The 57,671-nt window shown below is 34.8% G+C and carries 36 protein-coding genes (1 of these 36 only partly in view); 30 read left to right on the top strand and 6 right to left on the bottom strand.

The features are described from left to right. Positions 1 to 8 precede the first annotated feature (8 nt). Positions 9 to 398 carry a sporulation protein gene (locus BUC11_RS04175; RefSeq protein WP_073352206.1) on the bottom strand — a complete coding sequence of 130 codons (390 nt, stop codon included), beginning with the start codon at positions 396 to 398 and terminating at the stop codon, positions 9 to 11. Positions 399 to 613: 215 nt separating this feature from the next. Here BUC11_RS04175 and BUC11_RS04170 point away from each other — a divergent pair, with 215 nt between their 5' ends. The 10 genes from BUC11_RS04170 to queG all read left to right on the top strand — a co-directional run bounded on the left by BUC11_RS04170 (position 614) and on the right by queG (position 14,210). Beyond that, a complete protein-coding gene (locus BUC11_RS04170; protein ID WP_073352203.1) occupies positions 614 to 1,948 on the top strand; it encodes a c-type cytochrome in 1,335 nt (444 codons plus the stop codon). Positions 1,949 to 1,977: 29 nt separating this feature from the next. Then, a complete protein-coding gene (locus tag BUC11_RS04165; RefSeq protein ID WP_073352201.1) occupies positions 1,978 to 5,034 on the top strand; it encodes a TAT-variant-translocated molybdopterin oxidoreductase in 3,057 nt (1,018 codons plus the stop codon). A 39-nt stretch (positions 5,035 to 5,073) separates the two neighbouring features. Further along, complete coding sequence (gene nrfD, locus BUC11_RS04160) at positions 5,074 to 6,477, top strand: NrfD/PsrC family molybdoenzyme membrane anchor subunit (protein WP_073352199.1); 1,404 nt, start codon at positions 5,074 to 5,076, stop codon at positions 6,475 to 6,477. Further along, positions 6,470 to 6,994, top strand: coding sequence for a DUF3341 domain-containing protein (locus BUC11_RS04155; protein ID WP_066080446.1), 525 nt, complete (start codon positions 6,470 to 6,472; stop codon positions 6,992 to 6,994). The genes nrfD and BUC11_RS04155 overlap by 8 nt, the downstream gene beginning before the upstream one ends. Before the next feature lie 8 nt (positions 6,995 to 7,002). Beyond that, on the top strand, positions 7,003 to 7,551 hold the full coding sequence (locus BUC11_RS04150; RefSeq protein WP_073352197.1) for a c-type cytochrome: 549 nt from the start codon (positions 7,003 to 7,005) through the stop codon (positions 7,549 to 7,551). A gap of 27 nt (positions 7,552 to 7,578) precedes the next feature. After that, the gene (locus BUC11_RS04145) at positions 7,579 to 9,054 is read left to right on the top strand and encodes a cation-translocating P-type ATPase (RefSeq protein ID WP_073352195.1); all 1,476 of its coding nucleotides are present in this window, start codon (positions 7,579 to 7,581) and stop codon (positions 9,052 to 9,054) included. A 19-nt stretch (positions 9,055 to 9,073) separates the two neighbouring features. Beyond that, positions 9,074 to 10,237 carry a cytochrome c oxidase subunit II gene (locus BUC11_RS04140; RefSeq protein WP_073352193.1) on the top strand — a complete coding sequence of 388 codons (1,164 nt, stop codon included), beginning with the start codon at positions 9,074 to 9,076 and terminating at the stop codon, positions 10,235 to 10,237. A gap of 28 nt (positions 10,238 to 10,265) precedes the next feature. After that, a complete protein-coding gene (locus BUC11_RS04135) occupies positions 10,266 to 12,062 on the top strand; it encodes a cytochrome c oxidase subunit I (RefSeq protein WP_073352189.1) in 1,797 nt (598 codons plus the stop codon). A gap of 165 nt (positions 12,063 to 12,227) precedes the next feature. Next, positions 12,228 to 13,250 carry a Holliday junction branch migration DNA helicase RuvB gene (gene ruvB, locus BUC11_RS04130; protein ID WP_073352187.1) on the top strand — a complete coding sequence of 341 codons (1,023 nt, stop codon included), beginning with the start codon at positions 12,228 to 12,230 and terminating at the stop codon, positions 13,248 to 13,250. 39 nt (positions 13,251 to 13,289) lie between these two features. Further along, a complete protein-coding gene (queG, locus tag BUC11_RS04125) occupies positions 13,290 to 14,210 on the top strand; it encodes a tRNA epoxyqueuosine(34) reductase QueG (protein ID WP_394332903.1) in 921 nt (306 codons plus the stop codon). 11 nt (positions 14,211 to 14,221) lie between these two features. On the opposite strand, the gene BUC11_RS04120 is transcribed toward queG, so the two are convergent. The 5 genes from BUC11_RS04120 to BUC11_RS04100 all read right to left on the bottom strand — a co-directional run bounded on the left by BUC11_RS04120 (position 14,222) and on the right by BUC11_RS04100 (position 20,546). After that, positions 14,222 to 15,253 carry a LacI family DNA-binding transcriptional regulator gene (locus BUC11_RS04120; protein WP_073352184.1) on the bottom strand — a complete coding sequence of 344 codons (1,032 nt, stop codon included), beginning with the start codon at positions 15,251 to 15,253 and terminating at the stop codon, positions 14,222 to 14,224. 232 nt (positions 15,254 to 15,485) lie between these two features. Next, the gene (locus tag BUC11_RS04115) at positions 15,486 to 16,505 is read right to left on the bottom strand and encodes a LacI family DNA-binding transcriptional regulator (RefSeq protein ID WP_073352182.1); all 1,020 of its coding nucleotides are present in this window, start codon (positions 16,503 to 16,505) and stop codon (positions 15,486 to 15,488) included. 188 nt (positions 16,506 to 16,693) lie between these two features. Continuing rightward, complete coding sequence (locus BUC11_RS04110; RefSeq protein ID WP_073352181.1) at positions 16,694 to 17,578, bottom strand: carbohydrate kinase family protein; 885 nt, start codon at positions 17,576 to 17,578, stop codon at positions 16,694 to 16,696. 2 nt (positions 17,579 to 17,580) lie between these two features. Next, entirely contained in the window at positions 17,581 to 18,909 is a 1,329-nt protein-coding gene (locus tag BUC11_RS04105) for a sugar porter family MFS transporter (RefSeq protein WP_073352179.1), read from the bottom strand. A gap of 47 nt (positions 18,910 to 18,956) precedes the next feature. Next, positions 18,957 to 20,546, bottom strand: coding sequence for a glycoside hydrolase family 32 protein (locus BUC11_RS04100; protein ID WP_073352174.1), 1,590 nt, complete (start codon positions 20,544 to 20,546; stop codon positions 18,957 to 18,959). Positions 20,547 to 20,742: 196 nt separating this feature from the next. On the opposite strand from BUC11_RS04100, the gene BUC11_RS04095 reads away from it, so the two are divergent. From BUC11_RS04095 to BUC11_RS04000, 20 genes are all read left to right on the top strand, one after another. After that, positions 20,743 to 22,749: a kojibiose hydrolase gene (locus BUC11_RS04095; RefSeq protein ID WP_073352172.1), complete on the top strand. Its 2,007-nt coding sequence runs from the start codon at positions 20,743 to 20,745 to the stop codon at positions 22,747 to 22,749. 839 nt (positions 22,750 to 23,588) lie between these two features. Next, on the top strand, positions 23,589 to 26,567 hold the full coding sequence (locus BUC11_RS04090; protein ID WP_245793753.1) for a SusC/RagA family TonB-linked outer membrane protein: 2,979 nt from the start codon (positions 23,589 to 23,591) through the stop codon (positions 26,565 to 26,567). Between the two features lie 11 nt (positions 26,568 to 26,578). Beyond that, positions 26,579 to 28,093 (top strand): RagB/SusD family nutrient uptake outer membrane protein, encoded by a 1,515-nt coding sequence (locus BUC11_RS04085; protein ID WP_073352170.1) that lies wholly within the window; start codon positions 26,579 to 26,581, stop codon positions 28,091 to 28,093. 158 nt (positions 28,094 to 28,251) lie between these two features. Continuing rightward, complete coding sequence (locus BUC11_RS04080) at positions 28,252 to 31,569, top strand: VCBS repeat-containing protein (protein WP_073352168.1); 3,318 nt, start codon at positions 28,252 to 28,254, stop codon at positions 31,567 to 31,569. Next, positions 31,562 to 34,855 carry a VCBS repeat-containing protein gene (locus BUC11_RS04075; protein WP_073352247.1) on the top strand — a complete coding sequence of 1,098 codons (3,294 nt, stop codon included), beginning with the start codon at positions 31,562 to 31,564 and terminating at the stop codon, positions 34,853 to 34,855. Before BUC11_RS04080 ends, BUC11_RS04075 begins: the two co-directional genes overlap by 8 nt. Next, positions 34,852 to 36,180 carry a vanadium-dependent haloperoxidase gene (locus tag BUC11_RS04070; protein WP_073352166.1) on the top strand — a complete coding sequence of 443 codons (1,329 nt, stop codon included), beginning with the start codon at positions 34,852 to 34,854 and terminating at the stop codon, positions 36,178 to 36,180. Before BUC11_RS04075 ends, BUC11_RS04070 begins: the two co-directional genes overlap by 4 nt. Further along, on the top strand, positions 36,180 to 37,097 hold the full coding sequence (locus tag BUC11_RS04065; RefSeq protein WP_073352165.1) for a GyrI-like domain-containing protein: 918 nt from the start codon (positions 36,180 to 36,182) through the stop codon (positions 37,095 to 37,097). Before BUC11_RS04070 ends, BUC11_RS04065 begins: the two co-directional genes overlap by 1 nt. A gap of 133 nt (positions 37,098 to 37,230) precedes the next feature. After that, positions 37,231 to 38,535, top strand: a complete 1,305-nt coding sequence (locus tag BUC11_RS04060) for an MFS transporter (protein ID WP_073352162.1) — start codon at positions 37,231 to 37,233, stop codon at positions 38,533 to 38,535. Between the two features lie 16 nt (positions 38,536 to 38,551). Then, positions 38,552 to 39,478, top strand: coding sequence for a carbohydrate kinase family protein (locus BUC11_RS04055; protein WP_073352245.1), 927 nt, complete (start codon positions 38,552 to 38,554; stop codon positions 39,476 to 39,478). A 6-nt stretch (positions 39,479 to 39,484) separates the two neighbouring features. Then, positions 39,485 to 41,221: an alpha-amylase family protein gene (locus tag BUC11_RS04050; protein WP_073352160.1), complete on the top strand. Its 1,737-nt coding sequence runs from the start codon at positions 39,485 to 39,487 to the stop codon at positions 41,219 to 41,221. Between the two features lie 146 nt (positions 41,222 to 41,367). Beyond that, positions 41,368 to 42,582: an MFS transporter gene (locus BUC11_RS04045; RefSeq protein WP_073352159.1), complete on the top strand. Its 1,215-nt coding sequence runs from the start codon at positions 41,368 to 41,370 to the stop codon at positions 42,580 to 42,582. Continuing rightward, on the top strand, positions 42,579 to 44,444 hold the full coding sequence (locus tag BUC11_RS04040) for a trehalase family glycosidase (protein ID WP_073352157.1): 1,866 nt from the start codon (positions 42,579 to 42,581) through the stop codon (positions 44,442 to 44,444). Before BUC11_RS04045 ends, BUC11_RS04040 begins: the two co-directional genes overlap by 4 nt. Before the next feature lie 70 nt (positions 44,445 to 44,514). Beyond that, on the top strand, positions 44,515 to 44,940 hold the full coding sequence (locus tag BUC11_RS04035; protein ID WP_084129505.1) for a CBS domain-containing protein: 426 nt from the start codon (positions 44,515 to 44,517) through the stop codon (positions 44,938 to 44,940). 159 nt (positions 44,941 to 45,099) lie between these two features. Next, the gene (locus tag BUC11_RS04030) at positions 45,100 to 47,388 is read left to right on the top strand and encodes an NADP-dependent malic enzyme (protein ID WP_073352153.1); all 2,289 of its coding nucleotides are present in this window, start codon (positions 45,100 to 45,102) and stop codon (positions 47,386 to 47,388) included. 88 nt (positions 47,389 to 47,476) lie between these two features. Beyond that, positions 47,477 to 48,058 carry a Holliday junction branch migration protein RuvA gene (gene ruvA, locus BUC11_RS04025; RefSeq protein WP_073352151.1) on the top strand — a complete coding sequence of 194 codons (582 nt, stop codon included), beginning with the start codon at positions 47,477 to 47,479 and terminating at the stop codon, positions 48,056 to 48,058. Positions 48,059 to 48,083: 25 nt separating this feature from the next. Beyond that, a complete protein-coding gene (gene sov / locus BUC11_RS04020; RefSeq protein ID WP_073352148.1) occupies positions 48,084 to 55,229 on the top strand; it encodes a T9SS outer membrane translocon Sov/SprA in 7,146 nt (2,381 codons plus the stop codon). Positions 55,230 to 55,323: 94 nt separating this feature from the next. After that, a complete protein-coding gene (gcvH, locus tag BUC11_RS04015) occupies positions 55,324 to 55,704 on the top strand; it encodes a glycine cleavage system protein GcvH (protein WP_073352146.1) in 381 nt (126 codons plus the stop codon). Then, positions 55,697 to 56,074: a VanZ family protein gene (locus tag BUC11_RS17140; RefSeq protein WP_073352144.1), complete on the top strand. Its 378-nt coding sequence runs from the start codon at positions 55,697 to 55,699 to the stop codon at positions 56,072 to 56,074. Before gcvH ends, BUC11_RS17140 begins: the two co-directional genes overlap by 8 nt. Before the next feature lie 257 nt (positions 56,075 to 56,331). Beyond that, the gene (gene deoC / locus BUC11_RS04005; protein ID WP_073352142.1) at positions 56,332 to 57,075 is read left to right on the top strand and encodes a deoxyribose-phosphate aldolase; all 744 of its coding nucleotides are present in this window, start codon (positions 56,332 to 56,334) and stop codon (positions 57,073 to 57,075) included. Positions 57,076 to 57,094: 19 nt separating this feature from the next. Then, a protein-coding gene (locus tag BUC11_RS04000) for an energy transducer TonB (RefSeq protein ID WP_073352243.1) crosses the window boundary here: on the top strand, positions 57,095 to 57,671 show its 5' portion. Its footprint extends 1,547 nt past the window's final position; the window shows 577 of its 2,124 coding nt (coding positions 1-577); its start codon is at positions 57,095 to 57,097; its stop codon lies off the right edge, out of view.

Here is a 57,671-nt window from a genome sequence, read left to right as displayed (position 1 = left end):
GGCTACTTTTACTTATTAGGTTTTATCAAATGCACATTCGGATAGCTTTTTCTAATTTCTATAAGATTTCGTTCTGCGTCAATTCTTGTTTTAAAATTTCCTACCCAGACTTTATAGTTAGGTGTAAAGAAAAAGATAGTACCGTCGATTTCTCTAAATTCTTGTCTAAAAGCATTCAATGTGCTTTTTGCTTTTTCACTTTCTCCACTGAATATTTGAATTTTATAACGATCATTTATAGTATTCGAAATATTAGTTTTTCTCTTTTCATTTAAAAATTGTTCAAATTTGGAGTCTTGTTTTACAGATATATTTCCATCTTGTGCATTGGTGTTCAGATAGGAAATGCAGAATGTGAGTGAGATGAAAAAGGCTTTTCGTAGGGCTAAAATTCTCATAATGTGATTGTTTTTGTGCAAAAGTAATATTTAAGAAACGATACTCAAGAGCAAATGTTATTTAGAATAGATATAAATTGAAATTAAGACTATTTTAAGGTTTTGAGAATAGTTCTTAAGTCGTATTTTTGTGCAAGTTTTAAAATAAAGGATCAGTTTTTATAAATCACTTAGAAAAAACTGTGCCAATTTTTAGTAGATAATCATTATACTATATGAAAAAGGTGGGTAACCATAATTCGATCTCAAGGAAATTATTTTTTAGCATAGCTTTGATGCTATCTATTTCCTTTACTTCATTTGCTCAAGAAGCTACTCCTGCGGTTGACCCCGCAGCTCCAGATGCTGCAGCTCCTTCACAAGGTGCTGACCCTGTTAAGGGTAAAGAGCTTTTTAATGCAAACTGTGCTGCTTGTCACAAACTAGATGCTAAAGCAACTGGTCCGATGCTTAGAGGTATTGCTGCTAAATATGACGCTTCATGGCTTCATAAATGGGTTCGTAATAGTTCAGAGCTTATTAAATCTGGGGATGCGCAAGCTGTAAAGGTGTATGAGGAAAACAATAAGGCAGTAATGTCTGCTTTCCCTCAACTTACGGATGGGGACATAGACAATATTATTGCTTATACTTCAGAACCAAAGGCTGAAACTCCTAAGACTGCAACTGCAACGGAAGCTGTTCCTGGAACTGCTACCTCTGATAGTGGTGTTTCAAACAACATTATATTAGGTGCCTTGTCACTTGTGATGCTTATTTTGGTAGTAATGTTGTTTTTAGTAAACAAAGTTTTGTCCAAAGTTGCTAAAGCGAATGGTATTGAGGTAGCTCCGAAAACTCCAACAACGCCTATATGGAAAGCTTTTGCTAGAAATCAATTTTTGGTGTTAGTTAGCGCGGTATTTTTATTGCTGGCTAGTGCTTATTTTGTTTATGGTTTTTTAATGCAAATAGGAGTTGATCAGGATTATGCTCCAATACAGCCGATACATTATTCGCACAGAATACATGCCGGAAGTAATGGAATCAGCTGTAAATACTGTCACTCTTCTGCTAGAGTGAGCAAGCATTCTGGAATTCCTTCCTTGAATGTTTGTATGAATTGCCATAAAAGTATTGGCGAAGTTTCAGATACAACTGCAACGCCAGAATATTCTAAAGCTTTTTATGATGCGGAAATTCAAAAGTTGTACAAGGCTGTTGGCTGGGATGCAACTAATCAAAAATATACTGGAAAAACAGAACCTGTAAAATGGATACGTATTCATAACTTGCCATCGTTTGTTTACTTTAATCACTCACAACACGTTAATGTAGCTGGTATTGAGTGTCAAACTTGTCATGGTCCAGTACAAGAGTATGAAATTCAAAAACAATTTGCTCCTTTGACAATGGGTTGGTGTATCAACTGCCATAGAAAAACGGAAGTTAAAATGGAAGGGAATGAATACTACACTAAAATTCATGAACAGCTTTCTAAGAAATACGGCGTAGACAAATTGACGGCAGCCCAAATGGGAGGTTTAGAATGTGGTAAATGCCATTATTAATCAAATTATTAAGATTTTAATATTTATATATGTCATCAAACAAAAAATACTGGAAAAGTGTTGAAGAACTAGACAAAAATAGTTCTATTGTTGAGGCGCTTAAAAATAACGAATTTGTTGAAGAAATTCCTAATGACGAATTTTTAGGAAATAGTGACGCTTTGTCATCTTCATCAACATCACGTCGTGATTTTTTAAAGTACGTTGGTTTTAGTACTGCAGCGGCTACGCTTGCAGCTTGCGAAGGTCCTGTAAACAAATCAATACCTTACGTGCTTCAGCCAGAGCAAATCATTCCTGGGGTTGCGGATTATTATGCAACTTCTGTTTTTGATGGATTTGATTTTGCTAATCTTTTAATAAAAACTCGTGAAGGGCGTCCTATTAAAATAGATAATAACACCATGGCCGGTGCTAAGTTTAGTGGCAATGCAAGAATTCATGCGTCGATATTGTCTTTGTATGATAGTATGCGTTTGAAAGAGCCAAAAGTTGAAGGTAAAAGCGCTGCATGGTCTGTTGTTGATTCTAAAATTAAATCTAGTATAGCTGATGCTGCTGCAAAAGGTGGGCAGGTTGTGCTATTAACAAATACGCTGGCTAGTCCATCAACTGAAAAACTGATTGCTGAGTTTGTGGGCAAAAACCCAAATGCTAAACATGTAATTTATGATGCGGTATCCTCATCTGAAGCATTGGATGCATTTGAAACGGTTTATGGAGAAAGAGCTTTGGTAGATTACGATTTCGCAAAAGCGTCTCTTATTGTCTCTGTTGGAGCTGATTTTCTTGGGGATTGGCAAGGCGGTGGGTATGACTCGAGTTATACGCAAGGACGAGTTCCTAAGGCAGGTAAAATGTCACGTCATTTTCAGTTAGAAGCAAACATGACTTTGTCTGGTGCTGCTGCTGATAAAAGACTGCCAATGTCTACTGCTAATCAAAAACTAGCATTAGTTCACATATACAACATTGTAACGGGTTCTGCCGTTACTGTAAGTTTAGAAGATAAATTTAAATCAGAAGTTACAAAAGCAGCACAACAATTAAAAGCTGCTGGCTCAAAAGGCGTTTTAGTATCTGGTATTAATGATAAAAATGCTCAATTATTAGTTTTGGCTATCAACCAAGCATTAGCTAGTGAAGCTTTTAGTACTTTAGGAGTAAGACAAATTAGAAAAGGATCGAATGCAAAAGTTGCTCAATTAGTAGCTGATATGAAAGCAGGAAGCGTTCATACTTTGATTATGAGTGGTGTCAATCCTGTTTATACTCTCGCGGATAGTGCTTCTTTCGTTGAAGGTCTAAAAAAGGTGAAGACATCGGTTGCATTTTCTTTGAAAGAAGACGAAACTGCTTTGTTAAGTACTGTAGCTGCTGCGGTTCCGCATTATTTGGAATCATGGAATGATGTAAGTTTTACAAAAGGTACTTACGGAATCACTCAGCCTACTATACGACCACTTTTTAATACAAAACAATTTCAAGATGTTCTATTGTCCTTGAATGGTCTTTCAGGAACATTCTATGATTATATTAAGGGTAATGCAGCAACAACAATTGCAGGTTCCTCCTGGAATAAAGTATTGCATGATGGAGTTTTTGTTGGAGTTATACCAGCTGTTTCTGCAGGATCTGCTGATTATAGTGCTGCCGCAAGCGTGCTTGCTCAGTCAAAACCAGTACAAGGACTAGAGTTGGTTTTATATACTAAAACCGGTTTGGGTGACGGACAACAGGCGAATAACCCTTGGTTACAAGAATTTCCAGATCCAATTACAAGAGTTTCTTGGGATAACTATGTTACTGTTTCTAATGCGGACGCTAAGAAATATGAGCTTTCCAATGAAATTGTAGCAAATGGAGGTTTAAATGGAAGTTATGCTACTATTACCACTGCAGATGGGTTGAAACTGGAAAATGTTCCAGTTATTGTTCAACCAGGCCAAGCTGTTGGAACTATTGGTTTAGCTCTAGGTTACGGTCGTAAAGCGGCTTTGAAGGAAGAAATGATGGTAGGTTTAAATGCCTACGCTCTATATAAAGGTTTCAATACTGTTCAATCTGTAACATTAGCCAAAGCTGGAGGAGAACATGAGTTTGCTTGTGTTCAAGGTCAGAAAACATTAATGGGACGAGGAGATATCATCAAAGAAACTTCGTTAGAAATTTTCAATACAAAAGATGCCCACGTTTGGAATGAACAACCAATGGTATCCTTAGATCATAAAGAAGTAGAAGCTACGAAGGTAGATTTATGGGATTCATTTGATCGTTCGACGGGTCACCATTTTAATCTTTCTATTGACTTAAATGCTTGTACCGGTTGTGGTGCTTGTGTGATTGCTTGTCATGCGGAGAACAACGTTCCTGTTGTTGGAAAATCGGAGGTAAGAAGAAGTCGTGATATGCATTGGTTGCGTATTGATAGATATTATTCTTCTGAAAGTACTTTTGAAGGAGATAATGAAAGAAAAGAAAATATTGCAGGTTTGTCTAGTTCCTTATCTACATTTAATGAAATGGAGAAAGCGGGCGATAATCCACAAGTTTCTTTTCAACCGGTAATGTGTCAACATTGTAATCACGCACCTTGTGAAACAGTTTGTCCAGTTGCTGCAACTTCACACTCTCGCCAAGGTCAGAATCACATGGCTTATAACAGATGCGTTGGTACTCGTTACTGTGCTAACAACTGTCCATATAAAGTACGTCGTTTTAACTGGTTCTTGTATAACAAAAACAGTGAATTTGATTATCATATGAATGACGATTTAGGACGTATGGTATTAAATCCAGATGTCAATGTTCGTTCTCGTGGAGTTATGGAGAAATGTTCAATGTGTATTCAAATGACACAAGCAACTATTTTGAAGGCTAAAAACGAAGGAAGACCGGTCGTTGATGGGGAGTTTCAAACCGCTTGTTCAAATGCTTGTTCTAATGGAGCAATGAAATTTGGAGATGTAAATGATACAGAAGCAGTTATAGCAAAATTAGCTGCTGATGAAAGAATGTATCACTTATTGGAGCATGTTGGAACAAAACCAAATGTGATTTATCACGTTAAAGTTAGAAATACCTAGTACAAAAAAAGAATTAATTAAGAATCAATATAAAGGATTATGTCGTCTCACTACGAAGCAACCATTAGAAAACCCTTAGTTATAGGTGATAAATTATATCACGATGTAACTGTAGATGTAGCTGCACCTGTTGAAGGGAAAGCAAATAAACATTGGTGGATTGTATTTTCAATTGCATTAATAGCCTTCCTCTGGGGATTAGGCTGTATCATCTACACCGTATCTACAGGGATTGGAACATGGGGATTAAATAAAACTGTTGGATGGGCTTGGGATATCACGAACTTCGTTTGGTGGGTTGGTATCGGTCACGCAGGAACTTTGATTTCTGCAGTACTATTACTTTTCCGTCAACGTTGGAGAATGGCGATTAACCGTTCTGCAGAAGCAATGACAATTTTCTCTGTTATTCAAGCAGGTCTGTTTCCAATCATACACATGGGTCGTCCTTGGTTAGCGTATTGGGTTTTACCTATCCCGAATCAGTTTGGATCATTGTGGGTTAACTTTAACTCTCCGTTACTTTGGGATGTATTTGCAATTTCTACGTACCTTTCAGTATCATTAGTTTTCTGGTGGACTGGTTTGTTACCTGATTTTGCTATGTTGCGCGATAGAGCGGTAACTCCTTTCAATAAAAGGGTATATTCAATACTAAGTTTTGGATGGAGCGGTAGAGCAAAAGATTGGCAACGTTTTGAAGAAGTTTCTCTTGTATTGGCTGGTTTAGCTACTCCTCTTGTACTTTCTGTACATACGATCGTATCGATGGATTTTGCTACTTCTGTAATACCGGGATGGCATACAACAATTTTTCCTCCTTATTTTGTTGCTGGAGCGGTTTTCTCTGGTTTTGCAATGGTAAACACCTTGTTGATTATCATGAGAAAAGTTTCTAATCTTGAGGCTTACATCACTGTTCAACACATAGAATTGATGAACATTGTAATCATGATTACCGGTTCTATAGTAGGTGTTGCTTACATTACGGAATTGTTTGTTGCTTGGTATTCTGGAGTAGAATATGAGCAATATGCTTTTCTTAATAGAGCTACTGGACCTTACTGGTGGGCTTATTGGTCAATGATGACATGTAATGTTTTCTCACCGCAATTCATGTGGTTTAAAAAGTTAAGAACAAGTATCATGTTTTCGTTTATAATTTCGATTGTTGTAAATATTGGAATGTGGTTTGAGAGATTTGTAATTATCGTAACTTCTTTACATAGAGATTATTTACCATCTTCTTGGACTATGTTTTCACCAACATTTGTTGATATTGGTATTTTTATAGGAACAATCGGTTTCTTCTTTGTGCTGTTCTTATTGTATTCAAGAACATTCCCAGTTATCGCACAAGCGGAGGTAAAAACAATTTTGAAAGGAACTGGAGATAATTACAAAAGAGAAAGAGAAGCAAATAAAGATTCACACCATGAGTAATAAAGTAATATACGCCATTTATAATGACGATGATATTTTGATGGATGCGGTAAAAAAAACCAGAGCAGCTCATCATCATATTGAGGAAGTTTTTACTCCATTTCCGGTTCACGGTTTGGATAAAGCTATGGGAATTGCACCAACAAGATTAGCCATTTGTGCTTTTCTTTATGGTTGTGTTGGAATTTCGGTGGCAACGGCAATGATGAATTATATCATGATCCAAGATTGGCCACAAGATATTGGTGGAAAGCCAAGTTTTAGTTATATAGAAAACATGCCAGCTTTTGTTCCAATTATGTTTGAGTTGACCGTGTTTTTTGCAGCGCATTTGATGGTAATAACGTTCTACATGAGAAGTAAATTATGGCCATTCAAACAAGCTGAAAATCCTGATGTAAGAACTACTGATGACCATTTCTTAATGGAAGTTGCGGTAAATGATAATGAAGAAGAATTAATTTCTTTTTTCCAAGGTACCGGAGCTGTAGAAGTTAAAGTAATAGATAAGCATTAATTAGAGATATGAAAAGTATTTATAAAATAACACTTCTTTTTGGGATAACTATTTTAGTTTCGTCGTGCCATAATACAACGGCACCTAACTATCAGTATTTCCCAAATATGTATGAGCATATAGGATACGACACTTATGCTGAATCGACTGCTTTTAAAAATGGTAAAGAGGGTCAATTACCTGTTGATGGAACTATTAAAAGAGGCTTCGTTCCTTATGGTTTTGATAATTCTACCGAAGGTTATGATTTAGCCAAGCTAAATTCGACATCTCCTCTAGATTCAATATCAGAAAAAGATCACGTGAAATCTAAAGAGCTTTACGAAATATATTGTGCAATTTGTCATGGTAATGAGGGAAATGGTAAAGGTAAATTAGTCACGCAAGGGAAATTATTGGGTATTCCTAATTATAAAGATAGGGATATTAATGAAGGTAGCATTTATCATGTTATGACTTATGGGTTAAATTCTATGGGTGCTTACTCCAATCAATTAGACCAGCATGAACGTTGGTTGGTAGCTTCTTATGTTGTTGAATTAAGAGCAAAATTATAATTGTTGAACAAACTGATCGTTATAGATATGTATACATTTTCAAGGAAATTAAAAACTCTTTCTTTCATTCTAATGGCCGTAGGTATATTAGGGATTGGATATGGTTTTTTAACTGCACCAAAAGATATTCAAGATGTTGAAAAACTTCTTGCTGCCGAAAGTCATGGTGGTCATGGTGAAGCAAAACATGAAGCCTCAAGTTCGTCTGAGGCTAAACATGATGCACCCAGTGCTAATCATGAGGTAAATACTGAAACAAAAGTGGAGGATACAGCTGCTGCAATGCCAGCTACTGATGACACCACTGTTGTAGCTAAAGAGGCTCATTCTGAGGTGGCTCATGCCGAGACAAACGTCAAAAAAGAAGGTCATGTTGTTAGTGAAGAGGCGGAACATTTAGAACACCTTAATCATGTATTACATCAACTACAAAATAAGCCTTGGGCTGCTTTTTACGTTGCTTGTATCTTTTTTATGTTAGTTTCACTTGGTGTCTTGGCATTTTATGCTATCCAACAAGTTGCGCAGGCAGGTTGGTCTCCGGTTTTATTTAGAATTATGCAAGGTATCACGGCTTATTTGCCTGTAGGATCTGTTATCTTCTTCATTTTCTTACTACTATGCGGTTTTCATCTAAATCACCTTTTTATATGGTTGGATCCTGAAGTAGTGGCTACAGATAAGTTGATTGCTAATAAATCAGGGTATTTGAATTTTCCTTTCTGGATTATAAGAGCTGCAATCTTTTTGATTGGGTGGAATTTATACCGTTATTATTCTAGAAAGAATTGTTTGGCACAAGATGATGCAAATGATGACCTTAATTACAAAAAGAATTTTAAGCTTTCAGCTATGTTTCTTGTATTTTTTATCGTAACCGAATCTATAATGTCTTGGGATTGGATTATGTCTATTGATCCACACTGGTTTAGTACTTTGTTTGGTTGGTATGTATTTTCAAGTTTCTTTGTAAGTGCAATTACAACGATAGCCTTAGTTACTTTATATTTGAAATCAAAAGGCGTTTTGGAGCATGTGAATACAAGTCATATTCATGATTTAGCAAAATTTATGTTTGGTTTCAGTGTTTTCTGGACTTATTTATGGTTTTCGCAATACATGTTGATCTGGTATGCGAACATTCCTGAAGAAGTTACTTATTTTATAACTAGAATAGAATTGTATAACCTTCCGTTTTTTGGTGCTGTGGTCATGAACTTTGTTTTTCCTTTATTAATATTAATTAATACTGATTTCAAAAGAATTACATGGGTTATAGTTATGGCTGGTGTTGTAATATTGGCAGGTCATTATATTGATTTCTTTAATATGATTATGCCTGGAACCGTGGGTGACCGTTGGTTTATTGGAATTTCAGAAATTGCTTCTGTACTTTTCTTTCTTGGATTGTTTATTTATGTTGTTTTTACAGCATTAACTAAAGTACCTTTGTTGCCAAAAAGAAATCCTTTCATTGAAGAAAGTAAACATTTTCATTATTAATATTTAAAGTAAAAAACAGATGACAAGTTTGTTGGTAATTATAGTTTTAGTTTTATTAGCTGTTGCTTTATGGCAATTGACTAAAATATTCGACCTGACGCAAGTTGGTTCTAATTCAGATAGTTCGGAAGTAGCTACAGATGCTGATAATAACGTTCAAGGTTATTTAATGTTTGGTTTTTTAGCTTTTATTTATATTTTTTCAATTTACGGATTGTTTAAATGGGGTCCGCTTGTTCTTCATACGCCTGCTTCAGCCCATGGTGGTGAAGTAGACAATCTGATGAACATTACCTGGGTTCTTATTTTTATTGTTCAAGCAATTACTCAGGTCTTGCTGCATTACTTTGCCTTTAAATACAGAGGAAAGAAAGATCAGAAAGCATTATACTTTGCAGATAATAATAAGTTAGAAGCAATCTGGAGTGTTATCCCAGCTGTTGTTTTGGCAGGTTTGATATTATACGGTTTATATGCTTGGACAAATATTATGTTTGTTGATGAAGATGAAGATACTGTTGTTATTGAATTGTATGCACAACAATTTAACTGGAAAGCAAGATATTCAGGGGATGATAATGTTTTGGGTAAAGCAAATGTTAGGTATATTGAAGGTGCCAACGCTGTTGGTGTGGATTTAGCAGATCCTTACGCTCAAGATGATATTGTTGTAACGGAACTTCATATTCCAAAGGGTAAAAAAATTCTCTTTAAAATGCGTTCTCAGGATGTTTTACATTCCGCTTATATGCCGCATTTTAGAGCGCAAATGAATTGTGTTCCAGGAATGGTGACTCAATTTGCTTTTGAACCACTATATACTACTGCTGAGTACAGAGAATTGCCGTACATGGTTGAAAAAGTAGCTAATATCAATGCTATTAGAACTAAAAAGAGTGCTGCTCTTGTTGCCAAGGGTGAAACTGCTTTGGATCCTTATACTTTTGATTACTTGCTTCTTTGTAACAAAATTTGTGGTGCCTCTCATTACAACATGCAAATGAAGATTATTGTAGACACTCCCGAAGATTACAAGGCTTGGTTGAAAGATAAAGCTACTGTGGTGAATGAAGTCAAAGCCGCTTTAGCGAGTGAAACAGCTACAACAGACGGTGCAGCTGGAGTTGATTCTACAAAGGCAAGTGATTCTGCAAAAGTTGTTGCAGTAATGACCGTTAAATAATTAATAAGAAAATTTAAAGTAAACATATATGTCAGCAGAAGGTCACGATCACGCAATAGATCACGAACACGAACACCACCATAAAGACACTTTTATTACTAAATATATTTTTAGTATTGATCATAAGATGATTGCCAAGCAATACCTGATTACAGGTATATTCATGGGAATTATTGGAGTTGGAATGTCTATGCTTTTTAGAATGCAATTAGCATGGCCTGAAGAATCATTTAGAATTTTCAACATTTTACTTGGGGATAAGTTTGCTCCTAATGGAGTAATGGCTAACGATATTTATTTAGCGTTGGTCACGATACACGGGACGATAATGGTTTTCTTTGTATTAACCGCGGCGCTGAGTGGTACCTTTAGTAATTTATTGATACCGCTTCAAATTGGGGCTCGGGATATGGCATCTGGGTTTATGAATATGATTTCCTACTGGCTGTTTTTTATATCTAGTGTAATCATGATTGGATCTCTTTTTGTAGAAGCTGGTCCAGCATCTTCTGGTTGGACTATTTATCCTCCGCTTAGTGCTTTACCACAAGCGATTCCTGGATCAGGTATGGGGATGACCTTATGGTTGGTTTCCATGGCTATATTTATTGCTTCTTCCTTGATGGGATCTTTAAATTATGTGGTTACCGTTATTAATTTAAGAACTAAAGGAATGTCAATGACAAGATTGCCTCTTACAATTTGGGCTTTCTTTGTTACTGCTATTATCGGTATTGTTTCTTTTCCAGTTCTTTTATCTGCAGCTTTACTTTTGATTTTTGATAGAAGTTTTGGTACTTCTTTCTTCCTATCCGATATTTATATTGCTGGAGAAGTTTTACATTATCAAGGTGGATCACCTGTTTTGTTTGAGCACTTGTTTTGGTTCTTAGGACATCCTGAAGTTTATATTGTTTTACTGCCTGCATTGGGAATTACTTCTGAGGTTATAGCAACAAATTCTCGTAAACCAATTTTTGGTTACCGAGCGATGATTATGTCAATTTTGGCTATTGCGTTTTTATCAACTATTGTTTGGGGTCACCACATGTTTGTATCTGGAATGAATCCATTTTTGGGTTCCGTGTTTACCTTTACAACATTGTTAATTGCTATCCCATCGGCTGTGAAAGCATTTAACTACATTACAACACTTTGGAAAGGTAACTTGCAGTTAAATCCAGCTATGTTGTTTTCAATTGGTTTAGTTTCTACATTTATAACAGGTGGTTTAACAGGAATCATTCTTGGAGATAGTACACTTGATATTAATGTCCACGATACTTATTTTGTAGTAGCTCACTTTCACTTGGTAATGGGTATTTCTGCTCTTTATGGAATGTTTGCTGGTATTTATCACTGGTTCCCTAGAATGTTCGGAAGAATGTTAAACAAGAACTTAGGATATGTACACTTTTGGGTAACTGCGATCTGTGCTTATGGTGTTTTCTTTCCAATGCACTTTATTGGATTAGCGGGTTTGCCTAGACGTTATTATACAAATACTAACTTTCCATTATTTGATGATTTACAAAATGTTAATGTATTGATTACAACTTTTGCATTAATTGGAGGTGCTTTTCAATTGGTCTTTTTATATAATTTCTTTGTTAGTATTTTCTACGGGAAAAAATCAGTAATGAACCCATGGAAATCAAATACTTTAGAATGGACTGCTCCTGTAGAACATATTCATGGTAACTGGCCAGGGGCACTCCCTGAGGTATATCGTTGGCCTTACGATTACAGTAATCCAGCACACGATGTGGATTTTGTACCGCAAAATGTACCAATGAAAGAAGGTGAAGAAGTTTTACATCACTAAAATAACAGGAAAAGCCTTTACGAAAGTAAAGGCTTTTTTTGTGTCTTTTAGTGTATGACTTGGAATTTTTTCCTCTTGTTAATATTTTATTGCTTTTTCAAAGCAATTTTCGAAAAGGTTCAATTTGAATTCTAGTTAACTCATTTCTTTCTTTATCTTTGTTTAATGAATGAAAATTTAGACCCAACGTCAAACGGTTATAATGCAGAAGAACTTGATCTTGAAAAAAAATTAAGACCACTTTCTTTTGATGATTTTGCCGGTCAAGATCAAATATTGGAAAATTTAAAAGTTTTTGTTCAAGCTGCAAATCAACGAAATGAAGCTCTTGACCATACGCTGTTTCATGGACCTCCGGGACTTGGAAAAACAACTTTAGCTAATATTTTGGCTAATGAGTTACAAGTTGGAATTAAAATCACCTCTGGTCCTGTTTTGGATAAGCCAGGTGATTTGGCTGGTTTGTTAACTAATCTTGAAGAAAGAGATGTTTTATTTATTGATGAAATTCATCGGTTGAGCCCCATAGTGGAGGAGTATTTGTATTCAGCAATGGAAGATTTTAAGATTGATATCATGATTGAATCTGGGCCAAATGCTCGTACTGTACAAATTAATCTAAATCCTTTTACTTTAATTGGAGCAACGACTCGTTCTGGTCTTTTGACTGCTCCCATGAGAGCTCGTTTTGGAATATCATCTCGCCTGCAGTATTATACAACGGAATTACTAACTACAATTGTTGAAAGAAGCGCCGCGATTTTTAAAATGCCTATTTCGATGGAAGCAGCTATAGAAATTGCAGGTAGAAGCCGAGGAACTCCAAGAATTGCTAATGCTTTGTTGCGTCGCGTGCGTGATTTTGCCCAAATAAAAGGCAATGGTACCATTGATATAGAAATTGCTCGTTACGCTTTAAAAGCCCTCAATGTTGATGCTCATGGACTGGATGAGATGGATAATAAAATATTAAATACTATTATTGATAAATTTAAGGGAGGTCCGGTTGGTTTGTCAACTTTGGCTACGGCCGTTTCTGAAAGTAGCGAAACTATCGAAGAAGTGTACGAGCCCTTTTTAATTCAAGAAGGATTTATTATGAGAACACCAAGAGGTAGGGAAGTAACTGAGAAAGCGTATTCCCATTTAGGAAAAGTAAAAATTAATGTGCAAGGTGGATTGTTTTAATAAATTAGGAAGAGAATTCCCTTCGTTATCTTTAGCATTATAAATTTAAAAACTACACATACCCAATTCATTAAATCCGAGGCCAAACGTCTTGGTTTTTTGTCCTGCGGGATAGCCAAAGCTGGCTTTCTTGAAGAAGAGGCTCCAAGGTTGGAGGACTGGCTAAAAAGGAATAGAAATGGGCAAATGTCGTATATGGAAAATCATTTTGACAAACGATTAAATCCAACGTTGCTCGTGGATGATGCTAAAAGTGTTGTTTCACTTTTGTTAAATTATTACCCAGAACAATTTCAAAATCCTGATTCGTATAAAATTTCTAAGTACGCTTATGGTGAAGATTATCATTTCGTAATCAAAGAGAAGCTAAAAGAATTTTTATTTTCAATTCAATCTGCAATAGGCGAAGTTTCTGGACGTGCTTTTGTAGATTCTGCACCTGTATTAGACAAAGCTTGGGCAGCCAAAAGTGGGTTAGGCTGGATTGGAAAAAACAGTAATTTATTGACACAAAAAGTGGGTTCTTTTTACTTTATCGCGGAACTTATTATCGATTTAGATTTAGACTACGATAATCCTACAACAGATCATTGCGGAACTTGTACTGCTTGTATCGATTCTTGTCCAACAGAATCCATAGTTTCTCCTTACGTTGTAGATGGGAGTAAATGTATTTCTTATTTCACGATTGAGTTGAAAGAGAATATACCGCAAGAGATGAAAGGTAAATTTGACGATTGGGCTTTTGGTTGTGATGTTTGCCAAGATGTTTGTCCTTGGAATAAGTTTTCGAAACCCCATAACGAACCATTATTTACTGTAAATCCTGAAATAATGTCTATGTCCAAGAAGGATTGGATAGAAATAACTGAGGAGACATTTAAGACTATATTCAAAAATTCACCTCTCAAAAGAGCGAAGTTTGAAGGTGTAAAAAGAAATATTAATTTTCTTAAATAACGAGTTAGATTCTAATTTTTTGGTCGAATTGAAGATTCTCTGATGATGATTTCTGTGTCTAATTCAATCGTTTTGTGGTCGAAAGGAACTCCTTCTTTGTGACAATTCATTTCTTCTAGCAGTAGGTTGAAAGATGCAATTCCCATTTCGTGGCCCGGCTGGTTAACGGTACTTAATTTTGGAGTTAACACTTGCGACATAAACCAATTGCTAAAGCCAATTATAGCTACTTGTTCTGGAACATTAATTTTATTTTCATTGAAATAAGCCAAAACACCTACTGCAACTAAATCTGTTATCGCAAAGATCCCGTCAACATCTGCATGCTCTTCAATGATTTGTTTGGCAAATGCTCTCCCTTCTTCAAACGTAACATTTTCGCAAGTATAAACTAATTTTGCGTCAAAAGGAATGTTGTTTTTCTCCAACGCTTTTTTATAGCCGATGTATCGGTCTATTGAATTTTGAGGATTTAAAGGTCCGCGAATATGAACTATTTTTTTGCAACCATTGTCAATTAAATGTTGAACGGCATTGAAAGCTGCTTTTTGGTCGTCAATGATTACTTTGGAACATTTTGAAAGCTTGGCTATTTTGTCAAACATTACAAAAGGAATCTTCCGATTCATAATCTCCTTTATGTGATCATCATTATTAGATTCATTAGATAAGGACATGATGATGCCGTCTACTCTCTTATTTATTAATAATTCGACTTGCTTTTTTTCTAGAGCCAGTGTTTCATTAGATTGTAAAATGATTACTAAATAACCATTTTTCTCCGCCTCATCAATAATAGCATTTACTACATTAGAGAAAAAATGATGGACTACCTCAGGAATGATTAAACCGATAGTTTTTGATTCTTTTGTTCTTAAATTAACAGCGAAACTATTTGGGGTATAATGTAAATGTTGTGCAAGCTCAATTACTGACTTTTTAGTTTTCTCACTAACATCAGGATAATTCTTGAGTGCTTTCGAAACAGTAGTTATCGAAATCCCCAATTTTGTTGCAATTTCCTTAAGAGTGATATCTTTCATGAAGCGAATTTCTACAGATTTAATTTTAGGAAAATATTTTAGAAATAATGATCTCTTACGTTTTTCGTTATTTAATTTATGTACGTAAAAAACGACTTTACCTTTAAATATTCTAAGCCAAGGTATTAATTTTTATCGTATATCTTCATTTTTCATCAGAATAAACAAATAAATATTGATTCGTTAAAACTAGTAAAGAAGTATGGGTCTTTTGTTGAAAGATTCAAATTTTTTATGTTGATTCCCTTTCAATTATGCTTGTTTCCAATTCAATAGATTGGAAAACGATTGGTAAGTTATTCTTTTTTAGATTGATTTCATCAAATAGAATAGCGGCTGACCTTCTTCCAATTTCAAAACCGGGTTGGTCAATCGTAGAAAGTTTTGGGGATATTACGCTTGACATAAACCAATTGCTGAAACCTAAAACTGCTATTTGTTGCGGAATGGAAATCCCTATTTCATTAAAGTATTTAATGATTCCAATGGCCACTAAATCGGTAACTGCAAATATCGCATCAATTTCTGGATGTTCATCCATCACTTTTTTAGCATTTTCATAACCGTCTTGGAAATCTGCATTGTTTTCACATACAAAAACTAGCGAAGAATCATAAATAATACCGTTATCTTCAAGTGCTTTTTTGTATCCTAAAAATCGATCAATTGCATTTTGAGGTAAATAAGAACCTCTAAAATGAGCAATTTTTTTGTATCCCTTTTTTATAAGATAGCAAACGGCATCATACGCCGCTTGTTTGTCATTAATAGTTACTTTGGAACAATGGACAAGTTTAGCAATTTTATCAAAAAGGACTAACGGAGTATTATGAGAAATAATGGATTTTAAATGATCAAAATCACCGGTTTCATTAGACAATGACATTAGAATTCCATCTACTCTTTTATTTAAAAGGAGATCAATTTGTTTTTTTTCAAACTCTAATTTCTCATTGGATTGTAAAATAATGACCAAATAATCTCTTTTTTCTGCTTCTTCAAGAATTCCTTTAATTACGTATGAAAAAAAATCATGAACTAGAGTGGGAATTATCAAGCCTATGGTTTTTGATTCTTTCGTTCTTAGATTTACAGCAAAGCTATTAGGAGTGTAATTAAGTTTTTGAGCAAGTTCAATTACTGCATTTTTTGTTTTTTCACTGACATCAGAGTACCCTTTCAAAGCTTTTGAAGCGGTGGTAATCGAAATTCCTAATTGTGAGGCTATCTCTTTGAGAGTGGTGTTGTTCATGGTTTAATTCTCTGGTAGTGAAAGCAAAAAACCGCTTCTTGAAAACGAATTTACAATTTATTTACTGTAAATCAATTTTCAAGAAACAGTTTAATTTACTTTTGCGATATTTAAAACAGAAAGCTAAGTTATGACCAATTCATTACCAAATAATATGATTTTAGTTCTTTTAGCTCTTCAAATTTCTTTTAAGGATTCATAAAATCATTGATTTCTTTACTGGAAATTTTGGGATTTGCACCTTCATTCTTAGCAACAATCGCTCCTAAAGCACAAGCAAAATCAATCGCTTTTTGCGGATTTTCTTCGTACAATAGTTTAGAAAGTAAACCAGCCAAAAAGGAATCCCCAGAACCTACAGTGTCTACAACATCAATTTTATAACCGCTATTGTAGTACATTTTTTCATTGTAAAATAATACTGCACCATGGCTTCCTTTGGTGACACAGATGTGTTTTGTGTTTGTCTTCTCTGCAATAAAAAGTATGTTTTGTTCTAATGAATGATAAGGAGAATTCAGGAAAGCACTTATTTCATATAATTCATCATCATTGAATTTTATAAAATCAGACTGCATCATCAGATTAATCAGTATTTCCTTAGTGTAAAAAGGAGCACGTAAGTTCACATCAAAAACAGCGTATTTTGCATAGTTTATGATTTCTAAAAGTGAATTTTGTGAAATAGGATCTCTACATACAAGGCTGCCAAAAACAAGTGCGTCGGCTTTTTTAACCATAATTTCGTCTTCCGGAATACATATAATTTTGTCCCAAGCAACAGGGTAATTGATGGTGTAGGAAGCAGAACCTTTCTCGTTTAATTGGACAATGACTTGACCAGTGGATAAGTTTTCGTCTATTTGAATTGTATCGGTAGCAACTCCGTTTTTTTTAATGAAATCTAGAAGCTCTTTTCCAATTTCATCATTTCCTACACGACTTATTATTTGTGCATCGATACCAAGTGAGGCCAAGCGTAATGCTACGTTCAATGGTGCTCCTCCAATTTTTTTATGCGTTGGGAACTCGTCAAACAAAACTTCTCCGAAACAAATTATTTTTTTTGTCATGATTATTCGTTTTTTGATAGACTTTCAGATAGTTCTTCTAATGTTCTTCCTTTGGTTTCCGGCATTTTTGTAAATACCCAAAGCAATTGGAAAACCATCATGATACAAAAGATGGCAAAAACAGTAGTTGTTCCAATTTCTTTAAATAAAAACGGGATAAATGACGGAATTAAAGCTGCTAAAATCCAGTGGACAGATGTTCCAAAAGAAGTCCCAGCGGCTCTTAGTTTGTTGGGGAATAATTCTGAGATAAATACCCAAATCACGGCTCCTTGTCCTATCGCGTGTGAGGCTATAAACAAGAAGAAAAATAATGGAACAGCCATTCCTTTCCACTCAAAATAAAAAGCCGTAGTCACTAATCCCAAAGAAATGATGTATCCTACAGAACCCAAATACATCAATGTTTTTCTCCCGTACTTATCAATTAGCGAGATTCCAATCATCGTAAAGATCAAATTAATAATTCCAATTCCGATGCTACTCAAGAAAGAAGCTGATTTTTCTAATCCTGCCAGTTCAAAAATTCGAGGTGCGTAATATAAAAAAGCATTGATACCGGAGAGTTGATTGAAAAAGGCAATAAAAAACGCCAACAGTAATGGTTTTCTGTATTTTACCATGAAGATAGATTCGTTTTTTCCTTCGTGAGTAGTTTCTTTTTCGATAGCGGCAATTTCTGCTTCTACTGCGGCGTCACTATTAATTTGTTTCAAAATTGCAACTGCTTTTTCTCTGTCTTTTTTGTATTCTAAAATCCAGCGCGGACTTTCCGGGATTCCAAATACTAGAAGTGTGTATAAAAAGGATGGAAAAGCCTGTATTCCTAACATCCAACGCCAGGCATTTTCTCCAATATCTTGTAAATAATAGTTAGAGGTAAAGGCAATTAAAATTCCAAAAACGATATTGAATTGGTATAAAGCGACCAGTTTTCCGCGGTCTTTTGCTGGAGCAATTTCAGAGACATAGGTTGGAGCCGCAATAGTGGAGGCTCCAATTCCAATTCCACCAAGAAATCTGAAAATGGAAAAGAATATCGGGTCATTTGCGAAAGCAGTTCCAATGGAAGAAACAAAAAATAGCAATCCTATAATTATTAAAGTCTTTTTTCGACCTAAAATATTCGTTGGAAAAGCGCCAAAAATAGCGCCAATAACCGTTCCCCATAATGCGGATGACATCACTACTAATCCATGAAACAAATTAGAAGAACCCCATAATTGTTGCAATTGTTTATCCGCTCCGGAAATTACTACAGTGTCAAATCCAAATAAAAATCCTGCAAATGCTACGACTATGGACCAATAAAGTATTTTTTTGTTGTTCATTATTCTGTTTTTTGGTTAATTATTTTGGTTGTTATAATAGAATTATTCTACCAGATTCCCTTGATTTTAGAAATGGTAAGGTTTTTAATTTCCTGATTCCTATCCGATTGAATGCTGAGTTTGGTGTATGGTTTGTTAGGGAAAATTTGTTCCGTAAAACTGTATACGCCACCGTTTAGAAAAATTTCAATTGAGGACCAATCTACTATGATTTGATAATCAATTGTTTCGGTGGTTATATTTGGAGTTTTGGTTTTGTGAATTTTTTCTCCAAAACTTTTTTCGAAATTTACTATTCCGGAATGGCTTCGGTCTACGGAAAAAGTCTTTAGTTTCGCATCATAATTAATAACCAAAGAATCCTTTACTTCATTGGAAAAAACTAATTTTAAATTTTCATTTTTAGCATTCAATTGTACTGCTGACTGGTTCAAATAGGGATATTCAATTGTCGTTTTTTGATTCGGTTTTAGGATGATTTCATCTTTTGTAAATGCTACAATTTCTTGTTTTTTGAATTGTTCTACAGGAGTGTTTTTCAGGACATAATCGCCATTTATTTTTGCAAGCAAAAGTTCTCGAGGAAGTGTCATCGCACTTCTCCAATTTTTTGTAGGCGTGTCTCTTGCGTAGGACCAGTTACTCATCCAGCCTATAAATATTCGTTTATTATCAGGAGTATTATTGTACGTCACACCTGCGTAATTATCAGCGCCATTGTCAATCCATTTGATATCTTTTTGGTTAGTTTTAAAACTTTTCCCATCATAGTCCCCTACGAAATATTGTGTTCCTGAACCGCCAAGTGGTGCGCCAGGATTGATGCTTATTAATAAAACCCATTTTTCCTCATTGGAGCCAGCAACTTTTAATTTGAAAATATCAGGACATTCCCAAACACCGCCGTGCGCTCCTATATTTTTACCAAATTCACTTTCAAGAGTCCAGCTGATTAGGTTTTTAGAAGTATAAAATTTGGCATGATCTCCGGCAACCAAAACCATATTCCAAAGATTGGTATCGGGATTCCAGAAAACTTTAGGGTCTCTAAAATCTTTTAAACCTGAATTTTTAACAATTGGATTTCCATTATATTTCATCCAAGTTTCGCCTTCATCTAAGCTATATGCGAGTCCTTGTGTTTGATAATTTGTTCTTCCCGCTTTTTCACCTTCCATATCATGATAGGTGAAAATAGCAATCATAGGTGGATTTTCTTTGGTTCCAAGTCCAGAAGTATTTTTTAAATCTACAACTGCACTTCCTGAAAATATCATTCCTAATTTGTCAGGAAACAAAGCGATTTTTTTATTGGTCCAATGAATTAAATCCGTACTTGTTGCGTGTCCCCAATGCATCGGTCCCCAAACAATATCGTCTGGATAATATTGGTAAAACAAATGATAAATACCTTTGTAGAAAACCATTCCGTTTGGGTCATTCATCCATTTTTTTTCTGGAGAAAAATGAAATTGTGGTCTAAAGGGTTCTTTGTATTGCACCGTGGAATCAGGTTTTATTTTTTCGGATGAGGCAATGGAAATAACTTCATTTTGCACTTCTTTTTTACAGGAAAACAAGAGTAAAGAGGCTCCGAATACGAAATAAAAGGGGAGGATTTTATTTGTGAACTTCATTAAAAAAAGGTTTAATTATTATAGTATCTGTATAAAAATAGAATTCTATTTTTTAATTATTCAAAATAGTAGGAGTAAAAACGTTTTCGAATTGCCGAAAACGTTTTCGATTTGTATTCAAGGTAGATTATGTAACTATTCATTATTTTAAGAAATAAATTATATAAGTTTGAAACTATTATAAAAAAATACAACTATGATTTCAACATTTAAGAGTCTGGTCTTTTTGCTTTTAGCGGGTCCAATTGTTTTTGGTCAAACTAAATCAGATGAATGGCATTTACAGGCAAATTCCAGAGAAAATTATTTTGGTGTAGCGATGGCAAATGGTCAAATAGGAATTGTTACCGATGATACGCCTTTAAAAACAAAAGAAATTATTCTGAATGGCGTTTACGACGGAAGTCCCGAAAATGGAATAAGCAGAATTGTGCGCGGAATAGAATTTCTGAATTTGCATTTGAACATCAATAATCAGGAAATCAAGTCTGATAATATTGATAATTGGAGTCAAGTCGTTTCGATGAAAGAGGGAACAAGTACTACTTCATTTTCATTTAAAGATTTAGCAAATATCAATTACACGATTTTGGCCAACAGAGCGATTCCCTTTTCAGCAATGGCAATTGTCGAAATTATTCCTAGCAAGGATATTGAAATTACCGCTAACAATTATATGGTTGTTCCGGATGAATTGAAAGAAGCGAAAAGTCAGTTTCGGGTTTTGAAAGACAATCAATATTTGATGCCCGTTTTTGGAACAGTGGCAAAAACATTAACTGGGAAATATACCGTAGCGGCTTCAACAACCTTTCTTTTTGACGGCCAAGTAGAAACGTTGAAACAAACTGGAAATGAAGTAGGTTTTACTAAAAAATTACTAAAGGGTAAAAAATACCGTTTTGCTATTGCAGGAGGAATTTGCACGTCAAAGGATGTTACAGATCCATTAAATGAATCCGAAAGGCAGCCTATTTATGCATTACAAGAAGGAATTAATAAATTATTGAACCGTCACAAGCAAGCTTGGGCTGAACTATGGAAAACAGGTGATATTCAAATTGAAGGGGATTTAGATGCACAACAACGCGTTCGTTTTGCGTTGTATAATTTATATTCATACATCAGACCTGATACCAGACAGAGTATTGCACCAATGGGATTGTCGTCGCAAGGATATAACGGACACATTTTCTGGGATACCGAACTTTGGATGTATCCAACGCTTTTGGCACTGCAGCCTGATATGGCGAAATCATGTTTGGATTATCGTTCCGATCGTTTGCAAAAGGCTAAGCAAAAAGCGTTTATTTATGGATATAAAGGAGCAATGTACCCTTGGGAATCAGATGATACGGGAGAAGAAGCAACACCAACGTGGGCTCTGACTGGGATTTTTGAGCAACACATTACGGCCGATGTTTCGATTGCATTTTGGAATTATTATGCCTATACGCAAGATAAATCGTGGTTGAAAAAAGAATGGGCAGTTCTAAAAGAAACAGCTGATTTCTGGGTAAGTCGCGTCGTGCAAAATCAGGATGGAAGTTTTTCTATTTTAAATGTTGTCGGTGCTGATGAATATGCGCAACATGTAGATGATAATGCCTTTACAAATGCCTCCGCTATTGAGTCTTTGAAAAATACGATCAAAGCAGCAACAATTTTGGGCGAACCAAAAAATCCAAAATGGGCAGCAGTATCGGAGAAATTAGCCATACATACCGAAAAAGGAATAACACAAAATTACAAAGGATATCAAGGGCAAATGATCAAACAAGCGGATGTAAACTTACTAGCATATCCTTTACACGTAATCACAGATAAAGAACAGATAAAAAGAGATTTAGAATATTACGCTGAAAAAATTGATAAAAAGGACGGTCCAGCAATGGCTTCCGGCGTATTGTCTGTTTTGTATGCGCGCTTGGGCGATAAAGAAAAAGCATATAATTATTTTGTGAAATCGTATTTGCCAAACAGCCGTCCTCCTTTTGGAGTATTCTCGGAATCAGCCAATAGTAATAATCCGTATTTTGCTACGGGAGCGGGAGCCATGCTTCAGGCGGTTATTTATGGTTTTGGTGGAGTGGAACAAACTGATATGGGACTAAAATACAATAAAGGATTGTTACCAAAACAATGGAAATCGCTTAAGATTATTGGTCTTGGAGTGGATAATAAAACGATAGAAATTAAGTAATTTTCCAATATTTTATCTGCCACGAATACTAAATTGATCCATTTTGAAAGGATTTAAATTGGTGTTCGTGGCTTTTTTTGTTTGCTATTTTTTAATCGATTGGTCTTTTCTTCTCTTTTGGCACCTACTTTTCAAAATTTTGTTATTAAAAGAATAGGTCTTCCTTAATTTATAAAAACAAAACTAGGTTGCTTTCATTCCTTATTGAGATGATAGAAAGCGTCAAGCTAAAAGAAGAATATAGTTGGTTTAAAAAACAGTTAAAGTCAGAAAGGAGCATTATCGATTCGATTTCTCTTATGTCGAGTTTTTTATTTTTAAATCTCAAAAGGGATTACTTTTATTTTTATAGGTTTATACTTGCCAATATAAAAATTTTAAAGCGATTTTTTTTTACTAAAACACGTTTTGTTATTATGCTATTTTAAGCCTTTAAATTGGGGGGTAAAAAAAGGAATCGCTAATTTTAACTACTATTTTTTTAATAATTAAAAGTCTTGGGTACAGATTGTCAATTTGTTGTATTTAACTTAATAATGATGAATAATTCGCAATGATTTTTTGTTAAAAGGCTTTTTATTGATTAATCTGTAATTGATTTGTAATATAATTGCTAATAAAGTGAAGTAATGTGTTTTTTGAGCTCTTATTTTTGTGTTTAATATATTTTTAGTATTAAATTTTTAAGGTATTAATTTTAAAATCGAAAACGTTTTCGGCACAACGAAAACGTTATAGTTTGGTAAAATCTTAATTTTATCATAAAATTATAATTATGTTTGATGTCAATATTTAAACAAACCATTTAAACAAATTATTAACCAACTTATTTATTACGTATGAAAAATAGTCTAATTAAAGGCTTGATGGTGTTTCTAACGATGCTGTGTACAAGTTTGACTTATTCGCAAGATGTGTCAGGTACAGTATCGGATGCCAGTGGTCCACTTCCAGGGGCTTCTGTCATAGTTAAAGGAACAACAAATGGAGCACAAACTGATTTCGATGGAAAATTTACTATCAAGAATGTTGGCTCAAACGCAGTTTTAGTTTTTAGTTACATTGGTCTTAAAACTCAAGAATTAAATGTAGCAGGAAAAAGCACAGTTAATGTGGTATTAAATGAAGACTCCGCTGAATTAAAGGAAGTTGTAGTGATAGGCTACGGTTCAGTGAGAAAGAAAGATGCTACTGGTGCAGTGGATCAAATTAGTGCAAAAGATTTTGATAATGTTTCTTCTCCGTCGCCTGCCCAAATATTAAGAGGTAAGGTAGCGGGTGTTCAAGTTACACAATCTAGTGGTGAACCAGGCGCTGGTGTAGCAATTAGAGTACGTGGTAACTCCTCTATTCGTTCAGGGAATAGCCCATTAATCGTTATTGATGGTGTTCCTTTAGATGGTGGAAATGTTTCAGGTGGAGGAGATGACCTATTAGGTAGTTCTTCTGCTAAAAATCCATTAAATTTTGTGAATCAAAATGATATAGAAAGTATAAGTGTATTGAAAGATGCCTCTTCAACTGCTATCTATGGTTCTCGTGGATCTAATGGGGTAATCGTTATCACAACTAAAAAAGGAAAATCTAATGTACCACAAATAAATTACAGCTCTTCTGTACAGTTTAGTAAAATGTCAGGTAAGTTTGATGTGATGAGTGGTGATGAATTTGTTGCTGCAGGGGGTATAGATAAGGGATCTAGAAGTTATGATTGGAAAGACGCCATTTTAAGAAATGGTTTTTCTACTAATCATGATTTATCTTTTGCTAAAACTACAGAAAATTCGAATACTAGAATTTCCTTAGGTGCTTCTAGCACGGATGGTATCGTTAAAAATACAGGATTGGATAAATACAATGCTACTATTTACAATTCAAATGATTTCTTCGGAGGTGCTTTGAAAATAGAAGAAAGAATTATCTATGCCTCTTTAAAGGATGAAGCGACGTTATTATCCAATAATGCAGGTTTTATTGGTAACTTAATTGGTTCTTCTTTATATTGGAATCCAACTCTACCTATTTATAATACAGATGGATCTTACAATGTAATAGGTACTGATTATTTAAATCCAGTGCAGTTATTAGATGCTTACAAGGATAATTCACTTACTAATAAATTATTAGCTAGTGTTAATACAACTTGGAAAATTAATAGTAAATTAAAATACCAATTCTTATTTGGTATTGAAACGTCAAATTCTACTAGAAAAAGTCAGTTGTTGCCAACGATTCAAATAGCAGGTGTAGCACAAGCAACAGATCCAGCTACTTTAGTCACGAAATTCGGGCAGGCTAGTATTTCTAACTTGAATAAATTCAATAGAACTTTTGAGCATACCTTGAATTATAACAATGATTTTAGTGATAATTTTAATTTGGATGCATTAGTTGGATATTCATACTATGATTATACGGCAGATGGAAGTACAGCTACGGGTAAAGGGTATAGTCCTTTACAAACGAATTTAATTGACAATATTGAAGGTGGTTTGAGAAATGAGTTTAGAGTTAATTCATTCAGAAATAGAGTAGAATTACAGTCCTATTTTGGAAGAGTTAATGCAACCTTGTATAAAAAGTTAATTGTAACGGGTACTTTGCGTGCCGATGGGTCTACTAAACTAGGAAAAAATAACAAATATGATTATTTCCCTTCTGTAGGTATTGCTTACAAAGTGATTGAAGATCAAGAAGGGTTGTTTAATAGTTTCAAAGTTAGAGGGAATTATGGTATCACAGGAAACCAAGAGTTTGCACCTAACTCTGCTATTGCGAGAGCTTCTTATTCACTCGATGGAGGTCTTGGTGAGCAAATTAACGCAAATGAAAATTTAAAATGGGAAACTACTAAATCGTATGGTATAGGTGCTGATTTTGAATTGTTCAACAATAGGTTGACAGGATCTGTAGATTATTTCCAAAGGGATACCAAAGATTTAATTTTTCCAGTTCCAGCCGCTTCTTCTCAACCAGGCCCACCAGCGCCGCGTTTTGTGAACTTAGCCGGTAACTTAATCAATAAAGGGGTAGAAGTTTCGTTGAATTATAGCGTAATTAATACGCAAGATTTCACATGGGATATTTCAGGGAATGCTTCCTTCTTATCAAATGAAGTAAAAAACTTTCCAGGATTTATTGCTACAGGAGCGTTAAACGGTCAAGGTTTGTCTGGAGCTTATGCTCAAGTAGTTACAACTAATTATCCTGCCTATACTTATTATCTCTATGAGTGGAGAGGGTATGATGCTGATGGGATGTCTATTTATGCAGATGCAGCCGGTAACGATACGGGTTTAGGTACTGCAGATAAAAAATTATTAGACAAACAACCTTTACCTAAAATCAATGTTGGTTTCAATACTTCTTTAGCATACAAAGGCTTCGATGCTAGTGCTTCTTTCTACGGAGCATTTGGTCACTACATCTATAATAATACAACTAACGCCAATTTCGCTAAAAGTGCATTTAGTGGTGATCCAGGTAAAAACATAACCCTAGAAGTAGCGACATCGCCTCAATCTACAGCGGATGTTTCTGCACCATCTACTAGGTATTTAGAAAAAGGGGATTTCTTTAGAATGGGTAATTTAACTGTAGGATATACTTTCAAAGGAGATGTAATAGAGAGATTTAAAATGAAATCAGCTCGTTTCTTTGTAAATGCGTCTAATTTATTTATTATCACTAGCTATTCTGGATCTGATCCAGAGGTGGATACGGATAAATCTTTGAATGGAGTGCCTTCGGCAGGTATGGAATACTTATCGTATCCAAGAGAAAAAAGTGTAGCTGTTGGTATTAACGTAACATTTTAATTAATAGAACAATGAAAAGAATAAATATTATAAAAAGCATCTTTTTTGTAAGCACAATCGCGTTAGGCGTAAGTTGCACCAATTTAGATGAAGAAGTATTAGATGGTTATATTAATAGTGCTGAAGAGGGTGGCGCTATTAATACTGCGGCTTTATTGCAATCATCTTATGAAGGATTGCGAAGCTTTGAAACTCAAGGGCAGATGTTTGCTTTGGATGAAATGTCAACAGATGCCTTAGTGGGACCAACACGAGGTGGTGACTGGGATGATAATGCTACTTGGAGACAAATTCACGTACATACCTGGGCACCGGATCATAATGAGGTAAGAAATGCGTGGAATGCCTTGTTGTCTAATGTTTACAATTGTAGTTTAGTAGTTGAAAATGGTACAGCTGCTGAAGTGCCTCAGGCTCGTTTTTTGAGAGCTTTCTACTATTATAATGTAATTGATTTGTTTGGTCAAGTTCCGTACAGAGAAGCAGGTTCTAAGTTAACAGATGATCCAAAAGTATGGACTAGAACTGAGGCAACTGATTTCGTAATTAGCGAATTAGAAGCTGTGGTTGCTCAACTACCTGCAAGAACAGTTAATGACGCCAGTTTCGCAAACAAAGATGCAGCGCATTTTCTATTAGCTAAATTGTATTTGAACAAAGGAGTATTTACCGCTGCTGCTGCTGCGGGTCCTTACACATTTGCTCCTGCTGATATGAATAAAGTGGTAGAACATAGTAACGCAATTAGTAGTAGCTTAGCTTCAGATTATTGGGATAATTTTAAACCTGCGAACAACACTTCACCAGAGATCTTATTCTCGGCTAAGAACATAAGAGGTGGAGCAGGTGGAGGAATTCAATACCACTGGAGAATGTCAATGCACTACAACCAGACTCCGGATGGATGGAATGGTTTCTCTACTGTAGCAGAGTACTATAATAAGTTTAATCCAAATGATAAACGTATCAAAAATGCAGATCCTGCAATTATAGCTGCTTTTGGTAATCCAGTAGGTTTCCAAGTGGGACAAATGTTTAAACCAGGAGGAACTGTTGCATTGAAAGACAGAAAAGGCAATCCATTATTTTTTACTCCAGCAGTAACTCTAATTACAAGCGGAGCTACTTTGGAGACGGCTGGTATCAGAATGCAAAAATACATTCCAGATGTAGCTAACATTAATACTCCTGATAATGACTATGTATTCATGCGCTATTCTGATGCTTTATTAATGAAAGCGGAGGCAATTTTAAGAGGGGGTTCCGGAAGTGTTGGAACTATTATGACTGACATTGCTGCTAGAACAGGTCAGGCGGCATCTGCTGCTACTTTGGATGGAGTGTACTTAGAGAGAGGAAAAGAATTGTGGTTGGAAGGGTGGAGAAGAAATGATATGGTTCGTTTTGGAAAATTCTTAGCAATTAGAGAATTGAAACCTTATGTTTCTGCGGATAAATATATTTTATTTCCAATTCCTGCAGATGCATTGTTTAATGCGAATTTGACACAAAATCCAGGTTACTAAAGATTTGTTTACTATTTATTGTTTTTTGAGTTAGTCATAAAGAGGGTATTTATTACCCTCTTTATTTTATAACTATTTTATTCTTTTTTATACCAATATTATATAAATTAGGCAATTCTAATTCATACAATTCCCTAACTAAAATGCCACAATATAATATGTCAAATCGTTTTGTCTTATTACCCTTAATTATTCTACTTTTTTCCAATTGTTCCAAAGAAAATTCAGAAAATAAAGACGCTTTGTTTTCCAAATTAGACGCTTCTAAAACAGGAATTAATTTTGTTAATGAAGTAAAGAATGGTGCGGATATGAATATATTCAAATACCGAAACTTTTATAATGGTGGCGGTGTTGCTATTGGAGATATCAACAATGACGGTCTTTCGGATGTATATTTTACTTCAAATCTTGGAACCAACAAATTATATTTAAATAAAGGAAATTTCGAATTTGAAGATATTTCTAAAAAAGCAGGTGTCGAAGGAACCAAAATCTGGTCAACAGGCGTGGTTATGGTCGATATCAATGCTGATGGATTACTAGATATTTATGTGTGTAACGCAGGTAATAGTTTGGGAAACCAACAAAAAAACGAACTTTTTATAAATAATGGCAATGCAACTTTTACTGAAAAAGCAGCCGAATACAATCTAGCGGACACCGGTATTACTACACATGCTGCTTTTTTTGATTATGATAAAGATGGGGATTTAGATGTTTATATTTTAAACAATAGTTTTATTCCCGTAAGCAGTCTTAATTATTCCAATAAAAGAGATTTAAGAGATAAAGATTGGGATGTTGCCGAAATATTAAAAGGTGGAGGCGATAAACTATTGCGTAATGATAAAGGAAAGTTTGTGGATGTAAGTGAAAAATCAGGTATTTACGGTAGTTTGATAGGCTTTGGACTTGGAGTTACAGTAGGAGATGTAAACGGAGATTTGTATCCGGATATTTATATCTCGAATGATTTTTATGAGCGGGATTATTTATACATCAATAATAAAAACGGAACCTTTACCGAACAAATTCAGGGATGGACATCGCACATCAGTCAATCCTCCATGGGAGCTGATATGGCCGATGTCAACAATGACGGGAAAGCCGATATTTTTGTAACGGATATGTTACCGGAACCGGATGAACGCTTAAAAACAACAACCAATTTTGAAAATTATGATTTATTTACTAGAAAAATAAATCTTGATTTTTATTATCAATATATGCAGAACACGCTGCAAATTAACGACGGTACGAATCAATTTGTTGAATTAGCAAATTATGCTGGTGTCGCTAAAACTGACTGGAGTTGGGGCGCTTTGTTGTTTGATATGGATAATGATGGTTACAAAGACATCTATGTTTGCAATGGAATTTATAATGATTTAACTAATCAAGATTTTGTGGACTTTTTTGCTAATGAATTTATGCAAAATATGGTAGTTACTGGTAAGAAAGAGGAAATTCAAACCATTATCAGTAAAATGCCAACAACGCCAATACCCAACTACGCATTTAGAAATAATAAGAACTTGACTTTTACAAATGAAGCTGTGAAATGGGGATTTGATACGCCAAGTTTTTCTAATGGTGCAGCTTATGGCGATTTAGACAATGACGGCGATTTAGATTTGATTGTCAATAATGTCAATATGGAATCATTTGTTTATCGCAATAATTCAGAGAAAAATAAAAAGAACCAGTACATAAAAGTAAAATTAAAAGGAGAAGGTCAAAATAAATTCGCTGTGGGGAGTATTGTTGAACTATTTTCAGGAAAAGAAATTCTCAGACAAGAGTTGATTCCTTCGCGAGGTTTTCAATCGTCTGTTGATTATATAATGACTTTTGGAATTGGCACAAAAAAAATAGATTCCATACAAGTAATTTGGCCAAATGGAAAATTCCAAACGGTAAAAAAAATAACAAAGAATACTACATTAAATCTAAATATCCTAGATGCTAAATTTGATTATACTATAAAAAACAAGGTATCAAAACCAGTATTTGTAGAAAAGAAAACACCGTTTGTAGCGCATAAAGAAAATGATTATATTGATTTTGATTATGAAGGATTAATATCGAAAATGCTTTCACAAGAAGGTCCTTCTCTTGCCGTTGCGGATATAAATGGTGACGGAAATGAAGATGTGTTTATTGGCGGAGCCAAAGGGCAGGCTGGTAAAATATATTTAAATAATGGGAATGGTAATTTTACTATAACTTCACAGCAAGACTTGGATGTCGATTTTAATTTTGAAGATACGGCAGCCAGTTTTTTCGATGCAGATAATGATGGTGATCTTGATTTGTTAGTAGGTTCAGGTGGAAACGAAAAAGCGGATCAGGCCAACTATATAAACCGTTTGTATTTAAATAACGGTAAAGGAGTTTTTGTAAAAAGCAAAACTAATATGCCAACGACCAATAATAATGTAGCTGTAATTGCTCCTTATGATTTTGATAATGATGGTGACATTGATGTATTTATAGGAAGTCGAAGCGTTCCCGGTGTGTATGGAATTGATCCGAAGCATTTGTTATTGGAAAATGACGGCAAAGGGAATTTCACTAATGTAATTGACAAAAAGGCATTCAAAATTAATACGGTTGGAATGATTACTGATGCCATTTGGGAAGATATTGACAATGATTCCAAAAAGGATTTAATCTTGGTTGGGGATTGGACCGCTCCAATGATTTTCAAAAATACCGGTCGAAGATTGACTGAATATAAATCGAATCTTATTGATTATAAAGGTTTCTGGAACGCAGTGCGTTGTGTGGACTTAAATAATGATGGTAAGAAAGATTTAATTTTGGGTAATAAAGGGACAAATACTCCTTACAAACCAGCTGCTGCAAACCCATTGAAATTGTTTGTCAATGATTTTGATAATAATGGAACTATTGAACAAATAGCAACTCAATCAATTGAAGGTAAAGATTTACCAATAAACTTAAAGCAAGAATTAGCGCGACAGATTCCATCGATTAAAAAGAAAAATTTGAGTTACAAGGATTATGCTACCAAGACCTTTCAAGAATTATTTGTCCCGGAAATAGTTAGTAATTCGATACAAAAGACAGTCAATATACAAGAGAGTATCGTTGCAATAAATAAGGGAAATGGTAAATTTGAGATTAAAACACTCCCAAAAGAAGTTCAATTCTCGTCTGTAAATTCAATTTGTGTAATGGATGTAAATAGTGACGGAATTTTGGATTTGGTATTGGGAGGAAATCAATACGAATTTAAACCACAGTTTTCGAGATTGGACGCCAATTACGGTAGCGTTCTTCTAGGTAGTAAAAACGGAACTTTTTCCTGGTTGCCTTATAATCAATCTGGTTTCTTCATTAGAGGAGAGGTGAAAAACCTGAAGCTAATTAAAGACAAAAATAAAACGGTATCGATCATAGCGGTTGTTAATGATAATACACCAAAAATATTTAGACGCAATGAATAATTATTTTATAATAGGATTGGCTTTATTGCTGTTTAGTAGTTGTTCCAAAAAGGAAGGGAAGTTATTTGAGATGTTGCCTTCGGAGGAAAGCAATATTTTATTTAACAACCAACTTTTGGATTCTAAAAACATTTCCATTTTAGATTACTTGTACTATTACAATGGTGGTGGTGTGGCTCTTGGCGACATTAATAACGATGGTTTAGTTGATATTTATTTTACATCTAATCAAGGAAAAAACAAACTGTATTTAAATAAAGGGAACAATAAGTTTGAAGAAATTTCGGCAAAAGCTGGAGTAGAAGGTCAAAGTGATTGGAACGCCGGTACCGTTATGGCTGACGTAAATGGAGACGGTTATCTCGATATTTATGTTTGTGCGGTAGTAGGAATCAATGGTTTCGAAGGTCAAAATGAATTATTCATCAATAATAAGGACAACACTTTTACAGAAAGTGCAGCTGAATACGGATTAGATTTAGATAATTACAGCTCTTCGGTAGCATTTTTTGATTATGATTTAGATGGAGATTTAGACATGTATTTATTGAATCACGCCGTACACTCTGAATCCTCTTTTGGTACTGCTTCCGTTCGAAACAAAAGAAGCTATGAGTGTGGAGATAAATTATTTCGCAATGATAACGGAAAATTTGTCGATGTAAGTGAACAGGCAGGAATTTTTGGCGGTGCCAATGGATATGGATTGGGATTGGCAGTTTCTGATTTTAATTTAGATGGTTATCCAGATATCTATGTGGGAAATGATTTTCACGAAGATGATTATTACTATTTAAACAATGGAGACGGAACTTTTACCGAAAGTCTCAAACAGTATTTTGGTCATACTAGCCGATTCTCAATGGGGGTCGATGTTGCCGATGTTAATCATGATGGTTTTCCTGATATTCTGAGTTTAGATATGTTGCCCGAGGATGAAAAAGTTTTGAAATCGTCGTTGGGGGATGATAATGTACAAATGCTAAAAATGAGAACGGAGAAATTGGGCTATCATTACCAGTACACGAGAAACATGCTACAATTGAATCAAGCTGGAAACCACTTTACCGAAACTGCTTTGCTAAGTGGTATTGCAGCAACAGATTGGAGTTGGAGTACTTTATTTGGAGATTATGATCAAGATGGGGAGCAGGATATCTTTGTGAGTAACGGAATTCCAAAGCGTCCAAATGATTTGGACTATGTGAAATATTATTCAAATGATCAAATAAAAAGTAAAATTAACACCACAAAGTTATTGGATAAAGAGGCTTTGAAGCGAATGCCAAAGGGGAATGTAACGAATTATGTTTTTCAAGGGGCAACTGATTTACAATTTAAAAACCGCTCGAAGGATTGGATAGAAAATGATTCTATAATCTCAAATGGTAGTGGTTATGCTGATCTCGATAATGATGGGGATTTGGATGTAATCACTAATAATACGAATGCTATTGCTTCAGTTTACATCAATAAAACGGATGCGAAAGCAAACTATTTAAAATTGAAACTTCGGTTTACAGGAAAAAATACTTTTGGAATTGGAGCCAAAGTGATTTCGTATTCGAAAGGTAAAAAACAATTCAAGGAACTGCAGACTACCCGAGGATTTCAATCTTCATCTGAACCAATAATCCATTTTGGCTATGGTAGAACAAAACAAATTGATTCATTAGTGGTGGTTTGGCCTGATAAGACCTACCAAACATTGAAAAATGTTAAAACGGCTCAAACGCTAACTATAAAAGCAAATAAAGACAGGAAAGCTTTTGATTACAAAAAGTTACATCCTACTGTTTTACCCATTTTCAAAAAGGTAGAAACAGGATTAGGAATCGATTTTACACATCAGGAAAATGATTATGTCGACTTTTTAGTTCAAAAATTAATCCCGTATCAACGGTCAGATCGAGGTCCTGCAACGGCAATAGGGGATTTAAACGGTGATGGAAAAGAGGATATATTCTTTGGTGGTTCCAAAGGTAAAAAAGCAATGATCTATTTTCAAAATGCTACTGGATTTGTAAAAAATAAAGTTACTGAAATCGAAAAGGATTCTGTTTTTGAAGATGCCTCCGCGGTGATTGGAGATTTCAATAATGATAAATTAAATGATTTGTATGTTGCTTCCGGTGGAGGTGAAAATGCAGCTGACTTACAGGATCGTTTGTATTTGAATAAAAGCAATCAATTCCTTAAAGCAGCATTGCCTAAAATAGCACAAAATGGCTCCGTTGTTAAGGCTTTTGATTATGATAATGATGGAGACTTAGACCTTTTTGTGGGTAATAATTCCATAAATAATAGATTTGGTAGCCTTCCAGATGGCTACTTGTTAAACAATACAAAAGGAGTTTTTACGGTGGTCCAAAACAAAACCTTTGAGAAAATTGGAATGGTTACGGATGCTGTTTTTACTGATTTCAACAAGGATGGAAAAATGGACTTAATTGTAATTGGAGAATGGATGAAACCTACATTTTTCGCAAATAAAAACGGTAAATTTACGGATGTAACAGCAAGTGTTTTTCCAGAAAAAAGCAATGGATTATGGCAGTCCATAATTCCTTTTGATATCGATCAGGATGGCGATCAAGATTATTTAGTTGGGAATTGGGGTCTGAATTCAAAATTTAAAGCGTCCGCTGATTTTCCAATGAAGATGTATTACGATGATTTTGATACTAATGGAAATTTTGAAACTATTGTGGCAATAGAAAAAAACGCAAAATACTACACAACTTTAGGGCTGGATGAGTTAGCGGAACAATTCAGCGGAATGCTAAAAAAGAAATTCAATAGTTATAAATCCTTTGCAGGAAAAACACTGGAAGAAGTTTTTGATCCAAAAATACTTGAAAAAGCAAAATTATTTGAAGTACATAATTTGAAATCGGGTTATTTAAGAAACGATAAGGGGAAATTTACTTTTGTTCCCTTTTCTAATAAAATGCAAGTCGCACCAATTACTAGTTTTGTAAAATCTAATTTTGATTCAGATGCCAGAGAAGAAGTTTTTGCTGCTGGAAATTATTTTGGAGTTTCTCCATACCACAGCAGATTTGATGGTTTTTCAGGAGCTTTAATCAAAAATGAAAAAACTATATTTTTAGGCAATCAAATAGGAATTGATTTAACTCAAAAAGCAGTTAAACACCTTGATATTATTACTTTAAATGGCAAAAAATACATGCTGGTTACCATCAACAATAAAAAAGCAGAACTTTACGAAATGCCTTCTGCTAAAAATGAAAAAAAAAGCAACCTACAAATTAATAAAAAATGAAAGCAAAAATTTTTAGTATTGCCATAATTAGTCTTCTTTTTATTTCTTGTAAAAAGGATAAATCGATTGTCGTTACTACCGATGAATATCATGCTGCAATAGATAATGTTACTCAAATCATGATTCATGATATTTTTTCGCCACCTGTTGCCAGTAGGATTTTTGTGTATCCAAACATTGCGGCTTATGAAATCATGGCTCAAAACAGTAAGACGTATATCAGTCTTCAAAATCAATTGAACGGACTGGATTCTATACCAAAGTTAGATTTGAAAAGCGGCGTGAATCAGCCTTTGGCAGCTCTTGTAGCACACATGGAATTAAGTAAGCAATTAGTTTTCTCAGAGGAAATAGTAGACAAATTCAGAGATAGTTTATATCAGAAATGGACTGACGAAAATGAAGAAGAGTTTATAGTTTCTAAAGAATACGGACTAAAAGTTGCTGAGCGCATCAAGAAATGGATGGCAAAAGACAATTATAAAGAAACTAGAACCATGTCTAAATTTTCGGTTTATGCCAATCAACCAGGAAGATGGCAACCTACACCGCCAGCATACATGGATGCCGTGGAGCCACATTGGGGAGAAATAAGGACTTTGGTTCTCGACTCTGCCGCTCAATTCAAACCAATTCTTGCTTTTGCATTTTCGTTAGATAAAAAATCTCCATTTTTTAAGGAAGTTCAAGAAGTCTATGATATTAGCAAAGAGATGGTTAAAAAAGGAGATAATTCAGAAGAAATTAAAATTGCTCAATTCTGGGATTGTAATCCTTACGTTTCGGTCTCCCAAGGACACATGATGTTTGCCAAAAAGAAAATTACACCAGGAGCTCATTGGATAGGAATTGTAAAAATTGCATCAAAAAAATCAAATGCTGACTTTGCTAAAACAGTTTTTGCCTACACGAAAACCTCGATTGGTATTTTTGAAGGTTTTATCAGTTGTTGGGATCAAAAATTCAAAAGTAATGTAGTGCGTCCGGAAACAGTAATCAATCAAAATATTGATGAAAATTGGAAACCCTTATTGCAAACGCCTCCTTTTCCAGAATATACTAGCGGTCATTCTGTGGTTTCAACATGTTCAGCAATAGTTTTAACCTCAGTTTTTGGAGATAATTTTTCGTATATAGATGACACTGAATTACAGTTTGGGTTGCCAAAAAGAAATTTCGGATCCTTTAACGCCGCCGCTCAGGAAGCGGCTATGAGTCGCTTGTATGGAGGAATTCATTACAGAGCCGCCATTGTAAACGGAATTGATCATGGTAAAACCATAGGAAATTTTATTGTCGAAAAATTAAAGATGATTAAAGAATAATGACAGTCAGAAAAAAAATTATAATAGTTTGTAGTGCGTTTTTATCCTTGTTTTTAATTTGGTATTTATTTGTAAAGAAGACTGATTATTGCATTTCGTTTAAAGTAAATGCAGCTACTGGAACCGTTTTTCAAGGAATTCAGGAATGGTCTGTTGTTCAATTGGAAAAAGAAAAAGAAAAGTATACGATTGTAGAAAAACGAAACTTTGATTTTATTAAACAAGAAATGAAAAAAGGAGCGGTCCAAATGGAATATACGTGGGATATTACCGCTATAAACGATTCGGTGACTAAAGTGAATGTTGGGATAAAAGATAGAAATCATAGTTGGTACAATAAACTAACAACGCCATTTTTTAATACAGATTTCAAGCAAGAACAAATCAAAAAAGTAATTGATTTTAAGAAAGGTTTGAGCGAACATTTGAAAAATTTTAAAGTAAGAATTGATGGAGAAGGAACTTCGGAAGAAACATTTGTAGCCTACATTAATTTAAAAAGTGTTTTGCAAGAAAAAGGACAAACAATGATTCGAAACGATGCAATGATTACCGGTTTTTTGTTTGAAAATAAAATAAAAATTATAGGAAGACCTTATGTTGAAATTACAAATTGGGATTTAGATCAAGAAACGATTGATTTCAATTATTGTTTTCCAATTGATAAAAACACAAAAATCATTGAAAATGAAGTAGTAAAGTTCAAAACTTTAACAGCAGTCAAAGGATTGAAAGCGACTTATTTTGGAAATTTCAGAACCTCAGACAGAGCTTGGTTTGCGCTACTGGATTATGCAAAAAAGCACAATATTGCATTGGAAAATAAAGTGTTGGAAAATTTCTTATCAAATCCTTTTAATGGAGGAAATGAATTGGAATGGGAGACCCGAATAATTGTCCCTTTTGCATCAAAATAGAAAGGTTTTTTTAATTGATTTAAATTATCGAAAACGTTTTCGGGTCTTCCGAAAACGTTTTTGTTTTTATTCTGTTTTTAATTGGCAATATTAAAATTAAATTTAGAAAAAATTAACAAATTAACCATCTAGAATGAATTTAAAGGTAAAATTAAGCTTCTGGCAGATAATCAATATGAATGTTGGTTTTTTTGGAATACAATATAGTTTTGGCTTGCAACAAAGTGCTGTAAATCCCATTTATGATTTTTTGCACGCCAGTCCGGACCAAATTCCGATTCTGAATCTTGCGGGACCATTAACGGGATTACTGATTCAGCCTATCATAGGTGCAATGAGTGATAAAACATGGCATCCAAGATGGGGAAGGCGCAAACCGTACTTTTTTATTGGAGCCATAATTTGTAGTATCGCTTTATTTTTATTTCCATTCAGCAGTTCACTTTGGATGGCAGCTGGTTTACTTTGGATTCTAGATGTGGGTAACAATACTGCGATGGAGCCTTATCGCGCTTTTATTGCAGATACACTAGATGAAGAACAACAGCCAATGGGCTTTCAAGCACAAAGTTTCTTTACTGGTTTTGGGCAGTTTTTAGCGTATATCTCTCTTTTTCTGTTTCCAATTGTCTTTGTTGGATACACAGGTTCTTTGCCCACTTGGATATACGCTTCCTTTTTTCTAGGTGCTGTACTCTCTGTTACTTCTATTTGGTGGAGCATGAGTAAAACCAAGGAAATTCCGCCTACTGAGGAAGAATTGGCTGTTTTGAAAGCGGAGCCTTTAAATGTTTTTTCTCCTTTTATTGATATCTACAAAGCAGTTTTGGAAATGCCAAAAGTAATGTGGCAGCTTTTCTTGGTGTACTTGTTTCAATGGTATGCGATGATGTGTTATTGGCAAAATAATTCAAAAAGTATTGCATTATCCGTTTGGGATGTAACCCCAAAGAACCCTGCAGGCTATGAAAAAGCGGTAGAATGGAACGGGTTAATCGGTGCATTTGGTTTTATAGTTACCTTTTCAATTGCTTTTTATTTGGCAAAATTAGCCAAAAAGCATGGTGCTAAAATGATTCATTTTGTGTGTCTGTTATTTGGGGCCGTTTCTTTTTTATGGTTTCCAATGGTGCAAAATCAGTATGTGTTTTTTGCAGTGGTTATTGGTTATGGAATTGCATGGGCAAGTATGATGGGAATTCCGTATTTGATGGTTGTTGCTGTTATTTCAAAAGAAAGATATGGCGTGTATATGGGTATTATTAATATGATGATTGTGATTCCTATGATTATTCAAAACCTATCATTTGGTTATATACTAAGGAATTTTCTAGACAATGATCCACGTCAAGCAATAAGTTTTGCGGGTGTATTATTAGCGATTGCAGCACTATGCACACTATTGATAAAAATAAAAAAGATAAAAGTAAGTGAATAATTCAATAAACAACAAGATGGATAAAATAGACATTCTTTGTGTAGGTGAAGTTCTTGTTGATTTCATTGGGCATCAAGAAGGAGTATTGATAAACGAAACAAGAGATTATCACAGGTATTTAGGCGGTTCCCCTACTAACGTTGCTATGAATTCCACCCGATTGGGTTTAAATACTATCATGGTTGCAACGGTTGGGAAGGATGGTTTTGGGACATATATTGCGGAGCGACTTGGTGATGTTGGAGTGAATACGGATCATTTGAACATTTTGGAAGACAAATCTACAAGCGTGATTTTTGTTTCGAGGTCAGATGGTACTCCAGATTTTATACCGTATCGCTCTGCAGATTGTTGTATTTATGAAGAGCAAATTTCAAGCGAAACACTAGCAAATACAACCATATTTCATACTACCTGTTTTGCATTGAGTAAAAATCCTGCGCAAAAAACGATCTTAAAAAAGGCGCAAGAAGCATATAACTTAGGTTGTAAGCTGAGTATCGATGTGAACTACGCAAGAAAACTATGGAAAAGTCAAAAGAAAGCGTTTAAAGTAATTAAAACCTATTGCCAATTCAATCCATTGATAAAAATTAGTGAGGACGATATGCTACGCCTTTTTGAGAAAGAGCTACCTCATGATGAAATTTTTCAGTTTTTTCATGATCAAGGTGTGGACATTGTTTGTTTGACTTTAGGTAGCAAAGGGGTGAAATTATCTCAAAAAGGAGAAAAAGTAATTGAAATGCCAGCGATAAAGATTGATAAGGTTATGGATACTACAGGCGCTGGTGATGCATTTTGGTCCGGATTTTTATTTGCTTATATCAAGGAAAAATCAATCCAAGAATGTTTAGATATTGCTTTAAAATTAGCCGCTTTAAAATTGCAAAATGTGGGTCGATTACCGGATAATATCAATATCCTTTCAAAACTTTTATAAAATATCATGCAACAAAATAGTACAAAAATTAGCAACGGCGTAATGCTTAATGTGTATCCAGATAGTATTGGTGAAAAATTAAGTGATACGATTGAAATGCTCAAAATGACCGAATTCAAAGATGTTTTTTCTTTGTTATATGTCTTGCCTACCTTTTTCAATAGTGACTTAGATAGAGGTTTTTCTATTATTGATTATGATATTAATAGAGATTTAGTAGATTCTAAGGACTTAAAAGATTTAGAAGAACTTCAAATTAAATTGAAATTTGACATTGTTTTAAACCATCTTTCTGTTGCATCTCCTCAGTTCAAAGACCTATTGCAACATGGAAATAAATCTAAGTATAAAGATTTTTTTATCAATTGGAATGAATTCTGGCAGGGAAACGGTGTTAAAAATGAAGATGGAATTATCATTCCAAAACCAGAGTTTCTCAACAAGTTATTCATGAGAAAGTCGGGATTGCCAATCCTAAAAGTGCGTTTTCCAGATGGTTCAGAACAACCCTATTGGAATACTTTTTATCAACAAATCACCTACAATTCAATCACAATAGATGAGTTGGAAAACATAAAAGGATTAACGGAAGCGCAATGTTTATATATTGTTCCTGTCATTAATCAGGCCATAGCAAATAATCAAGATTTTTCAATGATTGATTTTAAAGATTGTACGCCATTAAAAATCGATATTTTACAAATTGTAGAACAAAAGCGTTCCTATTTAGGGCAAATGGATGTCAATGGGAAATCATCTTTGGTTTGGGATTTCTATGAAGAGACCCTGAAAAAGGTTAAGGGTTACGGATGTACTATTCTCCGTTTAGATGCTTTCGCCTATTTGCACAAACAAGTTGGGGAGTCCAATTTTTTTAACAAACCGGGAACTTGGGAATATCTAGAACGTATTAATCAAATCGCACAAAAAAATAATTTGATGCTTCTGCCAGAAATTCATGCAGAGTATGGTTTGCATATACATGATGAGGTTGCTACTGAAGGATACCATATTTACGACTTTTTCTTGCCAGGTTTAACGATACATACTATCGAAAACAAAACTAGTAGTGCTTTGTTAAGCTGGGCCAAAGAAATTATTGCTAAAGGATATAAAACAGTAAACATGTTAGGTTGCCATGATGGAATTCCTGTTTTAGACTTGAAAGGCAAAGAGGTAAATGGCTTTTATAATAAAGGATTGTTAGAGGATGCCGAGATTGAAGGGATAATGACTACAATAATGGAACGTGGTGGACGTGTAAAAAACTTATACGATCCTTCAGGAAAGAAAATTTCTTATTATCAAATCAATGCTACTTTTTTTAGTGCTTTGGGAGAAGACGAGCAAAAGTTGCTTTTAGCAAGAGTTATCCAAATGTTTGTTCCAGGAATACCACAAGTATGGTACTTGGATATTTTTGCGGGAAAAAATAATTACGAAGCGGCAGATAATGGCGGTAGTGCAGGACATAAAGAAATCAATCGTACTGCATTGTCAATGCAGGATATTGAGCAAGGTTTGAAAACTGACGTTGTTCAGAAACAGTTGCAAATTATTCGTTTACGTAATACATCTGCTGCTTTTTCAGGTCAAGTAGAAATTAACGATACTGATGCAACTGGTATAGATATAAAATGGGTGAACGGTGACGCGCTTGCGCATTTAAAAGTGAACCTTTTAACAAATAGTTTTACGATTAACCACATAGAAAACGGAATCACAAACAATATGAGTTTTTAAATTTTGTATTGGAATTTAAAAAAGCAGACCTGTTAAAATATTAAAATGAATCTAGATTGCAGAAATCAAATCACATTTAAGAATATTTAATTACTGAACTATAATTTAGTACTAAATTATAGTTCACCTCAAACATAAGGTAAAAGATGAAAAAAAGTACGGTTAAAATTGCCATGTATCTCAATTACTTTGTATTTGCAATTCTACTGAACAGCGTGGGAATTGTGATATTAAAGGCACAAAAAAATTATGGCGTTGATGAATTGCAGGCAAGCGTTCTAGAAGCTTACAAGGATTTACCTATCGCTATAGTGTCCTTTTTAATTGCTTCGTTTTTGCCAAGGCTTGGGTATAAAAAAGCCATGCTTATTGGTCTGGCCTTGGTTTCTGTGGCATGTATTAGTATGTATTTTGGAAATTCATTTGATATGGCCAAGGTGCTTTTTGCCACTGTAGGCGTCTCATTTGCGTTGATAAAAGTGTCTGTTTATTCGCTTATTGGAACAATTACGGAGAATCAACAAGAACATAATAGTTTGATGAGTAGCATAGAAGGTTTATTTATGATTGGAATTGCGCTTGCTTATTTCTTATTTCCCGCTTTTAATTCTGATGCCAATCCTGATGCTTGGTTGAATGTTTATTGGTTGTTAGCTGGGATTTCGTTATTGTCATTTGGTTTTTTATTTTTTACCAAATTCGAAAATCAAAACGAAATTCCGGGTGTTGATTTAGCCGATGACTTCAAAGAAATGTTCAAATTATTCGCAAAATTATTGACGATTGTTTTTGTAATCAGCGCATTCTTGTTTGTAATGATTGAGCAGGGAATCATGTCTTGGTTGCCTACTTTCAATAGTAAAGTGTTGCATTTACCAGAGAATATCAGTATTATGATGGCGAGTATTTTGGCTATTTCATTGGCTGTAGGACGACTTTTGGCAGGAGTAATTACAAAAAGGGTCAATTGGATTTGGGTACTTAGTTTTTGTATTGTAGCAGCTATGCTGATTGTAATTTTTGTACTTCCTAAAACAGTTGGTTTAGAGGTTAAAGAAATCAATTCGCTTGGCGATATTCCAATAATAGGATTTGCTTTTCCATTAGTGGGGCTTTTTATTGCGCCTATTTATCCGCTATTAAATTCGGTGGTTTTAAGTGCTTTGCCAAAAAAATTACACAGTTCCATGACGGGTTTAATAGTCGTCTTCTCTGCACTTGGGGGTACTTTGGGTTCTAGAGTTATTGGTTACTTATTTAAAAATGAAGGACCAGAAAACGCCTTTTATTATACTCTAATTCCAATGTCGTTATTGCTTATTTCTTTCTTTATTCTAAAAAAACTCACCGCTAAATCATGAAATTCTCACTGAACATAGATAAAACTTTTCGGGAACTTTTACTTCAAGAAGATACTGATCAAGATAAAAAAATCACCAAAGACGACCAAGGCCCTAAAAGATTTGTGTTAATTGACGAAAAGACAAAGCAAGAACAGGTTATTGCGGGAACCTACTATTTGTCAAATTTACTTCAAGAATTAGCAGTGCTAAAAGAAAGTAAAATGGAGATGGGTGAAGTGGACTTAGCCCGAATACAAGAAAATCCTGTCGATCGAATTTCAAGAAAAATCAAGTATGATTATTGGAATGAGCTCACTAGAACGATAGACAAGAAAGGCTTGGCTCAGATTCTTGAAGACGAAAAAACTAATAGTGATGTTCCAACACTTTATGTTGCTGCAACGGACAAACAAGGGGTTTCTTATTTTCAAGATTTAGAAAAAGAACTTCAGAATTTCAAAGTAGCTATTCTACCTGTAAATTATTCCATGGAATATGTGGCTACTTTAAACAATAAACCAGGGATTTTAGCTTTGGCTTTAGAACAAAAAATATATAGTTTGCAAGGAGTTCCATTTGTAGTCCCTGGCGGAAGATTCAATGAAATGTATGGCTGGGATAGTTATTTTATTGGTATTGGTCTTTTAATCGATAACCAACTCGAAAAAGCCATGGCTATCGCGGAGAACTTTAAATACCAAATCACACATTACGGCAAAATTCTGAATGCAAACCGAAGTTATTACTTGACAAGAACACAACCGCCATTGTATTCTTCTCTGATTGTTGAAATTGTAAAAGAAAATGTGCCTAACCAAGAATGGTTAAAGAGCCATTTGGAGGCCATTATTTTAGAATACAATACGGTTTGGATGGAGTTAGGAAACCGATTGACAGAAACGGGTTTGAACCGATATAAAGCGGAAGGCGTTGGAATGCCCTTTGAAGTGGAGCCTGGTCATTTTGACGATGTTTTAGCGCCTTATGCTAAAAAATATAATATGCCGATTCGCGCATTTGAGAAAGAATATTTAGAAAGAAAATTGGTTGACGCTGATTTGGATCTGTATTTTGTTCATGACCGAAGCTTGCGTGAAAGTGGTCATGACACAACGGATCGACTTATAAATAGGTGTGCTAACTTAAATTCCGTTGATGTAAATAGTTTTCTTTATAAATACGAAAAAGACATTGCTTATTTAATTGCAACCTATTTTGGGAACACCTTTCAAATTGGAGATGTAAAGTGTACTTCTAATGAATGGGAACAAAAGGCTGCATTTAGAAAAGAAAAAATTAATGAATTGTGCTGGAATGAAGCTGCAGGAATGTATTTTGATTATGATTTTGTAAACCAAGAACAATTTCCATTTGAGGCAGCTACAACCTTTTTTCCTTTGTGGGCAGGATTGTGTACTGAAAATCAAGCTAAAAAATTAGTGGAAGTAGCCCTGCCGCATTTTATAAAAATAGGTGGAATCACAGGAAGTACGAAGGCGAGTAGTGCTAATGTCTCCAAGGATGAACCGCAACGACAATGGGATTATCCTTTTGGATGGGCACCACATCAAATGTTGCTATGGGAAGGGTTGCTTAAGTATAACTATTTAGATAAAGCACAAGAAATGGTGTACCGATGGTTGTGGTTAATTACCATAAATGCTATAGAATACAATGGAACAATTCCAGAAAAATTCGATTTGGAAATCAGTTCACATAAGGTTTTTGCCGAATATGGTAATGTAGGAACCGAATTTGATTACATCGCAAAGGAAGGTTTTGGTTGGATGAATGCGTCCTATCAATATGGATTGCAAATTTTAAGCGCGGAATTAAAAATAAAATTAGGAGAATTGATTGCACCAGAGGATCTATTTTAATGCTAAAAAATATTTTTGTTGTTTGAATGCATATTTTTTTTAACTTTATGATTCACTAAATGAATCAATTATGACTGTTAATCAAATTTTAAGCACTAAAGGAAAGGAAGTATATTCCATACTTTCCACTAACACTGTATATGAAGCATTGACCGTGATGAGCGAAAAAAACATTGGAGCAATTCTTATCATTGAAGGTACAGTTTTGAAAGGCGTTTTATCTGAAAGGGATTATGCTCGAAAAATCGTTTTGAAATCAAAATCTTCAAAAAAAGCTTTTGTTCATGAAATCATGGAAACAAATGTGGTGACCGTGAGCCCATCGGATAATTTAGAGTATTGCATGGAATTAATGAGTACAAAAAGAGTACGACATTTACCTGTTTTGGAAAATGAAATTGTAATAGGGATTATTTCTATTAGTGATGTAGTAAAAGCTATTATCGAGATGCAAAAAGATACGATTCAGCATTTAAACTCTTATATCACCCAATAAAAAGGAGCTAAACGAAAAACTAAAAATAGCTGCATTTTTTGCGGCTATTTTTATTGGTGGTTGTTATTGATGGTGTAATTTTTATAAAAGAATAGGATAAAAGCTGACTTTTTAAACCAAGTCTTCTATCTTTGTAAACTAGAATAAAATCTAAAAACAATGGAAAAGAATAGTAAAAGAAGAGAAGCATTATTATACCACGCAAAGCCAACTCCTGGTAAAATTCAAGTAGTTCCCACTAAGAAATATGCAACACAAAGAGATTTGTCTTTGGCCTATTCTCCTGGTGTGGCTGAGCCGTGTTTAGAAATCGCAAAAGATGTAAACAATGTTTATAAATATACCGCTAAAGGAAATTTAGTCGCAGTAATCACAAATGGAACCGCCGTTTTAGGGTTAGGGGATATTGGACCGGAAGCCTCTAAACCAGTAATGGAAGGCAAGGGATTGTTGTTTAAGATCTTTGCTGATATTGATGTTTTCGATATCGAAATTGGAACAAAAGACATTGAAGAATTCATTCAAACGGTTAAAAATATAGCACCAACTTTTGGTGGAATTAATCTTGAAGATATTAAAGCACCGGAATCTTTCGAAATCGAAAGAAGGTTGGTGGAAGAATTGAATATTCCTGTGATGCATGATGATCAGCATGGTACGGCCATCATCTCATCTGCGGCATTGTTGAATGCATTAGAATTAGCAGATAAAAAAGCAGAAGACGTAAAATTAGTGGTTTCAGGAGCTGGTTCCGCTGCACTTGCTTGTGCTAATTTATACGTTTTACTGGGTGTGAAAATTGAAAATATTTTTATGTTCAATAGCAAGGGATTGTTAACTAAAGACAATCCAAAACTATCTGAATTGCAATTAAAATATGCTAAAGATATTCCTTCCGTGAGCTTACAAGAAGCATTAGTCAATGCCGATGTGTTCTTAGGATTGTCAACGGGAGATATCATGTCGCCGGAAATGTTGTTGGGAATGGCTGATAATCCAATTGTTTTTGCAATGGCAAATCCAGATCCAGAAATCGACTATAACTTAGCTGTTGCAACTCGGAAAGACGTAATTATGGCTACCGGTCGTTCCGATTATCCCAATCAGGTAAACAACGTGCTTGGGTTTCCGTACATTTTTAGAGGCGCACTTGATGTTCGTGCTACTAAAATAAACGAGGCGATGAAGATGGCAGCTGTAAAAGCATTAGCGGCATTAACAAAGCAATCCGTTCCTGAACAAGTTAATATTGCTTATGGCGCTACCAAATTAAATTTTGGTAGAGAATATATTATTCCTAAACCTTTTGATCCAAGATTAATCACGATTGTTGCTCCGGCTGTTGCCAAAGCAGCAATGGATTCTGGTGTAGCATTGAATCCTATCACGGATTGGAATAAATACGAAGAAGAACTTTTAGATCGTTTAGGAAATGACAACAAAATGCTCCGTTTGATTACAAACAGAGCTAAAATGGATCCTAAAAAAATCGTTTTTGCTGAAGCAGACCATTTAGATGTGCTAAAAGCTGCTCAAATCGTATTGGAAGAAGGAATTGGTTTTCCAATTTTATTAGGTAATAAGGAAATTATCTTAGAATTAAAAGCAGAAATTGGTTTTGATGCGGATGTTCAAATTATAGATCCTAAAATTGATGAGGAAAAAGATAGAAGAAATAAATTTGCTACAACGTATTGGTCTTCTAGACAAAGACGTGGCATTTCCTTTTTAGATGCACAAAAATTAATGCGGGAACGCAATTATTTTGCCGCAATGATGGTTAATGAAGGCGAAGCTGATGCACTGGTAACAGGACATTCCAGAAGCTATCCTGCTGTGGTTAAACCCATGCTGCAATTAATCGAAAAAGCACCGGGAGCTTCTATTGTTGCTACTACTAATATGATGATGACGGCTCGTGGGCCAATGTTTTTGTCCGATACGGCGATAAACATCAATCCATCTGCTGATGATTTAGCTAAAATAGCAATCATGACCGCTAAAACGGCTAAAATGTTTGGGGTAGAGCCAGTTATTGCAATGATTTCATTTTCTAATTTTGGATCCTCTACAAACGAAAATGCAGCCAAAGTAAGAGAAGCAGTTTCTTATTTACATAAAAATCATCCTGATATTATAATTGACGGGGAGATTCAAGCAGATTTTGCCTTAAATCCAGAATTACTAAAAGCGAAATTTCCTTTTTCTAAATTAGCAGGTAAAAAAGTAAATACGTTAATTTTTCCAAATCTAGACTCTGCAAACATCACGTACAAACTTCTGAAAGAATTAAATAAGATTGATTCTATTGGGCCTATCATGTTAGGACTAGGAAAACCAGTTCATATATTTCAACTAGGTGCTAGCGTAGAGGAAATGGTAAACATGGCCGCTATTGCAGTAATCGATGCTCAGGAAAAACAGGCAAAGAAAACCAAGCAGATTTAATTAAATGGGATCAAAGTAAATAGTTAAAGTTGTCAGTAAAACATAAAAGTATGTTAATTTCATTATATTTGGCAATATTTTATTAATCATGATCGCACATTTACAAGGAAAATTAGCTGAGAAATCACCAACGCATATAATCATAGATTGTGGCGGCGTAGGCTACCATGTTAATATTTCCCTACATACGTATTCTTTATTACCCAATACCGATTTTATAAAAGTATATACGCATCTTCAAATTAAGGAAGATGCGCATACACTTTTTGGTTTCATAGAAAAGTCAGAACGAGAGATCTTCAGACTTTTACTATCCGTTTCCGGAATAGGAGCAAGCATCGCGCGAACTATGCTTTCTTCACTTGACCCAAAACAAATCACTAATGCTATAGCATCTGCTGACGTAGTTACCATTCAGTCAATTAAAGGGATAGGGAGTAAAACTGCCCAACGCGTAATCTTAGATTTAAAAGAAAAAGTCTTAAAATTATATGATTTAGACGAAGTTTCTATGTCGCAAAGCAATACAAATCGAGATGAAGCGTTATCAGCTTTGGAAGTTTTAGGATTTGTACGAAAAACTTCAGAAAAAATTATAGAAAAGATTGTTAAAGAAGATCCGGATGCTTCTGTAGAATCAATCATTAAAAAAGCTTTAAAAAATCTTTAAAAGGTATTCAAGAACCCCGAGTTGTATGCATAAAATTTTTATTTTTTTGCTTGTTTTATTTTGTGGTTTTGTGTCTCAGGCCCAAGTAGAGCAGGTGGCTCAGGACACTGTAAAAACTGGCTTTTCTTTGGGGAAACTGCAACTAAAGAACCCACAAAGCATTTTATCTGCTTACACGTATGACCCGGTTACGGATCGTTATGTTTATACCAATTCCGTCGATGGATTTTCTATTAATTATCCTATTATTTTAACGCCAAAAGAATACGAAAATTTAGTCTTAAAAGAATCCATGCGTGATTATTTTAAGAAAAAAGTGGATGCGATTGATGGCAAGAAAGAAGGAAGCGAACTCGCTAAGAGAGATTTGTTGCCTAGATATTATGTGAAGTCAGGCCTTTTTGAATCTATTTTTGGAAGCAATACAATTGATGTAAAACCCACGGGATCTGTCGAAATGGATTTGGGAATGCGGTTTACAAAACAGGATAATCCATCCTTTTCTCCTAGAAACCGATCCAATCTTTCCTTTGATTTTGAGCAGAGAATCAGCATGAGTTTAATGGGAAAAGTAGGAACGCGACTCAATGTAAATGCGAACTACGATACACAGTCTACATTTGCTTTTCAAAATTTAATCAAATTAGATTATGCTCCTACAGAGGATGATATCATTCAAAAAATAGAAGTGGGGAATGTAAGCATGCCTTTGAACAGTTCTTTAATTCGGGGAGCACAGAGTTTATTTGGAGTAAAAACCCAACTGCAATTTGGAAAAACCACAATAACAGGTGTTTTTTCAGAGCAAAAATCACAAACAAAAAGTTTAATAGCGCAAGGAGGAGGCACGATAGAGGATTTTGAAATGTTTGCTTTGGACTATGATAGTGACCGACACTTTTTCTTGTCCCAATATTTTAGAAATCGATATGATAAATCGCTGGCAAATTATCCATTCATTGATAGTAGAGTACAAATCTCTAGAATTGAAATTTGGGTAACTAACAAGCAAAATCGGGTATTGGCAAACAATAATAATCTGAGAAACATCATTGCACTTCAAGATTTAGGAGAAGGGCAATTATCCGGACTGCCTGATAATGAAGTGGTCGTTTTAGATCCTTCTACTGGGATTTTCAACAATCCTATAGATTCTCCTACTGACAATTCAAATAATGATTACAATCCAGCACAAATAAACGCTGGAACAGGTTTGTTGAATCCTAATATTCGCGAAATTGTAACTGCGAATTCTGGTTTTAATGTAACGGTAAGTGAAGGTCAGGATTATTCGAAATTAGAAAACGCAAGAAAACTGAATCCAAACGAATACAGCTTCAATCCACAACTAGGATTTATTTCATTGCAACAGCGATTGGCTAATGATGAGGTTTTAGCGGTTGCTTATCAATACACCATTGGAGATAAAGTATACCAAGTGGGAGAATTTGGAAACGATGGAGTAGACGCAACGGTTGTGACAGGAAATAGTCCTTCCAATCAGGCTATCATTTCGCAGAGTTTGGTTTTGAAAATGTTGAAAAGCAATTTGACTAATGTTAAAAATCCAATTTGGAATTTGATGATGAAAAATATCTATCAGATTCAAGGGGGGTACCAACTGAAACAACAAGATTTTAGATTTAATATTCTTTATACAGATCCTTCTCCTTTAAATTATATTACAGAGGTTCCAGGAAGTCCTTTCCCAGCGAATCCTTCAAGAGATAACGAAGTTGCTGAGACCCCTTTGTTGAAGGTATTCAATTTAGATAAGTTAAATTACAATAACGATCCTCAAACTGGAGGGGACGGTTTTTTTGATTTTATGCCAGGTTTAACAATCGATGCGCAAAACGGAAGGATTCTATTTACAACCAAAGAGCCTTTTGGAGAACTACTATTTTCTAAGTTGTCGAATACTGGTTCCTCAGAAAATTATAACAATGTCAGCTCTTACAATGAAAATCAAAAGAAATATGTGTTTCGCAGCATGTATCGAAATACACAGGCAGGAGCATTGCAGGATAGTGAAAAAAATAAATTCTTATTACGAGGAAAATACAAATCGAGTGCTGGCGATGGCATACCAATTGGTGCGTTCAATGTTCCTCAAGGTTCAGTGGTAGTTACCGCAGCAGGAAGACTTTTAGTAGAAGGTATTGACTATAGCGTGAATTATCAGTTAGGTCGTGTTCAAATTTTGGATCCGTCCTTGCAAGCATCAAATACACCCATCGAAGTCTCCTTGGAAAATAACTCTGTTTTTGGTCAGCAAACCAGAAGGTTTATGGGTTTAAATATTGAACATAAAATTTCGGACAACTTTGTGGTAGGAGGAACCTTCTTGAAAATGTCTGAAAGACCGTTTACACAAAAATCTAGTTTCGGACAGGAATCCGTAAACAACACGATTTTTGGTTTCAATACTAATTTCTCAACAGAAGTTCCTTTCTTGACCCGTTTAGTAAATAAATTGCCAAATATTGATACGGATGTACCTTCCAATCTATCGGTAAGAGGCGAAATAGCTTTTTTGAAACCAGACTCGCCAAAAGCAGATCAGTTTCAGGGTGAATCGACCATTTATGTTGATGATTTTGAAGGATCTCAGTCTACAATTGACATGCGTTCCCCTTATTCATGGAGTTTAGCATCAACACCAGACCGAAACACAACAAGTAGTTATGATTTTAATGCAAGTGCCAATGATTTGAGCTATGGATTCAAAAGAGCTAAATTAGCGTGGTATTCAATTGATCCCGTTTTTTATACTCAGAAGCCCGTTGGAATCTCAAATGAAGACTTGTCTTTCAATAAAACCAGAAGAATTTTTAGCAGAGAATTGTATCCTCTGACTGATATTGCGCAAGGGCAGACGCAAGTAGTAAATACCTTGGATTTGAGTTATTATCCATCTGAAAGAGGGCCTTATAACAACAATTCAAATGTAAATGCAAATCCAGCTGAAAATTTTGGAGGGATTATGCGTTCTTTAAATTCAACAAATTTTGAACAAGGAAACGTAGAGTACATTCAGTTTTGGGTGCTAGATCCGTACGTAGGAAATGGTCAGGCTCCAGTTTCAAATACTGGAAAAATATACTTCAATTTAGGAGAAATTTCGGAAGATGTTCTAAAAGATGGAAGAAAGCAGTATGAAAATGGACTGGGTCCAGATCAGATATTGGTCAATCCAAGACCTTTGTGGGGAGATGTTCCTGCTTCTCAGTCTTTGATTTATGCTTTTGATACCAATGTCGATAACAGGAGAAATCAAGACATAGGTTTGGATGGTTTGGCTAATGCCAATGAAGGAGCCGTGTATACTAATTTTGCCTCGGAACTGGATCCAGCTGCTGATGATTATACTTTCTATCTGAATGCAGATGGAGGAATTATAGACCGATACAAAATGTACAATGGTACTGACGGAAACTCGGCAGTAGATATCAATGACCCCAATAGAGGATCATCAACCATTCCTGACGTGGAAGATATCAACCGAGACAATACCATGAATACAATCAATGCTTATTATGAATATAGTATTGATGTGCAACCCGGAATGAACGTGGGTCAAAATTATATTACTGATGTCAGAAACACACAAGTGTCTTTGCCGGATGGCTCCACGACCGAAGCCCGATGGTTGCAATTTAAAATTCCGGTTGCTCAGCCTGAAAACACGATAGGGAATATTTCTGATTTTAGATCCATTCGTTTCATGAGGATGTTTATGACGGGTTTTAGTGAAGAAGTTACAGTTCGTTTTGGAGCCTTAGATTTAGTTCGTGGCGAGTGGAGACGATATACCAATACGCTTGATTTTAATGACACAAACAGTGCTGATGACAACACTAATTTAGATGTTTTGGCGGTCAACGTTCAGGAAAATAATCAAAGATGTCCGGTGAATTACATTACGCCTCCTGGAGTACAAAGAGAGCAATTGTTTAATAATAATACCGTAATTAACCAAAATGAGCAGTCATTAGCATTGAGAGTTTCAGGAAACGGATTAGAGCCGGAAGATTCCAGAGCCGTTTTTAAAAATGTAAGTATCGATATGCGTCAATTTAAGAAATTGAAAATGTTTTTGCACGCTGAATCGTTGCCAGGTGAAATTCCTCTTCAAGACAATCAGATGGTTGGTTTTATTCGTTTTGGAAATGATTTTACACAAAATTTCTACCAGATTGAGATTCCTTTAAAAGTAACTGTTCCCTCCTCTGCGTCCAATTCTGATTGTAGTCCTTTGAGCGCCGAAGTAGTTTGGCCAGAAGAAAATGAAATGGATTTGTCATTGGCTTTGTTGACAAAATTAAAAATTTTAGCAATGAGTGTGGATCCAAATACATTGCCACTAGATGGAATTTATTATCCAGATGCGGATCCTTCTAAACCAGAAGGGGACGGAACCAATACCTTGAAGTTAGGGATAAAAGGAAATCCAAATTTTGGACTGGTTCGTACACTTATGGTAGGGGTGAAAAACAGTGATCTACGCAATGATATAAAAGGAGAAGTTTGGTTTAATGAACTTCGCTTAGCGGATATGGACAACCAAGGCGGAATGGCTGCAGTATTGAATGTAGACACAAATTTAGCTGATTTTGCAACGGTCTCCGCATCAGGTAGAAAAAGCACAATTGGTTTTGGATCATTGGAACAAGGTCCTAATGAGAGAAGTCGGGAAGATACGGAGCACTATACGATAGTGACTAATGTAAACCTTGGAAAATTATTACCTCAAAAATGGGGTGTCAATCTGCCTTTTAATTATGCTATTGGTGAAGAAACGATCACGCCAGAGTATGACCCTTTTAATCAAGACATCAAATTAAAACAATTGTTAGATAATACAACGGATCAAAATAAGAAAGACAATATAACTAGCAGAGCGGTTGATTACACCAAGCGAAAAAGCATCAATTTTATTGGTGTCAGAAAAGAACGCCAACCAGAACAAAAACAACATGTTTACGATCCTGAAAATTTTACCTTCTCTCAGTCTTTTAACGAAGTGGAACGACATGATTTTGAAATCGAAGATTTTGTAGACCAGCAGGCAAATTCTTCTGTTGATTATGCATACACTTTTCAGCCTAAACCAGTAGAGCCATTCAAGAAAGCTAAGTTTTTAAAAAAAAGTAATTACTGGAAGTTATTGAGTGACTTTAACTTTAATTATTTGCCTGCTAATATTTCGTTTAACACTAATATCAATAGACAGTACAACCGCCAGCAATTTAGACAAGTAGAGGTGGAAGGAATAGGTCTTGACCCCTTGTACCGGAGAAATTTTGCGTTTAATTATCAATATGGTTTCAATTATAATCTAACCAAATCATTGAAATTAAATTATACGGCATCCTCTAGTAATATTGTAAAAAACTATTTAAATGAAAATAATGAACCCATTGACAGTTTTACTATTTGGGATAGTTATTGGGATATAGGAGATCCAAACCAACACATGCAGCAACTAGTTGTGAATTATGATATACCAATAAACAAAATACCATTATTCAGCTTCATTAAAGCAAACTACTCCTACACGGGTGACTACAGTTGGCAACGCACCTCCAATGCATTGTCTCAGATTAATATTGATGGTGCCGATTATAATTTAGGAAATACAATTCAAAATGCAAGTTCTAATAATCTAAATGCAGCCTTCAACATGGATATGTTGTATGAATATTTAGGACTGACTAAAAACACAAACAAAACACAACCAAAACCGAAAATGATTGCGCCAAAACCAGGCGAAAAAGTAGTGAATGCCAATGCCAATCAACTTCCTAAAAACAATGCATTTGTTGATGGCTTGATCGGAGTTCTGACCAGCGTCAAGAATATTCAGATGAACTACACATACAATAGCGGTACAATTTTGCCTGGGTATACTCCGGGTGTTGGGTTCTTAGGATCTTCAAGACCTTCATTGGGCTTTATATTTGGAAGCCAGGATGACGTTAGGTATGAAGCAGCTAAGAACGGTTGGCTGACGAATTACCCCGACTTCAATCAAAATTTCACTCAAGTAACGAATAAACTGTTTAAAGCAACAGCTAATGTCGATTTGTTTCCCGATTTGAAAATTGACTTGACATTGGATAGGGCTTTTTCTGAAAATTTCTCGGAGCAATATGATGTTACGGACGGTGTTTATAACGCTAGGTCTCCATATAACACGGGTATTTTTTCTATATCAGCAGTTTTGATAAAAACCTCATTTGCTACAAGCGATGAAAATAGTTCAGCTGCTTTTGGTGATTTTAGGATGAACCGTCTCACAGTTGCAAATCGTTTAGCTACAGAACGAGGAATTGATATTACTAATCCAATAAATAGAGATGCAGAAGGATTTCCTTTAGGTTATGGAAAAAACAATCAGGCCGTATTGTTGCCCGCCTTTTTAGCAGCTTATTCAGGAGGGGATGCATCTGCGGTTTCTCTTGGTATTTTTAGAAGTTTCCCTATCCCAAACTGGGCAATAAAATACAATGGATTGATGCGGTATGGGGTTTTTAAGAAAAATTTCAAGCGTTTCTCTTTGCAACATAATTATAGAGCCTCCTATACTATTAATGCATTTAGATCTAACTTTGAATATGACAATGCACCAAACGGAGTGGATGCCAGCGGAAATTTTTTCAATCAGACCATTATGTCTAATATAAATTTGGTAGAACAATTTAGTCCGCTTTTAAGAATGGATTTTGAATTAAAAAGTTCTTTAAAAGTACTTACCGAAATTAAAAAAGACAGAGCTTTATCGATGAGTTTTGATAATAATTTGTTGACAGAGGTAAAAGGGGTTGAATATATTGTAGGATTAGGGTATCGCTTTAAAGACGTCATTTTTTCTTCAAGATTAGCTGATACTCCAACAGGAATAATAAAAAGTGATATTAATTTGGCTGCTGATATAGCTTATAGAAATAATCAAACCATTGTTCGTTATTTAGATTATGACAATAATCAATTAGCAGGTGGGCAGAACATCTGGTCCATAAAAGTCAAAGCAGATTATGCTTTTAGCAAAAATTTGACAGCAATTTTTTATTACGATCATTCTTTTTCGAAGGCGGTAATCTCTACTTCTTTTCCATTGACCAATATTCGTTCTGGATTTACAATTCGGTATAATTTTGGGAATTAATTTTTCGAAATCTAAACCTGATTTGAACATAAGATTGTTACATTTGTAACAGCAAATTTCAATTATCAATTAATAATTATCAATTACAATTTAGATGAACATACCAGCAAATTTAAAGTACACGAAGGATCACGAATGGATTAGTATTGAAGGCGATATCGCAACAGTAGGAATCACTGATTTTGCACAAAAAGAATTAGGAGATATTGTTTATGTTGAGGTAGAAACTTTAGATCAGTCGTTAGAGAAAGATGAAGTTTTTGGAACAGTGGAAGCTGTTAAAACCGTTTCTGATTTATTTCTTCCTGTAGCAGGTGAAATTATTGCTTTCAATGATGCGCTAGAAAGCACACCGGAAAGTGTAAATTCTGATCCTTATGGAGCAGGATGGATGATTAAAGTTAAAATAGCAAACATGGAAGAAGTTGATGGGTTACTTTCTAGTGAATCCTACAAGGAATTAATAGGTGCGTAAACAGCTTTATTTTTGGGCCGCTTTAGTATGGTCTGGAATAATTGCCTTTTTTTGTTTAGTGCAATTAAATAATGTTCCCTTGGGAAATGTGTCAAATTTAGATAAGCTTGTTCATGCGTTTTTTCATTTTGTGTTAACAACGTTATGCTTTTTATTTTTAAAAAGTAGATCGTCTAATTTGAATAACCTAAAACCGTTGCTGTTTTCCTTTCTGTTCTCTGTTTTTTTTGGAATAGCGATTGAAGTAGCGCAAGGCTTATTAACAGAAACCAGACAAGCAGATGTCTTTGATGTTTTAGCAAATATGTCGGGAGCGACTTTGTCAATAGCGTTGATTTGGTTATTTAATTTGAATACTAAGTTTAAATAAAGTTTAGAATAAAGAGAGTCCCACTTCGGTGGGATTTTTCATTTATGTACCTATTCGTAAGGAATATGTAGAATAGGTTTGATGAAAAAGTCATGTTTAAACGCTCCGTAGCTCGTTATTCTTTTTTGATTATAAAGTCCTTTCAACGGTGGTTTAGCAATATTAAAATAAAGAGAAAATATTTAATTCAAACTTGTTTGCAGATAAAATGTACTTTTGTGACTTAGAATTTGCTGTAACCAAGAAATTTAAATGCCATGAATATAAAGCAATACTTAGATTCTACCTATTTAAAAACCGCAGAACAAGCAGGGATCACTGAAGAAGAAAATATTCTTGTTGCTCAGGAATTTATTCAGGAGGCTATCGAGGAACATTTTAAGCTTATTATGATTCGGCCAAATAGAGTTTCATTGGCCAAAAAGATGATTAATGGAGCAAATTCTATTTTGGAAATAGGTACTGTAATCGATTTTCCAGAGGGGAAATCAGCCATAGAAGAAAAATTAAAAGAGGCCGTTCAAGCCATACAAGATGGAGCCGATGATTTGGACTTTGTTTGTAATTACCAAGCATTCAAAAAAGGGGATACTGATTTAGTAAAAGAAGAGATTTTAAGAGGTACTCAATTGGGTTTGGCCAATAATAAAGTGGTCAAGTGGATTATTGAAGTGGCCGCACTTAGCGAAAAAGAAATTATTCAACTATCGAGTTTGATAAAGAATGTAATTGTTTCTAATTTTGAACAAGAACTTTTTTCAAAGGTTTTTGTGAAGTCATCAACGGGATTCTACACTACAGAGAATAATTTACCTAACGGCGCTACTGTTCCTGCTATAAAAATGATGCTTGAAAACGCGTCGCCACTTCCTGTAAAAGCAGCTGGTGGTGTCCGCACGTATGAGGAAGCTGTTGCAATGATTCAGTTGGGGGTGAAACGAATAGGGACCTCTGGCGCAAAAAAAATAGCTAATGGTCAAAATTCAACTAATGAATATTAAATTTAACAACAAAATAAGCATGAACAAAGGGTGGTTGGCATTATTTTTAATTATGTATTCTTTTACTATTTCTGCTCAAGAAATTACAAGCGTTACAGTTCAATCTAGCAACTCTGCTGAGCGTTTTCCTATTTTTTCGGACTGCCTGAATTTACAACTCAAGGTTTTAGAGTCTTGTTTTTACAATCAGGTACAGGATTTTGTTTTTACAAATTTTGAAGTTCCAGATCGTCTTAAACAAAATGATTTTCAAGGAAATGTCAAAGTACTTTTTGAAGTAGATAGCAATGGTACTTTTAAGGTGATTTATATTGATGCCACAGAGGAGGAATTGATTCAAGAAACAAAAAGAGTTTTTGGTAAATTTCCAAAAATTCAACCAGCAACCTATAACGGAAAGCCTACGTATGCTAAATTTACCATGGCACTTGCGATCCCTTTAAAAAGTAGAGAAGTAGTAGTTGCAGATACTTTGGCGAAAGCCAAAATTGCGCCAAACAACACTAAAAAATTAACAGAACTGGATAGCATTGTATATTCCAAATTTGACAATCCTGATTTGGATAGTCATTTAAATGTGCCTTTTTCTCATAGTT

It is taken from the genome of Flavobacterium xanthum, assembly GCF_900142695.1.
Lineage (GTDB): Bacteria > Bacteroidota > Bacteroidia > Flavobacteriales > Flavobacteriaceae > Flavobacterium > Flavobacterium xanthum.
Note: the sequence above shows the minus strand (reverse complement) of the source record. Positions and strands in the feature narration are given on the sequence as shown.

Coding starts and splice junctions, on each gene's coding strand:
- BUC11_RS04085 (WP_073352170.1), top strand. CDS start 26,579: ATGAAAAGAATAAATATTATAAAAAGCATCTTTTTTGTAAGCACAATC.
- BUC11_RS04165 (WP_073352201.1), top strand. CDS start 1,978: ATGTCATCAAACAAAAAATACTGGAAAAGTGTTGAAGAACTAGACAAA.
- BUC11_RS04035 (WP_084129505.1), top strand. CDS start 44,515: ATGACTGTTAATCAAATTTTAAGCACTAAAGGAAAGGAAGTATATTCC.
- BUC11_RS04105 (WP_073352179.1), bottom strand. CDS start 18,909: ATGAACAACAAAAAAATACTTTATTGGTCCATAGTCGTAGCATTTGCA.
- BUC11_RS04115 (WP_073352182.1), bottom strand. CDS start 16,505: ATGAACAACACCACTCTCAAAGAGATAGCCTCACAATTAGGAATTTCG.
- BUC11_RS04090 (WP_245793753.1), top strand. CDS start 23,589: ATGAAAAATAGTCTAATTAAAGGCTTGATGGTGTTTCTAACGATGCTG.
- sov (WP_073352148.1), top strand. CDS start 48,084: ATGCATAAAATTTTTATTTTTTTGCTTGTTTTATTTTGTGGTTTTGTG.
- deoC (WP_073352142.1), top strand. CDS start 56,332: ATGAATATAAAGCAATACTTAGATTCTACCTATTTAAAAACCGCAGAA.
- BUC11_RS04175 (WP_073352206.1), bottom strand. CDS start 398: ATGAGAATTTTAGCCCTACGAAAAGCCTTTTTCATCTCACTCACATTC.
- nrfD (WP_073352199.1), top strand. CDS start 5,074: ATGTCGTCTCACTACGAAGCAACCATTAGAAAACCCTTAGTTATAGGT.
- BUC11_RS04145 (WP_073352195.1), top strand. CDS start 7,579: ATGTATACATTTTCAAGGAAATTAAAAACTCTTTCTTTCATTCTAATG.
- BUC11_RS04050 (WP_073352160.1), top strand. CDS start 39,485: ATGCAACAAAATAGTACAAAAATTAGCAACGGCGTAATGCTTAATGTG.
- BUC11_RS04140 (WP_073352193.1), top strand. CDS start 9,074: ATGACAAGTTTGTTGGTAATTATAGTTTTAGTTTTATTAGCTGTTGCT.
- BUC11_RS04065 (WP_073352165.1), top strand. CDS start 36,180: ATGACAGTCAGAAAAAAAATTATAATAGTTTGTAGTGCGTTTTTATCC.
- ruvB (WP_073352187.1), top strand. CDS start 12,228: ATGAATGAAAATTTAGACCCAACGTCAAACGGTTATAATGCAGAAGAA.
- BUC11_RS04155 (WP_066080446.1), top strand. CDS start 6,470: ATGAGTAATAAAGTAATATACGCCATTTATAATGACGATGATATTTTG.
- gcvH (WP_073352146.1), top strand. CDS start 55,324: ATGAACATACCAGCAAATTTAAAGTACACGAAGGATCACGAATGGATT.
- BUC11_RS04170 (WP_073352203.1), top strand. CDS start 614: ATGAAAAAGGTGGGTAACCATAATTCGATCTCAAGGAAATTATTTTTT.
- BUC11_RS04100 (WP_073352174.1), bottom strand. CDS start 20,546: ATGAAGTTCACAAATAAAATCCTCCCCTTTTATTTCGTATTCGGAGCC.
- BUC11_RS04110 (WP_073352181.1), bottom strand. CDS start 17,578: ATGACAAAAAAAATAATTTGTTTCGGAGAAGTTTTGTTTGACGAGTTC.
- BUC11_RS04060 (WP_073352162.1), top strand. CDS start 37,231: ATGAATTTAAAGGTAAAATTAAGCTTCTGGCAGATAATCAATATGAAT.
- BUC11_RS04045 (WP_073352159.1), top strand. CDS start 41,368: ATGAAAAAAAGTACGGTTAAAATTGCCATGTATCTCAATTACTTTGTA.
- BUC11_RS04040 (WP_073352157.1), top strand. CDS start 42,579: ATGAAATTCTCACTGAACATAGATAAAACTTTTCGGGAACTTTTACTT.
- BUC11_RS04070 (WP_073352166.1), top strand. CDS start 34,852: ATGAAAGCAAAAATTTTTAGTATTGCCATAATTAGTCTTCTTTTTATT.
- BUC11_RS04080 (WP_073352168.1), top strand. CDS start 28,252: ATGTCAAATCGTTTTGTCTTATTACCCTTAATTATTCTACTTTTTTCC.
- BUC11_RS04120 (WP_073352184.1), bottom strand. CDS start 15,253: ATGAAAGATATCACTCTTAAGGAAATTGCAACAAAATTGGGGATTTCG.
- BUC11_RS04150 (WP_073352197.1), top strand. CDS start 7,003: ATGAAAAGTATTTATAAAATAACACTTCTTTTTGGGATAACTATTTTA.
- BUC11_RS04135 (WP_073352189.1), top strand. CDS start 10,266: ATGTCAGCAGAAGGTCACGATCACGCAATAGATCACGAACACGAACAC.
- BUC11_RS04075 (WP_073352247.1), top strand. CDS start 31,562: ATGAATAATTATTTTATAATAGGATTGGCTTTATTGCTGTTTAGTAGT.
- BUC11_RS04055 (WP_073352245.1), top strand. CDS start 38,552: ATGGATAAAATAGACATTCTTTGTGTAGGTGAAGTTCTTGTTGATTTC.
- BUC11_RS04030 (WP_073352153.1), top strand. CDS start 45,100: ATGGAAAAGAATAGTAAAAGAAGAGAAGCATTATTATACCACGCAAAG.
- ruvA (WP_073352151.1), top strand. CDS start 47,477: ATGATCGCACATTTACAAGGAAAATTAGCTGAGAAATCACCAACGCAT.
- BUC11_RS04095 (WP_073352172.1), top strand. CDS start 20,743: ATGATTTCAACATTTAAGAGTCTGGTCTTTTTGCTTTTAGCGGGTCCA.